The sequence below is a fragment of the Streptomyces sp. NPDC005004 genome (genome assembly GCF_053600675.1).
The window spans coordinates 1-57,671 of record NZ_JBSGAH010000027.1; the positions used below are offsets into that span (position 1 = coordinate 1).

At 73.3% G+C, this 57,671-nt stretch carries 44 protein-coding genes and 1 pseudogene (1 of these 45 running past the window's edge); 24 read left to right on the forward strand and 21 right to left on the reverse strand.

The annotated features are described in order from the left end of the window. A pseudogene (locus ACWEEU_RS27885) lies at nt 1-264 on the forward strand (hypothetical protein); the annotation flags it as partial. 131 nt (nt 265-395) lie between these two features. On the opposite strand, the gene ACWEEU_RS27890 reads toward ACWEEU_RS27885, so the two are convergent. From ACWEEU_RS27890 to ACWEEU_RS27915, 6 genes are all read right to left on the reverse strand, one after another. After that, a complete protein-coding gene (locus tag ACWEEU_RS27890; RefSeq protein WP_385750355.1) occupies nt 396-848 on the reverse strand; it encodes an SRPBCC family protein in 453 nt (150 codons plus the stop codon). A 93-nt stretch (nt 849-941) separates the two neighbouring features. After that, on the reverse strand, nt 942-1,247 hold the full coding sequence (locus tag ACWEEU_RS27895) for an ATP-binding protein (protein ID WP_451736004.1): 306 nt from the start codon (nt 1,245-1,247) through the stop codon (nt 942-944). A 325-nt stretch (nt 1,248-1,572) separates the two neighbouring features. Continuing rightward, nucleotides 1,573-2,061: a GNAT family N-acetyltransferase gene (locus tag ACWEEU_RS27900; RefSeq protein ID WP_385750357.1), complete on the reverse strand. Its 489-nt coding sequence runs from the start codon at nt 2,059-2,061 to the stop codon at nt 1,573-1,575. A gap of 69 nt (nt 2,062-2,130) precedes the next feature. After that, on the reverse strand, nt 2,131-3,630 hold the full coding sequence (locus tag ACWEEU_RS27905; protein WP_385750360.1) for an FAD-binding oxidoreductase: 1,500 nt from the start codon (nt 3,628-3,630) through the stop codon (nt 2,131-2,133). A gap of 309 nt (nt 3,631-3,939) precedes the next feature. Beyond that, complete coding sequence (locus tag ACWEEU_RS27910) at nt 3,940-4,683, reverse strand: SDR family NAD(P)-dependent oxidoreductase (protein ID WP_385750362.1); 744 nt, start codon at nt 4,681-4,683, stop codon at nt 3,940-3,942. 468 nt (nt 4,684-5,151) lie between these two features. Next, nucleotides 5,152-6,351, reverse strand: coding sequence for an alcohol dehydrogenase catalytic domain-containing protein (locus tag ACWEEU_RS27915; RefSeq protein WP_385750364.1), 1,200 nt, complete (start codon nt 6,349-6,351; stop codon nt 5,152-5,154). A 619-nt stretch (nt 6,352-6,970) separates the two neighbouring features. On the opposite strand from ACWEEU_RS27915, the gene ACWEEU_RS27920 reads away from it, so the two are divergent. Both ACWEEU_RS27920 and ACWEEU_RS27925 read left to right on the forward strand, forming a co-directional pair. Next, complete coding sequence (locus tag ACWEEU_RS27920) at nt 6,971-7,642, forward strand: TetR/AcrR family transcriptional regulator (RefSeq protein WP_385750365.1); 672 nt, start codon at nt 6,971-6,973, stop codon at nt 7,640-7,642. A 269-nt stretch (nt 7,643-7,911) separates the two neighbouring features. After that, on the forward strand, nt 7,912-9,084 hold the full coding sequence (locus ACWEEU_RS27925) for an acyl-CoA dehydrogenase (RefSeq protein ID WP_385750367.1): 1,173 nt from the start codon (nt 7,912-7,914) through the stop codon (nt 9,082-9,084). 436 nt (nt 9,085-9,520) lie between these two features. On the opposite strand, the gene ACWEEU_RS27930 is transcribed toward ACWEEU_RS27925, so the two are convergent. Then, nucleotides 9,521-9,970 (reverse strand): hypothetical protein, encoded by a 450-nt coding sequence (locus ACWEEU_RS27930; RefSeq protein ID WP_385750369.1) that lies wholly within the window; start codon nt 9,968-9,970, stop codon nt 9,521-9,523. Nucleotides 9,971-10,178: 208 nt separating this feature from the next. Here ACWEEU_RS27930 and ACWEEU_RS27935 point away from each other — a divergent pair, with 208 nt between their 5' ends. The 4 genes from ACWEEU_RS27935 (at nt 10,179) to fxsA (ending at nt 14,383) form a co-directional block, all read left to right on the forward strand. Further along, on the forward strand, nt 10,179-10,619 hold the full coding sequence (locus tag ACWEEU_RS27935) for an Lrp/AsnC family transcriptional regulator (protein ID WP_199587946.1): 441 nt from the start codon (nt 10,179-10,181) through the stop codon (nt 10,617-10,619). 63 nt (nt 10,620-10,682) lie between these two features. After that, complete coding sequence (locus ACWEEU_RS27940; RefSeq protein WP_451735924.1) at nt 10,683-12,302, forward strand: amidohydrolase; 1,620 nt, start codon at nt 10,683-10,685, stop codon at nt 12,300-12,302. 586 nt (nt 12,303-12,888) lie between these two features. Continuing rightward, a complete protein-coding gene (locus ACWEEU_RS27945; protein WP_451735927.1) occupies nt 12,889-13,734 on the forward strand; it encodes a polyprenol monophosphomannose synthase in 846 nt (281 codons plus the stop codon). A gap of 76 nt (nt 13,735-13,810) precedes the next feature. After that, nucleotides 13,811-14,383: an FxsA family membrane protein gene (gene fxsA, locus ACWEEU_RS27950; RefSeq protein ID WP_451735930.1), complete on the forward strand. Its 573-nt coding sequence runs from the start codon at nt 13,811-13,813 to the stop codon at nt 14,381-14,383. A 125-nt stretch (nt 14,384-14,508) separates the two neighbouring features. Here the strand turns inward: fxsA and ACWEEU_RS27955 are convergent, their stop codons facing one another. The 4 genes from ACWEEU_RS27955 to yczE all read right to left on the reverse strand — a co-directional run bounded on the left by ACWEEU_RS27955 (nt 14,509) and on the right by yczE (nt 17,966). Then, a complete protein-coding gene (locus tag ACWEEU_RS27955; protein WP_003977404.1) occupies nt 14,509-14,883 on the reverse strand; it encodes an RNA polymerase-binding protein RbpA in 375 nt (124 codons plus the stop codon). Between the two features lie 255 nt (nt 14,884-15,138). Next, on the reverse strand, nt 15,139-16,485 hold the full coding sequence (locus tag ACWEEU_RS27960) for an MFS transporter (RefSeq protein ID WP_451735932.1): 1,347 nt from the start codon (nt 16,483-16,485) through the stop codon (nt 15,139-15,141). 66 nt (nt 16,486-16,551) lie between these two features. After that, complete coding sequence (locus ACWEEU_RS27965) at nt 16,552-17,319, reverse strand: glycerophosphodiester phosphodiesterase (protein ID WP_451735935.1); 768 nt, start codon at nt 17,317-17,319, stop codon at nt 16,552-16,554. Next, the gene (gene yczE / locus ACWEEU_RS27970) at nt 17,316-17,966 is read right to left on the reverse strand and encodes a membrane protein YczE (protein ID WP_385751305.1); all 651 of its coding nucleotides are present in this window, start codon (nt 17,964-17,966) and stop codon (nt 17,316-17,318) included. Before yczE ends, ACWEEU_RS27965 begins: the two co-directional genes overlap by 4 nt. Nucleotides 17,967-18,070: 104 nt before the next feature. On the opposite strand from yczE, the gene ACWEEU_RS27975 reads away from it, so the two are divergent. Next, the gene (locus tag ACWEEU_RS27975) at nt 18,071-19,576 is read left to right on the forward strand and encodes an SCO1417 family MocR-like transcription factor (protein ID WP_451735938.1); all 1,506 of its coding nucleotides are present in this window, start codon (nt 18,071-18,073) and stop codon (nt 19,574-19,576) included. Between the two features lie 67 nt (nt 19,577-19,643). Here ACWEEU_RS27975 and ACWEEU_RS27980 read toward each other — a convergent pair whose 3' ends face one another. Continuing rightward, entirely contained in the window at nt 19,644-21,269 is a 1,626-nt protein-coding gene (locus ACWEEU_RS27980; protein ID WP_451735940.1) for an ATP-binding protein, read from the reverse strand. Nucleotides 21,270-21,381: 112 nt separating this feature from the next. Next, nucleotides 21,382-21,576 (reverse strand): hypothetical protein, encoded by a 195-nt coding sequence (locus ACWEEU_RS27985; RefSeq protein ID WP_361116755.1) that lies wholly within the window; start codon nt 21,574-21,576, stop codon nt 21,382-21,384. Between the two features lie 265 nt (nt 21,577-21,841). On the opposite strand from ACWEEU_RS27985, the gene ACWEEU_RS27990 reads away from it, so the two are divergent. The 8 genes from ACWEEU_RS27990 to ACWEEU_RS28025 all read left to right on the forward strand — a co-directional run bounded on the left by ACWEEU_RS27990 (nt 21,842) and on the right by ACWEEU_RS28025 (nt 34,741). Continuing rightward, entirely contained in the window at nt 21,842-22,234 is a 393-nt protein-coding gene (locus tag ACWEEU_RS27990; RefSeq protein ID WP_385745500.1) for an ankyrin repeat domain-containing protein, read from the forward strand. Nucleotides 22,235-22,555: 321 nt separating this feature from the next. Further along, complete coding sequence (locus ACWEEU_RS27995; RefSeq protein WP_451735944.1) at nt 22,556-23,974, forward strand: HEAT repeat domain-containing protein; 1,419 nt, start codon at nt 22,556-22,558, stop codon at nt 23,972-23,974. 173 nt (nt 23,975-24,147) lie between these two features. Next, entirely contained in the window at nt 24,148-25,272 is a 1,125-nt protein-coding gene (locus ACWEEU_RS28000) for a glycosyltransferase family 4 protein (protein WP_451735947.1), read from the forward strand. Then, the gene (locus ACWEEU_RS28005) at nt 25,269-26,498 is read left to right on the forward strand and encodes a glycosyltransferase (RefSeq protein ID WP_451735950.1); all 1,230 of its coding nucleotides are present in this window, start codon (nt 25,269-25,271) and stop codon (nt 26,496-26,498) included. The genes ACWEEU_RS28000 and ACWEEU_RS28005 overlap by 4 nt, the downstream gene beginning before the upstream one ends. Continuing rightward, nucleotides 26,495-27,415 (forward strand): SGNH/GDSL hydrolase family protein, encoded by a 921-nt coding sequence (locus ACWEEU_RS28010; protein WP_451735953.1) that lies wholly within the window; start codon nt 26,495-26,497, stop codon nt 27,413-27,415. The genes ACWEEU_RS28005 and ACWEEU_RS28010 overlap by 4 nt, the downstream gene beginning before the upstream one ends. A 115-nt stretch (nt 27,416-27,530) precedes the next feature. Next, entirely contained in the window at nt 27,531-29,057 is a 1,527-nt protein-coding gene (locus ACWEEU_RS28015; RefSeq protein ID WP_385745508.1) for a hypothetical protein, read from the forward strand. Nucleotides 29,058-29,172: 115 nt separating this feature from the next. Then, nucleotides 29,173-30,048: a hypothetical protein gene (locus ACWEEU_RS28020; protein WP_385745510.1), complete on the forward strand. Its 876-nt coding sequence runs from the start codon at nt 29,173-29,175 to the stop codon at nt 30,046-30,048. A gap of 70 nt (nt 30,049-30,118) precedes the next feature. Beyond that, nucleotides 30,119-34,741, forward strand: a complete 4,623-nt coding sequence (locus ACWEEU_RS28025; RefSeq protein WP_451735957.1) for a hypothetical protein — start codon at nt 30,119-30,121, stop codon at nt 34,739-34,741. Between the two features lie 64 nt (nt 34,742-34,805). Here ACWEEU_RS28025 and ACWEEU_RS28030 read toward each other — a convergent pair whose 3' ends face one another. From ACWEEU_RS28030 to ACWEEU_RS28055, 6 genes are all read right to left on the reverse strand, one after another. Further along, entirely contained in the window at nt 34,806-36,356 is a 1,551-nt protein-coding gene (locus ACWEEU_RS28030) for a GMC family oxidoreductase (RefSeq protein ID WP_451735960.1), read from the reverse strand. 27 nt (nt 36,357-36,383) lie between these two features. Next, nucleotides 36,384-37,949, reverse strand: coding sequence for an APC family permease (locus ACWEEU_RS28035; RefSeq protein ID WP_451735963.1), 1,566 nt, complete (start codon nt 37,947-37,949; stop codon nt 36,384-36,386). 65 nt (nt 37,950-38,014) lie between these two features. Then, a complete protein-coding gene (locus ACWEEU_RS28040; protein ID WP_451735966.1) occupies nt 38,015-39,166 on the reverse strand; it encodes an aromatic ring-hydroxylating oxygenase subunit alpha in 1,152 nt (383 codons plus the stop codon). Next, nucleotides 39,163-40,368, reverse strand: coding sequence for an N-methyl-L-tryptophan oxidase (gene solA / locus ACWEEU_RS28045; RefSeq protein WP_451735969.1), 1,206 nt, complete (start codon nt 40,366-40,368; stop codon nt 39,163-39,165). The genes ACWEEU_RS28040 and solA overlap by 4 nt, the downstream gene beginning before the upstream one ends. Nucleotides 40,369-40,457: 89 nt before the next feature. Then, nucleotides 40,458-42,974 carry a GcvT family protein gene (locus tag ACWEEU_RS28050; protein WP_451735972.1) on the reverse strand — a complete coding sequence of 839 codons (2,517 nt, stop codon included), beginning with the start codon at nt 42,972-42,974 and terminating at the stop codon, nt 40,458-40,460. 294 nt (nt 42,975-43,268) lie between these two features. Then, nucleotides 43,269-44,135: an IclR family transcriptional regulator gene (locus tag ACWEEU_RS28055; protein ID WP_451735975.1), complete on the reverse strand. Its 867-nt coding sequence runs from the start codon at nt 44,133-44,135 to the stop codon at nt 43,269-43,271. Nucleotides 44,136-44,459: 324 nt separating this feature from the next. Between ACWEEU_RS28055 and ACWEEU_RS28060 the strand changes: the two genes are divergently transcribed. Continuing rightward, nucleotides 44,460-44,783, forward strand: a complete 324-nt coding sequence (locus tag ACWEEU_RS28060; RefSeq protein ID WP_385745526.1) for a bifunctional 3-phenylpropionate/cinnamic acid dioxygenase ferredoxin subunit — start codon at nt 44,460-44,462, stop codon at nt 44,781-44,783. Continuing rightward, on the forward strand, nt 44,780-45,964 hold the full coding sequence (locus tag ACWEEU_RS28065; RefSeq protein ID WP_451735978.1) for an NAD(P)/FAD-dependent oxidoreductase: 1,185 nt from the start codon (nt 44,780-44,782) through the stop codon (nt 45,962-45,964). The genes ACWEEU_RS28060 and ACWEEU_RS28065 overlap by 4 nt, the downstream gene beginning before the upstream one ends. 61 nt (nt 45,965-46,025) lie before the next feature. Here ACWEEU_RS28065 and ACWEEU_RS28070 read toward each other — a convergent pair whose 3' ends face one another. After that, on the reverse strand, nt 46,026-46,592 hold the full coding sequence (locus tag ACWEEU_RS28070) for a hypothetical protein (protein WP_451736007.1): 567 nt from the start codon (nt 46,590-46,592) through the stop codon (nt 46,026-46,028). 445 nt (nt 46,593-47,037) lie between these two features. Between ACWEEU_RS28070 and ACWEEU_RS28075 the strand changes: the two genes are divergently transcribed. The 6 genes from ACWEEU_RS28075 (at nt 47,038) to ACWEEU_RS28100 (ending at nt 55,768) form a co-directional block, all read left to right on the forward strand. After that, nucleotides 47,038-50,037 carry a nitrate- and nitrite sensing domain-containing protein gene (locus tag ACWEEU_RS28075; RefSeq protein ID WP_451735981.1) on the forward strand — a complete coding sequence of 1,000 codons (3,000 nt, stop codon included), beginning with the start codon at nt 47,038-47,040 and terminating at the stop codon, nt 50,035-50,037. Then, nucleotides 50,034-50,456: a roadblock/LC7 domain-containing protein gene (locus ACWEEU_RS28080; RefSeq protein ID WP_385745531.1), complete on the forward strand. Its 423-nt coding sequence runs from the start codon at nt 50,034-50,036 to the stop codon at nt 50,454-50,456. The genes ACWEEU_RS28075 and ACWEEU_RS28080 overlap by 4 nt, the downstream gene beginning before the upstream one ends. A 9-nt stretch (nt 50,457-50,465) precedes the next feature. Then, nucleotides 50,466-50,861, forward strand: coding sequence for a DUF742 domain-containing protein (locus ACWEEU_RS28085; RefSeq protein ID WP_385745532.1), 396 nt, complete (start codon nt 50,466-50,468; stop codon nt 50,859-50,861). A 24-nt stretch (nt 50,862-50,885) separates the two neighbouring features. Continuing rightward, nucleotides 50,886-54,524 (forward strand): hydantoinase B/oxoprolinase family protein, encoded by a 3,639-nt coding sequence (locus ACWEEU_RS28090; protein WP_451735985.1) that lies wholly within the window; start codon nt 50,886-50,888, stop codon nt 54,522-54,524. Continuing rightward, nucleotides 54,505-55,110, forward strand: coding sequence for a GTP-binding protein (locus ACWEEU_RS28095; RefSeq protein ID WP_199587978.1), 606 nt, complete (start codon nt 54,505-54,507; stop codon nt 55,108-55,110). Before ACWEEU_RS28090 ends, ACWEEU_RS28095 begins: the two co-directional genes overlap by 20 nt. A 121-nt stretch (nt 55,111-55,231) precedes the next feature. Beyond that, complete coding sequence (locus ACWEEU_RS28100) at nt 55,232-55,768, forward strand: NUDIX domain-containing protein (protein ID WP_385745536.1); 537 nt, start codon at nt 55,232-55,234, stop codon at nt 55,766-55,768. Nucleotides 55,769-55,778: 10 nt separating this feature from the next. Here the strand turns inward: ACWEEU_RS28100 and ACWEEU_RS28105 are convergent, their stop codons facing one another. Then, nucleotides 55,779-57,671, reverse strand: partial view of a glycoside hydrolase family 31 protein gene (locus tag ACWEEU_RS28105; RefSeq protein ID WP_451735988.1) — the 3' portion only. 438 nt of this gene lie beyond the right edge of the window; 1,893 of the gene's 2,331 nt are visible here — the last part of the coding sequence; the start codon falls outside the window, past its right edge — the gene reads right to left on this strand; it ends in the stop codon at nt 55,779-55,781.

Genomic DNA, 57,671 nt, shown 5'->3' on the forward strand with positions numbered 1-57,671 from the left:
TACAGCCTCCCCGGCCTGCTGGCCACCATGGGCGCGCAGCTCTCAGGCCCCCTCCGGCCGCCCGCCGGGCCATGGCGGCAGACGTGGAACCTTCGTATCCCCGAAACCGTGCCCCTGGCACGACACCGCATCCACCTGCGCGCACGCACAGCGTACGGCGAAGACTTCATGGCCCTCGAAATCCCCGTCGATTTCACCCGCAGACGCCATTTCTCCGTCACCTACAACAACACCCACCACACCGCGCAGAACCCCACGCCCTGAAGATCGGGCCCGCCGGACATGTCCACTCGAGGGCTGTTTCTCGCGACGCACGGCGGCGCACCCCATGCGCCGGGGGAGGCGGGTCACCTGACGCGGTCCAAGGACCCGCCCCCGTACCTCCGGACAGGTCCTCAGACCTCACCGCGCCACTGCCCGGTCGCGGCCCCGCCGCGCCGCTCAATGAACTCCTTGAAGCGCTTCAGGTCGCCGGTGGCCTGGCGCTTGACGAAGCCGAGCTTGTCCCCGACCTTTTCGGTCAGGCTCTCGGGGGCGTAGTCGAGCTGGAGCATGACCTTGGTGGTGCCCTCGTCGAGTCGGTGGAAGGTGACGACTCCGGCCTGCCGGGCGTCTCCGCCGACGCTGGTCCAGGCCACCCGCTCGTCGGGAATCTGCTCAGTGATCTCCGCGTCGAACTCCCGCTCCACTCCGCCGATGTTCGTCTTCCAGTGGGTGAGTGTGTCGGTGCGCTGCTCGATGCGCTCGACACCGTCCATGAACTGCGGGAAGTCCTCGAACTGGGTCCACTGGTTGTAGGCGTCCGTGACCGGGACGTTGACGTCGATGGACTCTTCTATCTGCGACATGTACTCCTCCTTCGCGTAGCCCGGGCCGACCGACGCTGTGCGGGGTCGGCCGAGCGGAAACTGATCCACCCCGTCTTGCCCGTATCGCGGCGTCTAGCCCTGCCGACCCGCCGCGCCGGACTCTGAGGGGGCAGAGCCCAGGACGAGGCGGCCCGCCGACCTGATCGGTTCGGTGGTCGAGAGGGGTGGTGGAACGCCCCAGCGGCGAGGGGCACTTCGCCAAGGTGGTGCCCCACCGCACCGGTCGAAGGCGCGGGGGAGGAAGTCGGACGGGAAACCGGGCCCCTCGTCCATGACGGTCAGCCGCAGTCTGCCGTCGCTGACGGCCGCTCGTACGTGCACGCTGCCGCAGCCGTGGCGCAGGGCGTTGTCCGCCAGGTTGCGGAGGACTGTTCCCAGCCGGCGGGCATCGAGGAGGTCGGCGGTCTCGGCGGTGAGATGCCGCCGCGGCCGTCACCTGCCTCAGCGCTCTGAACCCCCACCGCGCCCAGGACTACGCGTGGACGCGAGCCGAAGTCCTCTACTCCCGCCTCTGCATGGCCGGCCACCTCCCCGGCGACCTCACCGCCGGCACGCTCCTCGGCGACCTCATCGGCGACTACGAACTCGCCCTCCACGGCCACTGACCCGAGAACCAGCAGAGCCCGCGCCGGTCACGCCCCCGGCCGGCGCGCGGGGGGAGGCATGGGTGCGATGCCCGCCGAAGGGGGAACCGGCACACCGCTCATTCAGAAGGAATGCGGAACTCGAATTCCGGACGGTCCCACAGCACGGCGGGCGGGTTCGCGAGCACGGTTCCGGTCCGGACCGCACCGACGCGGTGGTAGAAGTTCTCGGCGGGAGGATGCGACACGACCTTGACGCGGTCGAGCCCGGCGGCACGGGCCTCGGACTGCATGTGCGCGACGAGCAGTCGTCCTATACCTCGTCCTTGCGCGTCGTCGGCGACGAACAGCAGGTCGAGCTCCGGCGGAGCGAGGACGAGCGAGTAGAACCCGAGGACCCGGCCCCCCTGCTCGTCGGCACCGACGGCTACGAAGACCCGGTGGGCCTCGATGTAGTCAGGACCGACCCGATAGCCCGCGACCGCAGCCGCGTACTCACCCTCGTAGGCGCCCGAGCCGCGCACGAGCCGCGTGAGCCGTTTGGCGTCCCGCGCGACGGCCCTCCGAATCGTGATCAGCCCGCTGATCGGGGAGGTGCGTGAACTCATCCGGAGAGTATTGCGCACCGGACGGCCCTACCCCCTCACCGGCCAGGAGGGGGCTCGGACCGGGCGGGGTCAAACGGAGGCGGGCGGGATGCTCTGGTCGTACTGGAAGACGTTGCGCGGGTCGTACTTCGCCTTGATCTTGCGCAGTCGGTCGAAGTTGGATCGCCAGTAGGCGGTCTCCCAGTCCTGCATCGCGATGTTCGGCACGTTGACGTAGGCGCCGTCCACGTAGGGGCGCAGTTCCTGGCTGAATTCGGCGATCCATGCCTGCGCCTGCGGGGTGAGCGGGTCGCAGATGCCCGGCTGGTCACTGCGCCTGCCCCAGCCGACGCCGGGCTCGGAGTAGAAGAGCGCGTCGCGGTGCGGGAACGCCGTACCGCCGCGGGGACTCCTCTTGACCGCCCCTCCGAACGCCTGGACGAAGAAGTTGCTGTCGTCCGTGGGGGCGTCCCTGATGAAAGAGGAGATCACGTCGATGGCCTTGGCCGGGAACGGCTTCCTGGTGAACTGTGAGTAGAACTTCCAGTTCGCGGGCTCGTCCTCGGTCGGGATCTGGAATCCCGCGTACACGTCGCCCCAGTTCCCCACCTGCGTCGAGACCTGAGGGCTGTCGATCGACAGGATCGGGGCGAGCAGCCGTTTCGCCTCGGCGGGAGTTCCTTCGGCAAGGACCGCGAACAGCAGGATCTGGTTCCGGTGGATTTCGAGCTGCGTACCGAGGCGGTCGTCGGTGAACGGCGCGGTGCGCTGGTACGCCTTGAAGATCCTGCCCAGGTGGCCGGTTCCGTCCCAGGTGGCCTGCAGATACGTGACGCTCTTCAACGGAGCCAGTTTGTAGGTGAGGGAGGTGACGATGCCGAAGTTGCCGTTGCCCGCTCCGCGCAGCGCCCAGAGCAGATCCGCGTTGTGGTTCAGATCGGTCTTGATCACCTTGGCGCACTCGTCGCCTTCCGCGACGACGATCTCGGCGCCGATCAGGCTGTCGCAGGCCATGCCGAGCCAGCGTGTGAGGAAGCCGAGCCCGCCGCCGAGCGTGGCTCCGGACAGGCCCACGCTGCCCTCGGTCCCTGTCGTCACCGCGAAGTTCTGCTTCGCGAGTGTGGTCACCGCTTCCAGCTGATTGAGTCCGGAGCCGACCGTCGCGACGCGAGCGGCCCTGTCGATGTGGACCGACTTCAGCTCGCTGATGTCGATCACGAGGCCGCTGTCGACGTTCGACCAGCCCTCAAGGCTGTGGCGGCCACTGCGGATCCGCAGCGCGACGTCGTTCTGCCGGGCCCACGTCAGGGCGTTGACCACGTCCTGGGTGTTCTGAGCGAAGACGATCACCAGCGGATAGTGGGAGAAGAGCTGGTCCCAGCCGAGGCGCGCGTTCGTGTACCCGGGGTCCTCGGGCCGGACGATACGGCCGGTCAGCTTTGCCCGCGGGCACTTCGCCCCGTGTGCCCCGCCCATGGTTTCCTCGGTCGCCGCGCTCGCGTCGAGGGCCGCCGCGCCGGGCACGACCACCGCCCCGGCACTGGCGACCGCCGTCGCCTTGAGCAGTCCGCGACGAGAAAAATCGTTCATGGTCCGTGTCCTCCCGACCACCCAGGCGCGAATCTGCGCTTTATGGACTTATTTGAGCAAAGCGCACGGTAACAACGGCAAAGACGGTGGACCATCTCGACACGCTCGCAACCGCAGCCGATTCGGCGCCGTCGGGGCGAGGGGGCGGCCGTGCGCGTTACGTACGCTCATCCCGACGCACGAGGACACACGAGGGGCGACGACCAGTGGCTCCGGGGACACGCCGAGGTCGCCGCCCACCTGCGCGTCAGCGTCGGCGCCGCCCCCAGCCGCAGGAGCCGGGCCACGCCCACGCGGACGCTCACGCCCTCACTGTCGGCTCTCCCGGTCCCGCAGCCATGATTCGAACTCGGCGGCGACGATGCGTTCGTCGTGCACGCCGGCCGCGTCGTCGGAGGCCAGCCAGACGATGGGCGGGCCCATCACCTCCGGGCTCAGGAACCCGTGCCCCTCGGCGGCGACGTCCTGGGGCAGCATCCCGGTGACCGTCGCGCCTCCGGGCAGCAGCAGGTTGACGGTGATGCCCGTGTGCCGCAGGTCGGCCGCCATGATCCGGGAGAGCGCCTCACTCCCGGCTCGCGACGGCCCGTAGGGAACGAAGCCGGCGCGTCGCATGGTCGAGTGATTCATCGAGATGTTGACGATCCGGCCACCGCCCGAGGCCAGCATCCGTGGCGTGATCTCGCGGGCGACCAGGAAGTAGCCGGTCAGGTTGGTGTCGATCACCGCGCGGAAGGCGTCGGGCGACACCTCCCAGAAGCCCTGCGGCTGCGTCATGAAGCGCGGGTTGACCGTACGCATGCCGATGCCGGCGTTGTTCACCAGCATGTCGATGCCGCCGAGCCGCGACCACGCGCGGTCGACGGCCCGGGCCACCGACGACTCGTCCCGCACGTCCATCTCAAGGCCGGTCGCGCCCGGCAGATCCGCGGCGACGGACTCCGCCCGCTCGCCGGACCGCCCGGTCAGCGCGACGGTGGCGCCCGTCGCGGCGAGAGCGGAGGCCATGGCGAGTCCGAGCCCGCTCGTCCCGCCGGTCACCAGCACCTTCATCGGATCACCTCTGTCCTGAGAACCGGCCTCGCCGGGACGACGCTCGCGCTGACCGCCGCGTTCTCGGTCACCGTTCGCGACCGTGACCGTCGGTGCCAGGGTGTGTCCGTGAGCGGAAGTCCGTGTCCGGAACTCTAGGCACTGGAGCGCGCTCGAAGTCGGGCCCCGGCGGCTGCCCTGGCCCCTTGGGGTGAGATGCCCGAGTGCGTCCGGGCGGCGTCGGACGAGGCCCAGAGGTGCTCGGTGATGGCGGGACCGGTGTCGCCGTTGTCGCACAGGGAGAAGAGACCCTCCCCGCGGTGCCGACGACCTCGCCGATCAATTCATGGCCGAGGAGGTCGCCGACCCTCATGCACGGACGGTGCCCGCCGACGAGCTCGAGACTGGCCGCGAACACCGATCTTCGGAAGAAGGAGGGCGTCCGCCGCGGAGTGCCTCCTCGACCCTGGGTCGAGGTCCGGCTGGGACTCAGGCGGGAATGAGGCCGTGGGGGTTGATGATGAACTTCTCGGCCACTCCGCTGTCGAAGGTCGCGTAGGCCTCGGGGGCTTCGTCGAGGCTGATCACCTTCGTGTTGAGCATGTCGCTCAGGTAGGGCATACGATCCCACAGGATCGCCATCATCAGCTCGCGGTTGTAGTGCATGATCGGTGCCTGCCCGGCGGCGATCCGCGGCGACTTGATCCACGCCTTGCCGAAGTCGATCGGGTACGTTCCCTCTTGCTCGGCCTTCGACTTCGCGAGCGGGTCGGGGCCGTAGACGCCGATGACTCCGGTCGCTCCGCCCGCGCGGGTGGCGTCGATCACCTGGTTGATGGCGTAGGCCGGGTCCATGTCCTCGACCTCGCGGCCGATGCCGTGTGCCTCGGTGCCGACATAGTCGACCGCGCAGTCGACCATGGGCTCGCCCAGGATGGCCTCGATCTGGTCGGTGAGCGCCGCGCCCTGGCTCAGGTCGATCGTCTCGCAGCCGTTCCTCTTCACCAGCTCCAGGCGGTCCTTGTTGTGGTCGCCGACGATGATGCAGGACGCCCCCAGGAGGCGCGCCGCCGCCGCGCCGCAGCGGCCGACCGGGCCGGCGCCGGCGATGTACACGGTCGAGCCCGGCTTGGCGCCGGCCTCCATGAGTCCGTGGAACGCGGTGGGCAGGATGTCCGAGAGCAGCGCCAGGTCACGGATCTTCTCCATGGCCTGGTCCTTGTCCGGGAAGCGCAGGAGCTGGAAGTCGGCGTACGGGACGAACAGGTACTCGGCCTGGCCGCCGGCCCAGTCGCCCAGGTTGAAGCCGTACGCTCCGCAGGACACCTTGGGGTTCGTGGTCTCGCAGACGTCGGTCCGGCGCGCCCTGCAGTTGCGACATCGGCCGCAGGCGACGTTGAACGGGACGGAGACGAGGTCGCCCTCGTTGAGGAACTCGACGTCGGGTCCGACCTCGATGACCTCCCCGGTCATCTCGTGCCCCATCACCATGCCCTGGGGCACCGGGAAGGAACCGCGGTAGATGTGCAGGTCGCTCCCGCAGATGTTGGTGGCGACGAGCCTGAGGATGACCCCGTGCGGGGCCTTCTTCCCGTTCGGCATCTCGAGCTTCGGGAAGTCCAGAGACTCGACGCGCATGTCCTTCGGGGCGTGGAAGGTGACGGCGCGGTTGCCGTTGCTGCTTGCCATGACGATCTCCTCTGCTGATCCGGGGGACTCGCCCGCCGGAGCGCCGAGGTCATTTGGGTGGGTTTGTGACCTCGGTCACTTTCAACCTAGGGCGATAACCGACGCAGGTGCCAGCGCCCCATCGTCACGGTCCGCGCCCCGACGCGCCGATGCTGCGCGCCACGGCTCCCGTCCAAGCGTGCCGTCTCCTGTTCGCGCAGGTCCGCGCGTCGCGGGCTTCGCGGCATGACGGACGCGGCAGCGGCCGATCCCCGGGAGCCCTCGCCCGTCCAGTACGGCGTTCGGGTGAGGGGAGCCCTCTGCGCGCAGTCGCGGCGGCGCCGCTTGGAGTCGGTCGCCCCGCGTCCGGACGGCTGATCGACCGGGCCGGCGTCCCCGGCGTGGACCCGATCACCGGGCTGCCTCCGGCCGCCGCCCTCCAGCGGCAGCGCGGAGGGCGGCGGCGTCGGCTCGGTCCGCCGCCGAGCGGAGGGCCCGACCTCACGCCGAACCGCGCGGCCGGTGCCGTACCCACCCCCCCGTCCGCCCCGCCCGCTTCGTCACGCCCCCTCACCCGAACGGCCGCCTCTGCCATACTGCGGAGGTCCGCCGACCGCAGAGACCAGGGCCGGAATTGAATATGCGTCAACAGCCCGCCGCCCTCACCCAGGCCGTCGGCCCGGGCCGACCGACGCGCGGTACGGAGCGCTCCGCGGCGCGCCGGGCCGAACTCATCGCCATCGGGCGCAAGCTGTTCGCCGACCGGCCCTACGACGCGCTGTCCATGGACGACATCGCCCGCCAGGCGCATGTCGCGAAGGGGCTCATCTACTACTACTTCCGGTCCAAGCGCGGCTACTACCTCGCGATCATCCAGGACTCGGTCGCGGACCTGGTGACCTTCGCCGCGAGCGGTCTCGAACTGCCCGCCGTGGACCGGCTGCACCGCACCCTGGACAGCTATCTGCGGTTCGCGGAGCACCACCAGGCGGCCTACCGCACCATCGTCAGCGGCGGCGTCGGCTTCGACGCCGAGGTCCATGCGATCCGGGACGGCGTACGCGAGGCGATCGTCGACACCGTCGCCGAGGGCGCGTACGGCAGGACCGCCGTCGGACCGCTCGCCCGCAGCGGCCTGCTCTCCTGGGTGTGCAGCGTCGAGGGCGCCACCCTCGACTGGATCGACCGCCCCGCGCTGCCCCGCGACACCCTGTGCGAGCTGCTGGTGAAGACACTCGGCGGCACCCTGCGCGCCATCGAGGAGCTGGACCCCTCGTGCCCGGCCCCGCCGCCGGCCCGCCGGGACGCCTGACCCCTCCCCGGGTCACTCCCTTCCCTTCACTCCGACAGCCCCGCACGGCCAAGATCGACAAGGCGGCGCGGGGCCTTTTCGGGTTTCCTGAAGTAAGCGCTCGTTAACTGGTGACGGGAGGTCCCCGATCGGGCATACTCACGGCACAGCCGCTGGTCAGCCGCCTCCGAGACCCGGAGCGGGCCGTCGGCGGACGGAACGATCAGGCGGAGCCGCCCGACCCGGGGCGCACCTCCGCCGGTGTGCCCGACAGGGAGGAGACCGACGCCATGTCCGACCGCGACCCGCAGCCGGTGGAGCGTCAACTGCCCACGGAAGAGGCCCGCGATCTGCTCGCGCTCGTCCGTGAGATCGCCCAGCGCGAGATCGCGCCGAAGGCGGCCGAGGAGGAGGACGCCGCCCGCTTCCCGCGCGAGGTCTTCACCCTGCTCTCGGAGGCGGGTCTGCTCGGCCTGCCCTACGACTCCGAGTACGGCGGAGGGGACCAGCCCTACGAGGTCTACCTCCAGGTCCTGGAGGAACTGGCCGCCGCCCGCCTCACCGTCGGCCTCGGTGTCAGCGTGCACACGCTCGCCTCGTACGCGCTCGCCGCGCACGGCACCAAGCAGCAGCAGGTCGAGCACCTGCCCGCGATGCTCGGCGGCGGTCTGCTCGGCGCCTACTGCCTCTCCGAGCCCGCCTCCGGCTCCGACGCCGCCTCGCTGCGCACCCGGGCCGTCCGGGACGGCGACTCCTGGGTGCTCACCGGTACGAAGGCGTGGATCACCCACGGCGGCATCGCGGACTTCTACACGGTCATGGCCCGCACCGGCGAGGACGGCCCGCGCGGCATCACCGCCTTCCTCGTCCCCGGCGACGCCGAGGGTCTCGGTGCGGCCGCGCCCGAGAAGAAGATGGGCCTCAAGGGCAGCCCCACCGCCCAGGTCCACCTGGACGGCGTAAGAGTCTTTGACGACCGCCGCCTCGGCGAGGAGGGTCAGGGCTTCTCCATCGCCCTGTCGGCCCTGGACTCCGGCCGTCTCGGTATCGCCGCGTGCGCCATCGGCGTGGCCCAGGCCGCGCTGGACGCTGCGGTCGGATACGCCACGGAGCGCAGACAGTTCGGCCACCCCATCGCCGACTTCCAGGGGCTGCGCTTCATGATCGCCGACATGGCCACCCAGATCGAGGCCGGCCGCGCGCTCTACCTGTCCGCCGCGCGGCTGCGCGACGCGGGACTGCCCTTCGCCAAGCAGGCCGCGATGGCCAAGCTGCACTGCACCGACACCGCCATGCGGGTCACCACGGACGCCGTGCAGATCCTCGGCGGCTACGGCTACACCGCCGACTTCCCGGCCGAGCGCTACATGCGCGAGGCCAAGGTGCTCCAGATCGTCGAGGGCACCAACCAGATCCAGCGCATGGTCATCGCCCGTCATGTGGCGGGCCCTGAGGCTCGCTGAACTGTCCCCTGACCACCTGCGGGGCCGCCAGCTCGACCCACTCCGGGTCGTGGCGGCCCGGCAGCGTGCGGCCCCGGTCGGCCCAGGTGCGCATCATCTCCCGGTAGATGGGCGGGTCCTGCGGCGGCTGGGGCGCGGCCGGTTCCGCGGGCCGTGGGACGAAGGGCCGGCGCTGACGCCCGGTGGCCGTGTGCATGGGGGTCATGCCTGGCCAACGCGGGCGCGCCCGCCGGGGTCACCCCCGCGCCAAATCGAGCGTCAGTCCACCCGCGTCGGCCGCCGCTCCCGGTCCCGGTTCACCCGTATGGCACGCCACTTCACCCGCACGGCGTCACGCCTCACTCGTACGGCACAACGCCGAGCTCGAACGGCACAACGACCCGCCCCCCGGCGCGGCTCACAGCGGGAGGCGGGCGTTCGTCCGAAGGAGGGGGCCTCAGGCGGCCCGGTCGCGCATCGTCGGTACGCGCATCGGGCGCGAGCCCGGGCCGCCGACGTGCGAGAAGGGCTGGGTGCGCCAGTCCAGACCCTGGGGGAGCGTCAGCAGCAGGGCGGTGTCCTGTTCCTGCGGCGCGCCGGACGCGTCGGCCGGGCGGGCGTCCGCCGCCGCGCGGCCGGTGCCCGAACAGGCCGTGAGGCCGAACGGGTTCCACGGCGAGGCGCACCGCGCGTGCTCCGGCAGGACCTCCTCGTCGGCGAGGAGCGCGATCGGCTGCGCGCAGTCCGGGCAGATCACCCGGTACATCTCGAACGTGTCGTAGGTGTCCTCGGCGTCCAGGCTCTCGGCGTCGTCGTCGAAGTCGGGTTCGACGTACTCCGGCACGGGCTCGACGACGCGCGGCTGCCGCCGGGCGGCGGGACGGACGGGGCGCTTGACACTCTGCATGGGAATCTCCCCCTAAGGCTGGGCCGTGAAGGCACTGCGGCCTCGACCACAGCAAGCACTTCCCGTCCACTCTCGGCGGTAATCGTGAGAACATCACGCAGCGCGCACAAGTCCTGTGGTGTTCGTCACATGGCGGGGTGAGCGTACCCCGCATGACCTGCGCAGCTCGGGTACCGGAAAGGATCGCGCGGCCTGTAGGTTCAGCGGCATGGAGGAGCTGGACCGTCAGATCGTGGAGCTGCTCGTCAAGGACGGGCGCATGAGCTACACCGACCTGGGCAAGGCCACGGGCCTGTCCACGTCGGCCGTGCACCAGCGCGTGCGCCGGCTCGAACAGCGGGGCGTCATCCGCGGCTACGCGGCCGTCGTCGACCCCGAGGCCGTCGGGCTGCCGCTGACCGCCTTCATCTCGGTCAAACCCTTCGACCCCAGCGCCCCGGACGACATCGCGGAACGGCTCGCGGGCGTCCCCGAGATCGAGGCATGTCACAGCGTCGCCGGGGACGAGAACTACATCCTCAAGGTCCGCGTGGCCACCCCGCACGAGCTGGAGGAACTGCTCGCCCGGCTCCGCTCCCTGGCCGGGGTCTCCACCCGCACCACGGTCGTGCTCTCCACACCGTACGAGTCGCGCCCGCCGAGGATCTGACCCCCGCCGGTCCCGTCCGCCCCGGTTCCCGCCCTCCCGCGCGCACGCGAGAGACTGTGGGGCATGAGTGACCAGTGCGCCGACCCCACGAGCGACCCCCGGACCGTCCTGCTGCGCCGGGGAGAGGTCCACAGCCCCGCCGACCCCTTCGCCACCGCGATGGTCGTGGAGCGCGGCCAGGTCGCCTGGGTCGGCTCCGAGGGGGCCGCCGACGCCTTCGCCGACGGCGTGGACCAGGTGATCGACCTCGACGGCGCCCTCGTCACCCCGGCCTTCACCGACGCCCACGTCCACACCACGGCGACCGGTCTCGCCCTGACCGGGCTCGACCTCTCCGACGCGCCGTCCCTGGAGGCGGCCCTCGACCGGGTCCGCGCCTTCGCCGCCGAGCGCCCCGCCGACCGGGTGCTCCTCGGCCACGGCTGGGACGCCGCCCGCTGGCCCGGCGGCCGCCCGCCGACCCGCGCCGAACTGGACGCCGCGACCGGCGGCCGTCCCCTCTACCTCTCCCGCGCCGACGTCCACTCGGCCGTCGTCAGCACCGCCCTGCTGGACCTCGTACCCACCGTCGTGACCCGCGCCGACGCGCCGCTCACCGCCGACGACCACCACGCCGTCCGCGAGGCCGCCTTCGCCGCGCTCACCCCCGTCCAGCGCGCCGAGGCCCAGCGCGCGGCGCTCGACCGCGCCGCCTCCCTCGGCATCGGCACCGTCCACGAGTGCGGCGGCCCCACGATCTCCTCCGAGGACGACTTCACCGGCCTGCTGAAGCTCGCCGCCGAACGCCCCGGACCCCGCGTCGTCGGCTACTGGGCCGAACAGGACGTGGACAAGGCCCGCGCACTCGGCGCCCTCGGCGCGGCGGGCGACCTCTTCGTGGACGGCGCCCTCGGCTCCCACACCGCCTGCCTGCACCAGCCGTACGCCGACGACACCGGCCGCACCGGCACCGCCTACCTGGACGCCGACGCGGTCGCCGCGCATGTCGTCGCCTGCACCGAGGCGGGGCTCCAGGCGGGCTTCCACGCCATCGGGGACGCGGCCGTCGGCGCCGTCGTGGAGGGGATGCGCGCCGCCGCCGAGAAGGTCGGCCTCGCGCGGGTCCGCGCCGCCCGGCACCGCGTCGAGCACGCCGAGATGCTCACGCCCGAGACCGTCGCCGCCTTCGCGGAGCTGGGCCTGATCGCCTCCGTACAGCCCGCCTTCGACGCGATCTGGGGCGGCGAGGACGGCATGTACGCCGCTCGGCTCGGTGCGGAGCGGGCCCGCACCCTCAACCCCTTCGCCGCCCTGCTGCGCGCCGGGGTGCCGCTCGCCTTCGGTTCCGACAGCCCGGTCACCCCGCTCGACCCCTGGGGCACCGTCCGCGCCGCCGCCTTCCACCGGACCCCGGAACACCGGATCTCGGTGCGCGCCGCGTTCACCGCGCACACGCGCGGCGGCTGGCGGGCCGTCGGCCGCGACGACGCGGGCGTCCTGGTGCCCGGCGCCCCGGCCGACTACGCCGTCTGGCACACCGGCGAACTGGTCGTCCAGGCCCCCGACGACCGGGTCGCCCGCTGGTCCACCGACCCGCGCTCGGGCACCCCTGGCCTGCCTGACCTGGGCCCCGAGCGCGAACTGCCCGTCTGCCTGCGCACGGTGGTGGGCGGCCGGACGGTGTACGTACGGCCGGGCGAGTGATCTACGACGGCGGCGCCGGCCGGAGTCCGTGCCGCCACACCGCCGCCCGACCTGCGCATCCTTGCGACAAGCATGAGACGTACCCGGTGTTTGCGCAGGCCACAGGGCTGTTGACAGTCGACGGCGGGCGCCCGGTAGGTTCGGCCGCGTCCACCACCGGACGCCCGGCCGCCGAGTGTTCGCGTACTCGTCGCAGCGCCGCTGGGTCAGGGACGGTGTGCCGCCGCACCGGGGCACCGTCGCTGGGAGCCAGGCTCAGCGCCCGCGCCGACGGGGGAACGCTCCGCCGGCCGGCCAGGTGTGACCCGGGTGGGGCCCGGTCGCTCAGTAGACAACGGCTCTCGGTCGACCCGCAGCCAGCGGGTCCCAGGTCGGCCCGAAGGGCGCCGGGCCCCCATCCGCAGCGGATCACCTGCGGTGAACCCCGGCGGCGGACACTGATGACACCGGCGACTGACACCGGCGACGAAAAACCCGTTCCTACCCAACTCTTGCGCTATCGACACCACCGTAGGAATGTGCTGTCACGTCATCGCAGGCGGTGACCACTATGGTGGATGCCTGCGTACGACATGAAGGGGCAGCAGTGAACGACGGCGAGACCCTCGAGGCCACGGCCCGGGGGAGGCAGTTCGGCCCGCTCGGCACGGTCCTGGTGATCATTCCGACCTACAACGAGGCGGAGAACATCAAGGCGATCGTGGGCCGGGTACGCAAGGCCGTCCCCGCGGCACACGTCCTCGTGGCGGACGACAACAGCCCCGACGGCACCGGCAAGCTCGCCGACGAACTGGCGGCGGCGGACGACCACGTCAAGGTGCTGCACCGCAAGGGCAAGGAGGGCCTCGGCGCCGCCTACCTCGCGGGATTCCGCTGGGGTCTGGAGCACGACTACGGCGTCCTGGTCGAGATGGACGCAGACGGCTCCCACCAGCCCGAGGAACTGCCCCGTCTGCTCACCGCGCTCAAGGGCGCCGACCTGGTGCTCGGCTCCCGCTGGGTGCCCGGCGGCCGGGTGGTCAACTGGCCCAAGTCCCGCGAGGCCATCTCGCGCGGCGGCAGCCTCTACTCCCGTCTCGCCCTGGACCTGCCGCTGCGCGACATCACCGGCGGCTACCGCGCCTTCCGCCGCGAGACCCTGGAGGGGCTCGGCCTGGCGGAGGTCGCCTCGCAGGGCTACTGCTTCCAGGTCGACCTGGCCCGGCGCTCGGTCAAGGCCGGCTACCACGTGGTCGAGGTGCCCATCACCTTCGTGGAGCGCGAGTTCGGCGACTCCAAGATGAGCAAGGACATCCTGGTCGAGGCGCTGTGGCGGGTCACCGCGTGGGGCGTGGGGGACCGGGTGCACAAGCTCAAGGCCAAGGGTGCCGACAAGGGCGGGACCCGGGCCGACGCCCATGCCGGGACCGACGGCGCGGTGAAGAGCGAATAGCCCCGCGGGGGCCCGGCCTCTCGGGGACGATCACCCCCTTATCCCGCGCTGAGCCGGGCCCAGGCACACTGGAAGCATGACGACTGGCGACCCCACCCCTCCGCAGACCGGCCGTTCCCGGCGCTCGGCCCTGCGCCGCTGTCTGCCGCTGGGCATCGCCGCCTGGATCGTGCTGGAGATCTGGCTGCTGGTCCTGGTCGCGAACGCGGCCGGGGGCCTGGCCGTGTTCCTGCTGCTGGTCGCGGGCTTCGTCGCGGGCGCCGTCGTCGTCAAGCGCGCGGGGCGCCGCGCCTTCCGCAACCTGGACGAGGCCCTGCGCCGCGGCACCGCCCCCTCGGACGGCACCGCTCCCGCCTCCGGCGGCGGCAACGGCCTGCTGATGCTCGCCGGTCTGCTCCTGATGATCCCCGGTCTGCTCTCCGACATCGCCGGACTGCTTCTGCTGCTGCCCCCGGTCCAGACCCTCGTACGCCGCCGCACCGAGCACCTGGTCAACCGCAAGCTGCGCGTGGCCGCCCCCGGCTCCCTCGGCGACGCCTTCCAGCAGGCCCGCATCCACCGCCCGGACGGCAAGGTCGTCCAGGGCGAGGTCATCCGCGAGCGCCGCGACGACGCCACCGACGAGCCCCGCCCGCCCCTGAACCGCTGATCGCGGTCGTCCGCCCCGCCGCGTGCTTCGCACGGGTGGCCCGGACAGCACAGAACCGCGGGCGCCGTACATCGCGAAGATGTACGGCGCCCGCGGTTCTTCTTGCGTGCTTGCCCCCGCAGGGGTTACGCGGACTTGCGGCTGTCGCGCGGGTGTACGGCGATGTTCATCGCCCCCGAGCGCAGGACCGCCAGGCGCTCCTCGAGGACCTCTTCGAGCTCCTCACGGGTGCGCCGCTCCATCAGCATGTCCCAGTGGGTACGCGCGGGCTTGGCCTTCTTCTCCTCAGGGCCGTCGCCGTCGACCAGGAGTGCCTGGGCGCCGCAGACCTTGCACTCCCACTCCGGCGGAATCTCCGCCTCGACCGAGAAGGGCATCTCGAACCGGTGCCCCTTCTCACATGCGTACTCCACGGCCTGGCGCGGGGCCAGGTCGATGCCGCGGTCCGTCTCGTAGCTGGTCACCACGAGGCGCGTACCGCGAAGAGCTCGCTCACTCATGAATCGTGCCTCCCGGGCTTGTCGCCCACAGGACAGGTGTCGCTGTCGTCGTCATCCGGTCAACGTCCGGTCGGCGGTAAAGATTCCCGTTCAGGGTCATGCGTCGCCGTCGTAGCCGCCCCTTGTTCTACCCACAGGCGCCCGGTTTGTCACATCTGACAGCAGATGTCACCCAGCGTCTCGCTGACTTTGACGCGCAGTAACGGTACGCCTGGCAGGCCAAACGCGTACACTACCGCCCTTTCGTGTGGAACGCTAAATCCTGTCCGGAACCGGATTCCCCGCCTCGCCGATCGCACGCCGCACCGGTACCCGGGCCAGCAGAACGAAGCCGATGACGAAGAAGGCCACCAGCGACACGATCGCCGAGCGGTAGCTTCCGGTGAGCTGGTAGGTCAGCCCGAACAGCAGGGGGCCGAGCCAGCTCATACCCCGGTCGCTCAGTTCGTAGGCGGAGAAGTACTCGGCCTCCTTGCCCGGCGGGACCAGGTGCGAGAACAGCGAGCGGGACAGGGCCTGGCTGCCGCCGAGGACCAGCCCGATGGCGCCCGCCAGGACGAAGAACCACACCGGCACCCGGGCGGGCAGGAAGTACCCCGCGCCCAGCGTCAGCGTCCACGCCACCAGCGAGCCCAGCACCGTGCGCTGCGCGCCGTGGACCCGCGCGAGGCGTCCCATGGCCAGCGCGCCCGCCACCGCCAGCACCTGGACCAGGAGGACCGCGCCGATCAGCGTGGACTGGCCGAGGCGCAGTTCCTCCGAGCCGTAGACCGACGCCTGGGTGATCACCGTCTGGATGCCGTCGTTGTAGACGAGGTAGGCCAGCAGGAAGGCCAGGGTGCGCGGGTGGCGGCGCATGTCCCGTATGGTCGCCGCGAGCTGGCGCAGGCCGGTCGGGGCGGCGGCCGACGCGCGCGCGTGCCGGTCGCGCAGGGCGCGCAGTGGCACCAGCGTGAAGGCGCCCCACCACAGCCCGGCCGAGGCCAGACAGATCCGCACGGCCTCCGTCTGCGACAGGCCGAAGGAGTCGTGCGCGGAGAAGAGCACCAGGTCGGCGACGAGGACCAGGGACCCGGACGCGTAGCCGAAGGCCCAGCCGCGCGAGGAGACCGCGTCGCGTTCGGCGGGCGCGGAGATCTGGGGCAGATAGGCGTTGTAGAGCATCATCCCGACCGACTGCGCCGCGTTGGCGACGATCAGGAGGAGCCCGCCGAGCAGGTAGCGGTTCCCGTCCAGGAAGAACATGCCGGTCGTCGCGGCCGCCCCGGTGTACGCGGCGGCGGCCAGCAGCGGCTTCTTGCGGCCGGTGCGGTCGGCGGCGCTGCCCACCAGCGGCATGATCAGCACGGCCACGATCACCGACAGGGAGACCGAGTACGCGAAGAAGGAGCCCGCGCGCACGGGAATGCCCAGCGGGTGTACGTACCCTTCCGCGTCGGCCGCGTCACGGGCGACCGCCGTGAGGTACGGGCCGAGGAACACGGTCAGGACGCTCGTCGAATAGACCGAGCACGCCCAGTCGTAGAAATACCAGCCGCGCTGTTCGCGCCGCAGTCCGGCGGCCTCGTCGGCCACCTCCGCCCGCACGGTGTCGGTGCCCACCCCGCGCCCTCGCTTCCCCGCCGCAGTGCCGTGCGCGCGGCGGGCGGCGAGGGCAGCCCGGGCGGTTCAGACCCAGACGCCCCGGTCCTCCATGACCGCACGCAACGTGTCGATGTGATCGGTCATGATGCCATCGACCCCCAGATCCAGGAGCCGGTGCATCCGCTCGGATTCGTTGATCGTCCACACGTGCACCTGAACCCCGCGCGCATGGGCCGCGCGTACGAAGGCCGCGTCGACCACCGGGACCCCGGACTGGGCCTCGGGCACCTGCGCCGCCACCGCCGAGCGGCGTACGGCGGCCGGCAGCCCCCAGGAGCGCAGCCGCAGGCCGAGCACCCCGCGGGTGCCGAACGAGGTCGCCAGGCGCGGCCCGGCCAGCCGCTGCGCCCGCACCACGCGTGCCTCGGAGAAGGAGCCCGCGCACACCCGGTCCCAGGCGTTCGTCCGCTCGACCAGCTCCAGGAACGGCAGCAGGGCGGACTCGGCCTTGAGGTCCACGTTCCAGCGGACGTCGGGAAACGTCTCCAGCAGTTCCTCGAAGAGCGGAACCGGTTCCCTGCCCGCCACCCGCGCCTGGTTCACCTCCCGCCAGGGCAGGTCCGCGATGCGGCCCCCGCCGTCCGTCGTCCGGTCCAGGGTCGCGTCGTGGAAGGCGACGAGCCGGCCGTCCGCCGTGGTGTGCACGTCGGTCTCCATGTAGCGGTAGCCCAGCTCGGCCGCGCGCCGGAACTGCGCGACGGTGTTCTCCAGGCCCTCGGCCGCGCCGCCGCGGTGGGCGAAGGCGAGCGGGGTGGGGTGGTCCAGGTAGGGGTGGCGTATCCGCGAGGTCACGGGCGCAGTATCGCGCGGGCGGGTGACCCGGCGGCAACCACGGTGGCCGGGCCGCTCGGCGGGACGGCGAACACGCGCAGGAAGAGCTGGGCGAGCGGGCCGATCGACAGCGCGTACAGGACCGTGCCGACGCCCACCGTGCCGCCCAGCGCGAAGCCCGTCGCGACCACGGCGACCTCCACGAGGGTGCGCAGCAGCCGGATCGAGCGGCCCGTGCGCTGGTGCAGCCCGGTCATCAGTCCGTCGCGCGGGCCGGGACCGAAGGCCGCCGCGATGTACAGGCCGGTCGCCGCGCCGTTGAGCACGATCCCCGCCACCAGCAGCAGCGCCCGCGCCACGATGCCGTGCACGGCGGGCAGCACGGACAGGGTGGCGTCCAGGGCGAAGCCGATCACCAGGACGTTGGAGACCGTGCCGAGACCCGGGCGCTGGCGCAGGGGGATCCAGAGCAGCAGCACGAGCGCGCCGACGATCGTCAGGACGACGCCCATGCTGAGCCCCGTGAGTCGGGCCAGGCCCTGGTGCAGCACGTTCCACGGCTCCATGCCGAGGTCCGCGCGGACGAGGAGCGCGGAACTGGCGCCGTAGAGCGCGAGCCCGCCGTACAACTGGACCAGGCGTCGGCCGAGTTGGCCCCGAGTGGACATCGGATACCCCCCTGGGGGTGGAAGCAGTGGACTGACCCGTGTCACTCTGTGGCTCGGTAAGCTCGGTCATCCATGGCCAATCCGGGGAAGGTGGACTGATCTTCATGGCGCAGTGGACCTCGGCGGTGGGTGCCGCGCAGTTGGCCCGGCTCCTCAACTCCCAGCAGAAGCGCCCCGCGGGCCCCGGCACGCGCCGTCCGCCCGCCTATCGCGCCCTCGCCGACGGCGTACGGCTGCTCGTCCTGGAGGGCCGGGTGCCGGTCGCCGCCCGGCTGCCCGCCGAGCGCGAACTCGCCCTCGCCCTGTCCGTCAGCCGCACCACCGTCGCCGCCGCCTACGAGGAACTGCGCACCGAGGGCTTCCTGGAGTCCCGGCGCGGCGCGGGAAGCTGGACCGCCGTCCCCGCGGGCAACCCCCTGCCCGCGCGCGGCCTCGAACCCCTGCCGCCCGAGACGCTCGGCTCGATGATCGACCTCGGCTGCGCGGCCCTGCCCGCCCCCGAGCCGTGGCTCACCCGCGCCGTCCAGGGGGCCCTGGAGGAGCTGCCGCCGTACGCGCACACCCACGGCGACTACCCGGCCGGACTCCCCGCGCTGCGCGCCATGATCGCCGAGCGCTACACCGCGCGCGGCATCCCCACGATGCCCGAGCAGATCATGGTGACCACCGGCGCGATGGGCGCCATGGACGCGATCTGCCATCTGTTCGCGGGACGGGGCGAGCGCATCGCCGTCGAGTCGCCGTCCTACGCCAACATCCTCCAGCTGATGCGCGAGGCAGGCGCACGGCTCGTCCCCGTCGCCATGGCCGAGGGGCTCACCGGCTGGGACCTCGACCGCTGGCGCCAGGTGCTGCGCGAGGCCGCGCCCCGGCTCGCCTACGTGGTCGCCGACTTCCACAACCCGACGGGCGCGCTCGCCGACGAGGACCAGCGGCGCCGGCTGGTCGACGCCGCGCGCTCGGCGGGGACGGTCCTCGTCACGGACGAGACCATGAGCGAGCTGTGGTTCGACGAGGAGCTGGGCCGTCACATGCCCCGCCCCGTCTGCGCGTTCGACCCGGCGGGCTCCACCGTCATCACCGTCGGCTCGGCCAGCAAGGCGTTCTGGGCCGGGATGCGCATCGGCTGGGTGCGCGCCGCCCCCGACGTCATCCGCAGCCTGGTCGCCGCCCGCGCCTACGCCGACCTCGGCACCCCGGTGCTCGAACAGCTCGCGGTGAACTGGCTGTTCAGCACCGGCGGCTGGGAGGAGGCGGTGGAGTTGCGCCGGGCGCAGGCGAGGGAGAACCGTGACTGTCTGGTGGCCGCCGTCCGACGCGAGCTGCCGGACTGGGAGTTCGAGGTGCCCGAGGGCGGACTGACCCTGTGGGTCCGAGCGGGCGGTCTGTCGGGCTCGCGGCTGGCCGAGGCGGGCGAGCGGGTCGGCGTCCGGGTGCCCTCCGGACCGCGCTTCGGCGTGGACGGCGCCTTCGAGGGTTATGTGCGGCTGCCGTTCACCGTCGGGGGAGCGGTGGCGGACGAGGCGGCGGTACGGCTCGCCGCGGCGGCGCGGCTGGTGGAGACCGGCGCGGGTGGCGGGGCGGAGGCTCCGCGCACGTTCGTGGCGTAGGAGCGGGGTGGGAACGCGCCGGCCGGGCGGGGAGTCGCCCCGCCCGGCCCGGCGCCTTCGGCGTCCGTCAGGACTCGGCGCCCACCGCCTCCGCCACCACGGGGGCGGCGACGGTGTCGTCGGACTTGGTGAGGTGGGCCGGCGGCACCGGTTCCGCCGCCACCGCCGGTGCCGTGCGCGGCGGCAGCAGCGCCAGCACCGCCTGCCGGTCGGTCTCGCCCGTGGCGTCGTCGTAGGGGTCGGGGGTGGCCGGGACCTGGAGGCGCAGGACCGGGCCCGAGCCGAGGCGGGCGTAGCCGCGGCCCGCCGGGATGCGCTCGGGCGGGGTCGTGTGCGGGGGCTCGCCCAGGACGGCGGCCACCTGCTGGGCGCTCGCCGGGCCGAGCACGACCCGCGCGCGGGTGTGGCGGCCGACGGCCTCGCTCAGGCTGTCCGCGCTGTCGAACTGCTCGGCCAGGACCACCGTGACGTTGGCCGCGCGGCCGTGCCGCAGCGGGACCTGGAGCAGTGCCTGCGGGTCGGTGCGGTGCTCGGCCTCCGCGAGGTGCGTGAACACGGTCGGCCGGTCGAGGAGCAGCCACAGCGGGCGCCGGGTGTCCTCGGGCATCGGCTCGCCCGCCTGCCGGGCCCGGTTGACCGCGAGGAGCCGCCGCTCGGTCTCCTGCGCCGCCCACTCCAGGCTGGCGACCGCGCCCGCCGGGGCGCAGTCCACGGCCAGGACGCCGTCCCGGCCGGTCAGGCAGGCGTACTCGCCGGTGCCGCCGCCGTCCACGATCAGTACGTCGCCGTGCTGGAGCGCCTGGAGCGCGATGGAGCGCAGCAGCGTCGAGGTGCCGCTGCCGGGGTGGCCCATGGCCAGCAGGTGCGGCTCGGTGGAGCGCACACCGGTGCGCCAGACGACCGGGGGCACGTCGCGCTCCTCCTCCTCGAAGGAGAGCGGGAGGGTGCGCTGGACCTCGCTCGGGTCGGTGAACCCGAGCACGGTCTCACCGGGCGCGGTGACGAACCGCTGCGCGGCGATCCCGGTGGGCAGCGGCGGGAGGACGGACAGCGTGAGCCGGTTGCCCTCCTCGTCCCAGTCGAAGCGGTACTCGCGGCCGCGGCCGGCCTTCGCGCCGAGCAGCCGCTCGACCCGCGCGCGGGCCTCGGGGTCGCCGTCGGGGAAGTAGGCGGGGTAGCGGATCACCAGATGGCCGAGGCGGCCGCCGTCGTCGAACTCGTGGTCCGCGAGGGCCTTCTCCCAGGCGCCGCCGTGGGCGTACAGCGGCGCCGGGTCGTCGGCCGTCGCGAAGACGGGCACCAGGGCCTCGTACAGCGAGCGCAGCCGCTCGGCCTGGGCCGGGACGGGACCGTCGGGCTTGGCGGGGGTGCGGTCGCGGCCGTACCAGGCGGCCGCCGCCATCAGGGCGATGGCGGCCAGCAGCGGGCCGTACGGCGTGAGCGCGACGACCAGGACCACGGCTGCCGTCAGGAACAGCAGCGGGCCGCGCTTGTCCTTCGGTGTCGCGGCCCACTTCGTCCGCGCGGCCGCGGCGAGGCGGCCGAGCCCGCGCGAGAGGGTGATCAGCGGGTGGAGGACGTCGGTCGCGCTGTCGGCCGCCGTCCGGGCCATGTCCCGGCTCCGGGCGAGCTGCGTGCGGGCGAGCTGCGCGCTGTCCTTGCTCAGAATGCGGGGAAGAGGGCGCCGGGCCACTGCTGTCTCCTGTGCGTGGTGCGGAGTGGGGCGTGCGGGCGGGGTGGTCGGTCGCGCGACGTGGCGGTCCCCCTCGGACGGTGCGGTGCCCGCCCTCGGGGGAGGCCGGGCGTCAGAACTTGATGCCGCCGAGGAGGCTCGCCAGGCTCTCGCCGCCGGCCTTGATGCTCGGGGCGATGGCCGTGCTCGCGAGGTAGAAGCCGAACAGGGCCGAGATGCACGCGTGCGTGCCCTTGAGGCCGTCCTTGCGGAAGAAGAGGAAGACGATGATGCCGAGCAGGACCACGCCGGACATGGAGAAAATCATGGGGGACCTCCTGAAGTCGAAGGGGGGACAGTCACCATGAGTACTTCCAGGATCACAGGATGTATCCATACGATAAAAGGTGCAACTGGGTGAAAAGTGCTGCTTTTCCTCCAGGTGGCGGAGCTCGTGCTGCGCCGGGGGGCCGCATCCGTGCGTCCGACCGGGTCTGTCCTGTCCCCCGCCTCGGTCGCGCCAGGTCGGGGCCGGTGCGACGAAGTACCCTGACGATTCACCTGAACGGTTGCAACGAGAGGCGGTCCGGCCGATGAGCGAAGGCCCCGACCCCGAGGTCGTGGAGCTGGCGACCAAGATCTTCGATCTGGCCCGGCGGGGACGGACCGGGGAACTGGTCGCGTACGTCGACGCGGGCGTGCCGGCGAACCTCACCAACGACCGCGGCGACTGTCTGGTGATGCTCGCCGCCTACCACGGACACGCCGACACCGTCCGGGCGCTGCTGACCCGCGGTGCCGACGCCGACCGGATCAACGACCGGGGGCAGACCCCGCTCGCCGGGGCCGTCTTCAAGGGCGAGGCCGAGGTGATCGACGTCCTCCTCCAGGCCGGTGCCGACCCGGCCGCGGGCACGCCGTCGGCGGTCGACACCGCGCGGATGTTCGAGCGGACCGAACTCCTGGAGCGCTTCGGCGCGCGGTGAGCGGCACGTCCGGGCCGGAGACGGCGCGGAACGACGGGGGAGCGGTACCAGCAGCGGGGGGAGGCGGTACAAGCCGCCGGAAATACGGTCGCGGCAGCACAGACCGCGGGTCATCATGACGACGTGATTCACGGACGCGGGGGCTGGGCAGGAGTTGCCGCACCACGCGGGCCGTGACGCGGTCCGCATGGGCCACCTACGAGAGGCAGAGAGAAATGGTCTTCGGCAAGCAAGAGACGGCGGGCGCTCCGACGTTGTGTCACGCGGCCAGGTAATGCGTGTTCCCCGGTTGCGTCGACGCTTGATGTGAGGCTGTTTCCCATGTTCGATCCGGTCATAGCGCCCAGCGGCACCCTGCTGGGCCTGTTGCAGAGGGGCCGCGGCGACGGCACCCTGCACGCGCTCACCGCCCCCCGCGCGGAAGCGCTCGAAGCCCTCGACCACTGCGTCCTCCACGACCCCCGCCACGACTGGCAGGTGGAGAACCGCTCCCTGTACTACGCCCGGCTCTACCTCGACCTGAACGGCGAGCTGGACGCCGTCGAGGCCCACCTCTTCGGCGCCGAGGACATCCTCGACCGCGACGAGTCCCGCACCGGACTCGCCCTCGCCGTCCTCGGCCACCTCGCCTCCTACGGCCGCCTGGACGCACTCGCGCTGCTGCGCCGGTACGCCGCCCACGGCACCAACTGGGCCTGGGCCCTGGACGAGCTGGCGCTGCGCGACGACGACGCGGGCCTGCGCGCCCTCGCCGCCCCCGTGCTCGCCCGCTTCCCCGCCGACCCGGCGGGCGACGCCGAGCTGGCCGCCACCGTGCGCGACGCCTTCGAACCCCGGCCCTGGCGGCTGTGGGCCGAGGACCCGCGCACGTCCATCGCCACCCGGGTGCGCGCCGCGCAGGAGGCGGGCAGTTTCGACCGCTGGCAGCGGCAGATGCGGCCCGCGGGACCGCGCCCCGGCTGGAGCGTGGCCGCCGTCCTGGACTGGGCCCAGCAGGGCCTGGAGCGCGGCGCCGCCCTCCACGTCCCCGCCGCCCGCTGTCTGGCCGCCGTGGCCGGACCCGAGGACCGCGCGGAGATCCTGGAGGCCGCCCGCACGGGCACCGAGGGCGCCCGCTGCACGGCCCTGCGCCATCTCGCCGACAGCGCGGACCCCGACGCCCTCCCGCTGATCGAGGCCGCCGTCGCCGACGGCAGCGCCGGGGTCGTCGAGGCCGCCGTCGACGCCTTCGAGCGGATGCGGACCGTGGCGGCCGTGGAACACGCGCGCCGCTGGGCCGAGCGGCCCGACGCGCTCGGCGCCGCCGCCGGACGCGTCCTCGCCTGCCGGGGCACCGCCCAGGACGGCGACCTCGTCCTCGGCGCCCTGCGCGAGGCCGTACGGGGCGAGGGACCCGACGCGCCCACCCTGTGGACCCTGGTCGACGGCGCCGGACGCCTGGGCATCGCCTGCGCGGCCCCCGTCCTGCGCCACGTCTACCGCGAGACGGCCTCCTCCCATCTGCGCGGCCGCGCCGCCGGCGCCCTCGCCGCCACCGACCCCTCCTTCGCCACCGGCTTCGCCGTCGAATGCCTGTGGGACTGCGAGGAGACCACCCGTGAACTGGCCGCCCGGCACGCCGAGACCGGCGACGCCCGCGTGGTCGAGCGCCTGCGCCGCCTCGCCGCCGACCCGGCCGAGGAGGCCGAGGTCCAGACGGCGGTCCGCAGCCGCATCGGACCGGACGCGCAGACCATGTGATCCCCTCGGGGCCGGCCGCACGCGACGGCCGGCCCCGCGCGCGGAGCGACGCCCTCCGGCTCTCCGCGCGGGCCACGCCTTCCGCCCCTTGCGGGGTCAACGCTCATGGGACGTTCCCCGCCCGGACAGATCGACGTCGACGCGGACACGTCTGGCATGGCGAGAACAGCCGTATGCGTGTCGTCATCGTGACCGAATCCTTTCCGCCCGATGTGAACGGCGTCGCCCACTGCGCCCACCAGACCGCCCGGCACCTGGCCGAGCGCGGTCACGCCCCCCTTGTCCTCGCCCCCGCACCCGCGCCCGGCACCCCGTACGGCCCGGAGCCGTACCCCGTCGTCCGCGTCCCCTCCCTGCCCCTGCCCGGCTACCCCCAGGTCCGTGTCGCGCTGCCCAGCAGACGCCTGGCCGCCGCGCTCACCGCGCACGGCGCCGACCTGGTCCATCTGGCCGGCCCCTTCGTCCTCGGCGTGCGTGGCATGGCCGCTGCCGCCCGCCTCGGCATCCCCGCCGTCGCCGTCTACCAGACCGACCTCGCCGGATACGCGCGCACCTACCTCGGCGCGGGTGAGGCGCCCGCCTGGCGACGCATCCGCGCCGTCCACTCCGCCGCCGATCTCACCCTCGCCCCCTCCACCGCCGCGCTATCCGACCTCGCCGCGCACGGCGTGCCCCGGCTGCGGCTGTGGCCCCGGGGCGTGGACACCGTCCGCTTCCGGCCCGACCGGCGCGACGAGACGCTGCGCCGCGAACTCGCCCCGAACGGCGAGCTGATCGTCGGCTACGTCGGCCGGCTCGCCCCCGAGAAGCGCGTCGACCTCCTCGCCGGGATCTGCGGTCTGGACGGGGTACGGGTCGTCGTCGTGGGTGACGGACCCAGCCGGGCGCACCTCACCGGGGCGCTGCCCGGCGCGGTGTTCCTCGGGCGCCGCGAGGGCGATGAACTCGCCCGGATCTTCGCCTCGTTGGACGTGTTCGCGCACACCGGCCCCTTCGAGACGTTCTGCCAGACCGTCCAGGAGGCAATGGCCAGCGGGGTGCCCGTGATCGCCCCCGCCGTCGGCGGCCCGCTCGACCTCGTCGACCACGGCCGCACCGGACTCCTGGTCCCGCCGGACGACGCGCCCACCCTGCGCGACGCCGTACGCGCCCTCGCCGCCGACCCGGCACTGCGCACGGCCTACGGCGCCGCCGGGCGCGCGGCCGTCGAACAGCGCACCTGGACGGCCGTGGGCGACCGCCTTCTCGCCCACTACGCCGACGTGCTCGCGGCCCGCCGTGCGGCGGTGGCGGCATGAGCGGCGGTGCGAACGCCCGGCCGCTGCGCATCGTGCGGCTCGCCAACTTCGTCGCCCCGGCCTCCGGCGGTCTGCGCACGGCCCTGCGCGAACTGGGCCGGGGCTATCGCCTCGCGGGCCACGAGCCCGTGCTCGTCGTCCCCGGCGCCCGGCACACCGACCGTGAGACCGAGCAGGGCCGCGTCATCACCCTCCCCGGACCTCTGCTGCCCGGCACCGGCGGCTACCGCGTCCTGACCGGACGGACCCGCGTCGCCGCCCTCCTGGAGGAGCTGGCCCCCGACCGGCTGGAGGTCTCCGACCGTACGACCCTGCGCTGGACCGGACGGTGGGCGCGGCGCGCCCGGGTACCGGCCGTCATGGTCTCGCACGAGACCGCCGACGGCGTGCTGCGCACCTGGGGCGTGCCCGAACACCTCTCCCGGCGGGGCGCCGACGCCCTCAACACCCGCACCGCGCACGCCTACACGCGCGTGGTGTGCACGACGGAGTTCGCCGCGCGCGAGTTCCTGCGCGTCGGCGCGCGCAACGTCGTCCGCGCCCCGCTGGGCGTCGACCTGACGGAACGGCACCCGGCGCTCCGGCAAGGGGGTCCGCGTGCGGCGTACGCGCGCGGGGACGAGACGCTGCTCCTGCTGTGCTCGCGGCTGTCCGTGGAGAAGCGGCCGGGTACGGCTCTCGACGCCCTGGAGGTGCTGCTGCGGCGTGGGCGGCGGGCGGTACTGGTGGTGGCCGGCGACGGCCCGCTGCGCGCCCGCCTGGAGACACGCGCGCGCCAAGGCGGGCTGCCCGTCCTCTTCGCCGGTCACATCGGCGACCGTGCCGCCCTCGGCGCGCTCCAGGCGGCCGCCGACGTGTGCCTGGCACCGGGTCCCGCCGAGACCTTCGGGCTGTCCGCGCTGGAGGCCATGGCGTGCGGGACGCCCGTCGCGGTGAGCGCGTCCTCCGCGCTGCCCGAGGTCGTCGGGTCGGCGGGCGCCGTCGCGACCGACCACGGCGCGGGGTTCGCGGACGCGGTGGAGACGCTGCTCGACCGGCCGGAGCGGGTACGGCGCGCGGCGGCACGCGCGCGTGCCGAGCGCTTCGGGTGGGGAGCGGCGGTGGAGTCGTTCCTGGCGGCTCACGACGCGCCGGTGCTCGGGGGCGGCACGCGTCGGCCCGGCAGGGGAGAGGACGCCGTACGGGAGCACGGCGTGGCGCGCGAGCGCGAGGAGGGCGCCGTATGAGAACCCTGCGCTTCGTGGCCCTCGGCGACTCGCTCACCGAGGGCGTGGGCGACCCCGCTCCCGGCGGGGCGCGCGGCTGGGCGGCCCTGCTGGCGGGCGGGCTGAGGGCGGCCCCCGGGCGGGTGGAGTTCGCCAACCTCGCCGTCAGCGGGGCCCGCGTCCGCGACGTGCTGCACCGGCAGACCCCGGCGGGGCTCGGGCTCCGTCCCGACCTGGTGTCCGTGGCTGTCGGCGTCAACGACACCTTGCGCGGCTCCTTCGACATCCACGAGGTGGCCGACGGACTCGACCGGATCTACGCCGCCTTCACCGATCAGGGCGCCACCCTGCTCACCCTCTGCCTGCCCGACCCCGGCACCCTCCTCGGCCTGCCCGCCGCGCTCGCCCGCCCGCTGGCCCGGCGGCAACGCGCCGTCAACGCCGTGACCCACGCACTGTCCGACCGGTACGGCGCGGTCCATCTGCACGCCCACGAGGGCGCCTGGCTCACCGACCCCGCCCTGCGGAGCGCCGACCGGCTGCACCCCGGCGAACGCGGCCACCGGCACCTCGCCGCCCGCTGCCACGCCGTACTCGCCCGCGCGGGCCTGGCCACCGGCGCCCCGCCGTCCCCCGACCCCGAACACCCCGCTCCGACCCGGGCCGCGCGGTTGTGGTGGCTGGCCACCGCGGGCACCGGCTGGGTGGCCCGGCGCTGCACCGACCTGCTGCCCGGACTGTTGCGCCTGGCCGCCGAGGAGACACGTCACGGGACGGGAGCCGAACTGGACGCCCGCGCGTCGGCGGAGACGGCGGGGGCGCTGGCCGCGCTGTCGTCCGTGCGGCCGTGGCCCGCACCCCGCACCGCCGTCCGGCGGGTGCCGGTGCGGCGGACCGGCTCCGATCCGGTTCACCCGATCCGGTCCCCGGCGCCATGACCCCTCGTACGAACGGCTCTTGACCGCCCCGCGCGGGCGGTCTCGCGCCGCTGTGACGCCCGTCGCTTCTGCGCCGTTTGGGTTGTTGTCAGATCGAGGACCTAATCTGTGCACCGTGACTTCGCCTGCAACGACGGACAGCGTTCCGCCCCAGCTCAGCGCGGCGCCGCGCCCGGCGCCGGGCCCCGCCGCCGACGAGGGCCTGGCGCGGCGGCTGCGCGCGCTCGCCTGCACCGCGCCGCTGCACGACCTGGACGCGCGCAAGGCCAACCTGGCCGGCGAGTACTCGGTGTACGGCATGGCCGAGGTGGCCCTGGCCGCCATCGACCTGGTCACGCTCAACATGGACTTCGACACGGGCGCCGACCACGACCAGATAGTGGCCCGGCTCGTCCCGCGCATCGCCGCCCAGGCCCCGCACCGCCCCGCCCCCGAGCACGAGCGCGTGGCCCGCTGGGTCCTGGAGAACCTGATCAACGTCGGCAGCGCCGACCGGGGCTTCCGCGCGGTCTACGGCACCTTCGCGGCGGACGGCAGCTACGTGCGCCGCGACTACGACTTCAAGCTGATCGAAGAGGTCCCCGGGCCCGGTGGCACCGTCTACCTGCGCACCACCGACGAGGCGGTCAACGTCCTCGTCGGCGCCCTGGACACCGACGTCACCAGCGCCCAGATCGCCGCCGAGGTCAAGCTGGAGGTGCTGATCAGCCGGGGGCGCCTCGCCGACGCCCAGCTCGCCGCCGAGCAGGCCCGCTACCGCACCGTGCAGTACTCCGAGACGCTGCGCCGCGCCCTGGAGGCCACCCGGCGCAACGTCCGCGCGGTCGACTGGCTCAACGCCGTGCCCGACATGATCGCCGAGGCGCTGGACCACGTGGCCGACCGCTACCGCCACGAGAACGCGATCCTCACCAACATCCGCAAGGCCCGCGACGAGACGGAGGAGCCCGAGCACAAGCGGCGCGCCGCCGAGCTGGTCGACATCGTCAAGGACTGCATCCGGCGGCACACCCAGCTCCAGTCGCGGTTGCTGGAGGCGGGGCCGCTGTTCCGCGCCGAGCAGGACCGTCAGGCCTTCGCCACGCCCACGGGGGCCGCCGGCATCGACCTGTACGGGCATCTCGTCGCGCCCGTGCTGCCGTTGCCGGTGGAGCAGGCGATCCGGGTCACCGACGCGTTCTTCGCGCGCGGGACGGGGTTGCGTACGCCGGTGTCCGTGCGGGTGGCCGACCTTGTGGACATTTTGCTTACGCCGCCTGTGGAGCGGGAGCATCTCGGGGCGGAGATGCCGGAGCCGGATCTCATTGCCACGCCGGACGACAGTCGGTTCAGTGAGGAGCAGTTGGGGGCGGCGATGGAGTTGCTTTCCTTGCCGCCGGACGCTCCGCGGCGGTTGTCCGGACTGCTCGCTGACGCGCGTCGGCAGGATCCCGAACTTCCTTATCTGGTCGCGCTGCTGGCTGTTCATGCGGCGAGTCCTCCGGTGGGTACGGCCTATCGGCAGGGTGAGGAGAAGCTGCTGTTCGCCGTGGACGACGGGACCGAGTTGGAGGACCCGGAGTTCGGTGGGGCGGATCTCATCGTGGGGACGGCTCTGTTGGATGCGGCGGGTATGGCTGCGGATCGGACGGAGGGGGCGTGATGGGTCTGCCGCCTGTGCGCGCGTGCGGGTTCGTTGCGGCGTGTCGCGCAGTTCCCCGCGCCCTTCATGGAGTTGTCCTGCCCCTCGTTTTCCAGATCACCAAGGAGCCTCAACCGTGACCGAGCCCGTCGAGTGGAGCGACGTCGAAGCCCCGGCGCCGTCGGCCGCCGCCGTTACCCCCGCCGACGCCGCCGACGCCGCTCGGCTCGTCGCCTTCGGGCTGCAGCCCAAGCTGCAGCCCGCGCGGGATCAGGAGTACACGGATCTGCTGCGCCGGTACCGGGAGGATCCGCCGTTCGCGCGGCTCGCTGATGCCGTGGCCAGTGGTCTCGGGCTCGTGGTGCTGGAAGTGTCGGCGCGGGCGGGGATGGCGGTGACGGCGGCGGAGGACTCGGTGTTCGCGGTGCGGATGGGCGACTACGCGCGCCGGACCACCGCCGACTCCGGGGACCGGTTCCTGCACGGGCTGGCACATCTGTCCGTCGCCGCACTGGCGTTCCCGCGTCCGGAGGACCTGGCCGACGACTCCTACATCGGGCGGGTGACCGTCAACGGCGTGGACGCCTTCGTACGGCAGGCGTGCCGGCGGCTCGAGGAGCGGGCGCAGGAGGAGGGGGAGAACACCGACCCGGCGACCGACGCGCCCGGGCTGGAGGCCGCGTGGCGGATCTGGGCGCGGCGCAGTGCCACCGGTGCCACCAAGGACGCCCGGCGTCCGGCCGCCTCCACCACCGGTATCGTCGCCAAGGCGCTCGGGTTCCTCACCGACTCCGGGTTCCTCCAGCGCACCGGGGACGAGGGCGGCGGCACCTACCGCACCACGCCCCGCTATCAGCTCCAGGTGCGCGACATGGCGGGCGGCGCGGCCCTCGCCGAGCTGCTTGAGCTGGGCATAGTCCCGGACACCGGCGCCGTTGCGAGCCTGCTGCCCGCCGAGGAGAGCGACGACCTCGACCTGGTCGCCGACGCCGGGCTGCCGTTCCACTCCTGACGGCACCCGGGCCCCGCCGCCCCCGACGCACCACCGCACCCTGTTCGAAGCCTTACGACGAGAGTCCGCCATGTACGAGCTGTCCCGCGTCCGCCTCTACTCCATCGGGCCCGCCGGCGCGCGTTACGCCGACACCGTGCTCGACATGCGCGGCGTGGGCGCCCCCGTGCCCGAGCCGGCGCCCGCCCAGGCGGAGTTCTTCGAGGAGGAGCCGTCGGGACCGCCGCGCCGCCCCGCGCCCGCGGGCGTGCTCTTCCTGGAGAACGGCGGCGGCAAGTCCGTCCTGCTGAAGCTGATCTTCTCGGTGATGCTCCCGGGCCACCGCAACACCCTCGGCGGCGCCAGCTCCGGCGTGCTGCGCAAGTTCCTGCTCGCCGACGACTGCGGCCATGTCGCCCTGGAGTGGCAGCACGTGCTGACCGGTGAGTGCGTGGTCGTCGGCAAGGCCAGCGAGTGGCGCGGCCGCCAGGTGTCCAACGACCCGCGCAAGTTCGCGGAAGCCTGGTACTCCTTCCGGCCCGGCCCCGGGCTCAGCCTCGACAACCTGCCGGTCGCGGAGGCCACCGCCGTACGACCGCCCGTCGAGGGCACCTCCGGCGCGCGGGGCCGCCGCCGCACCATGAAGGGCTTCCGCGACGCCCTCACCGAGTTCGGCAAGAACTACCCCCACCTGGAAGTGCACTGGGAGGAGATCCACGAGCGCTGGACCGAGCACCTCGGCGAGCTCGGCCTCGACCCCGAACTCTTCCGCTACCAGCGGGAGATGAACGCCGACGAGGGCGAGGCCGCCGGTCTTTTCGCGGTCAAGAAGGACTCCGACTTCACCGACCTGCTGCTGCGCGCCGTCACCGACACCCGCGACACCGACGGCCTCGCGGACCTGGTCAGCGGCTTCGGCAACAAGCTGGGGCGGCGCGCCGAACTCATCGCGGAACGCGACTTCACGGCGGGCTCCGTCGACCTGCTCGGCCGCATCGTGGAGTCCGCCGACGCCCGCGCCCGCGCCCGCGAGATCCACACGGGCGCCGAGCGCCGCACCCGCACCCTGGCCCGCAGGCTCTCCGCGCGCGCCGTGCGCGAGCGGGTCCGCGCCGCCGACCTCGCCCAGCGGGTCACGGCCGCCGCCTACACCGTCACCCACTCCGAGGGCGCCCGCGAGCGCAGCTCCCTCGTCACCGCCGAACTCGCCTACCGGCACGCCTCGCTGGCGCTCGCCGCCGCCGAGAAGGCCGCCGCCGCGCAGAAGCGCGAACTGGCCGACGCCCGGACCCTGTACTCCGCCTGGCAGGCCGCCGAGGCCGTGCTGCGCCACCGCGCCGCCGCCGACCGCGTCGCGCGCGTGTCCGCCGCGATCCAGGAGGCCGAACGCGACGCGGCCCCCGCGCTCGCCGCCCGCGCCAAGGCCGCTGTCGACCTCGTACGCGCCCTGCACGCCGCCGCCGAGCGCGCCGAGAGCCTCGCCAACGAGGAGGAGGAGCGCTCCGCCGCCCTCCAGGAGGCCGGTGACGGCGCCTACCGCGACTCCACCACCGCCGCCACCGAGGCCCAGCGCGCCCGCAGCGAGGCCGGACACCTGCGCCAGCGCCTCGAAGAGGTCGAGCAGGAGACGGCCGAGGCGGTCCGCGCGGGCTGGCTGGACGACAGCGCCCCGGACGCCGACCCGGCCCGCGCCGCGCTCGCCGCGAGCGACGCCGAGAAGACCACCGTCGCCGCCTGGGACGAGGCCCGCGAGGCGGCCCGCAGCGCCGTCGAACGCGCCCGCGAGGCCGCCGCCGCCGAGTCCCGCGCCGAACTCACCGCCGCCCGCGCCGCCGACGCCGCCACCGCCGCCGACCGCGCCCACCAGGCCGAACGCCGCCTGGCCGAGGCCCTGGCCGCCGAGGAACGCCTCGCGGAACTGCTCGGCCTGCCCACCACCCGCGCCGCCGTCCCCGCACAGCGCGACGGCGCCGAGGACGCCCACGACGACAGCGAGAGCCCGCTCGCCGTCGAGGAACTCGACCGGTACGCCGACGAGTTGAAGTCCCTCCTCGACGACGCCGTCTCCGCCGCCGAGCGCAGCCTGTTCGAGCTGCGCACCGCCGCCGCCGACGACACCCGCATCCTCGCCGCCCTCGGCGACGGCGGCCTGCTGCCGCCCGGACCCGACGTGCTGGCCACCGTCGAGTTCCTCGGCGAACACGGCATCCCGGCGCTGCCCGGCTGGCGCTACCTCGCCCAGTCCGTCGACCCCGCCGACCACGCGCGCGTGCTCGCCACCCGGCCCGAACTGGTCGACGGCGTCATCATCACCGACCCCGACACCCACGCCCGCGCCCGCGAGGCACTCGGCGACGCCGCGCTGCTCCCGCGCTCCGCCGTCGCCGTCGGCACCGCCGCCGCCCTGCTCGCGCCCGCCCCGGCCGCCGACACGACACCGGGCGACGTGTTCCTCGTCCCGCCGAACCCGGCCATGCACGACGAGTTCGCCGCCGACGAGGAGCGCCAAGCGCTGCGCGCCCGCGCCGCCGCCCGCGACGAGGAGATCCGTGCCCTCGCCGCCCGCCTCGGCAAGGACCGCGAACTCGCCGCCCGCCTCTCCTCCTGGCGCACCGGCTGCCCCGCCGGACGCCTCACCGAACTCGCCGAGACCGCCGCCGAGGCCCGCGCCTTCGCCGAGGAGACCGAGGCCGAACTCGCCGAGGCCCGCACCCTGCGCGCGGAGGCCGACGAGACCGCCGCCGAGGCCGTACAGCTCCGCGACGAACGGCAGGAGGCGGCACAGCGCGCCCGCCGCGCCGCCGACGCCCTCGCCGGACTCGCCCACCGGCTGCGCGAGCGCGCCGGATGGCAGCTCAAGCTGCGCGAACTGGCCGACGAGGCAGCCGAGTCCGAGGCCCGCACCCAGTCCTGCCTGGAACGCGCCCGCGCCGCCGACGAGGACCGCCGCGCCGCCCAGCGCGCCGCCGACGACGCGCGCCGCACCGCCCGCGCGCTGCGCGCCGAGCGCGCCGAGATCGCCGGCGCCCCCGACGACGTGCCCGAGGACACCGAAGGCGCCCCCGAGGCGTCGCTGCCCGCGCTGCGCGAGGCGTACCGTGCCGCCTCCCAGGTGTACGAGAAGGTAGGCGTCGGCGCCGACCTGCGCGCCGAACAGGCCCGCGCCGAGAGCGACGAGAGCGCCGCCCGCACCGAGCTCGACCGGCTCAGCAACAAGGTCCGCACCCGCGCCGAACAGCTCCTGACCTCCCCGGACGGCTCCGACGGCCCCTCCCGGCAGGCCGCCGCCGCACGCGCCGAGGAACTGGTCCAGCTCCTGGAGACCCGCATGTCGACCGCGAGCGAACAGCTCGGCCGGCTGCGCGGCGAGGCCGAACGGCACGCCCCCGAGGAGGGCGACGCCCACACCGAGCTGCCCGAGGAGCTGCTCCCGCGCGACGCCGAGCACGCCCAGGCCCTGCTGCGCACCGCCACCGCCGAACTCGCCTCCCGCGTCGAGGCGTTGACCGAGGCGCGCGACGCCCACGCCGAACTCCTCCAGGCTCACCGCGCCGCCGAGGACGGCGCCGCCGGGTTCGACGAGATCGCGGCCATGCTCCGCGACCTCCTGCGCGAGCAGACCACCCCCGAGGACGAGCCGGAGAACCCCGAGCCCTACCCGGGCACCCTGGACGACGCCCGCCAGGCCGCCGCCGACACCCGCCGCTCCCTGCGCGGCTGCGCCGCCGACCTCTCCGCCGCCGACGCCGCCGTCCGCGAGGCAAGCGACATCCTGGTCCGGCACGCCAACTCCACCCGCTACGAGCAGGTCCGCACCCCCGCCCGGCAGCAGATCCGCGAACTGCCCGCCTCCGCCCTGCCCGAGCACGCCCAGAAGTGGGCCGACGCCTTCGCCCCCCGGCTGCGCGTCCTCACCGACGAACTCGCCCAGCTGGAGCGCAACCGCGACTCCATCGTGGACCGCCTGCGCGGCCTCGTGGAGACCTCGCTGGCCACCCTCCGCTCCGCCCAGCGGCTCTCCCGGCTGCCCGAGGGGCTGGGGGAGTGGTCGGGCCAGGAGTTCCTGCGCATCCGTTTCGAGGAGCCCGACCAGGCGACCCTCACCGAACGCCTCGGCGAGGTCATCGACGAGGCCACCCGCGCCGCCGTCAAGAAGAACTCCGACCTGCGCCGCGACGGCATGTCCCTCCTCCTGCGCGGCGTCGCCGCCGCCCTCGAGCCGAAGGGCATCGCCGTCGAGATCCTCAAGCCCGACGCCGTGCTGCGCGCCGAGCGGGTGCCCGTCGGGCAGATGGGCGACGTCTTCTCCGGCGGCCAGCTCCTCACCGCCGCCATCGCCCTCTACTGCACGATGGCCGCCCTCCGCTCCAACGACCGCGGCCGCGACAAGCACCGGCACGCGGGGACGCTGTTCCTGGACAACCCGATCGGTCGCGCCAACGCCACTTATCTGCTGGAGCTTCAGCGGGCCGTGTCGGATGCGCTGGGCGTGCAGCTGCTGTACACCACGGGGCTCTTCGACACCACGGCGCTGGCCGAGTTCCCCTTGGTCATCCGGCTGCGGAACGATGCCGACCTCCGGGCCGGGTTGAAGTACATCAGTGTGGAGGAGCACCTCCGGCCGGGCCTGCCGCAGCCGCCGCAGGCGGGGGAGGCGCACAGTGAGATCACGGCGACGCGGATGTTCAAGCGGCCGGCCAGTGTGAATTCCTAGGGTGTGTGGGGAGCTGCGGGCCGTCCCCGGCTGGTCGCGCAGTTCCCCGCTCCCTTGAGGGAGTTCAGGCGTCCTCTCTCAGAAGGTCCGCGCATTTCTCGCCTATCACCATCGTCGTGATGCACGGGTTCACCGAGATCAGGTCCGGCATCACCGAACCGTCGGCCACCCGCAGACCCGCGATCCCCTTGACCCGCAGCCGTGGGTCGAGGGGGGCCACAGGGTCGTCCGCCCCGCCCATCCGGACCGTGCACGAGGGGTGGTACACGGTGTTGTGCGTCCGCCGGATGTACTCCAGCAACTCGTCATCCGTCCGCACCTCCGGACCGGGAGCCAGTTCCGCCCCCGCCCACCCCGCCAGCGCGGGCTGCTCCGCGATCCGCCGGGCCAGCCGCAGCCCGTACGTCATCACCCGCACGTCGTGCTCGTCGGTGAAGTAGCGCGGGTCCACCACCGGCTTGTCGCGGAAGTCTGGCGTGCGCAGCCGTACCGTCCCGCGCGACCTCGCCCGGGTCACGTTGGGGGTCAGACAGAACGCGTTCTCCGAGGTCGGATAGCCCCAGCGGACCGTGTTCATGTCGAACGGCACCGAGCCGTAGTGGAACATCAGGTCCGGGCGGTCAAGGCCCGGTTCCGTGTCGTAGAAGATGCCCGCCTCCCACCACTGGGTGGAGGTGGTGGGCATGGGCTGCCGGGCCTCCCACATGATGACGCCCTCCGGGTGGTCCTGGAGGTTCGCGCCGACGCCGGGGGAGTCCACGACCGGTTCGATGCCGGTCTCGCGGAGATGGGCGGCGGGGCCGATGCCGGAGAGCATGAGCAGCTTGGGGGAGTCGATCGAGCCGCAGGAGACGATCACCTCGCGGCGGGCGCGCACCGTGCGGGTGTGGACGAGGTCGGGGTCCAGATATTCCGCGCCCACGCACCGCCGCCCCTCCAGGAGCAGCCGTTTCGCCCGTACCCCCGTGCGCACCTCCAGGTTGGGCCGCTTGCCGAGCACCGGGTGGAGGTAGGCCACGGAGGAGGACTGGCGGACGTTGTTCTCGTCGGCGTTGATCTGGAACCAGTTGGCCCCGCGCACCACCGTCCGGCCCGAGTTGAACGGCACCGTCGGTATCCCCGCCTGCGCGCACGCCTTCAGCACGGCCGCGCCGCACGGGTCGGCGCCCTTGACCGTGCGCAGTCGCACCGGGCCGCCGCGGCCGTGGTGCTCGCCGGGCGCGTCGTTGTCCTCCACGCGCCGGTACAGCGGGAACAGGTCGGCCGCGCCCCAGCCCGTGCAGCCCCGGGCCGCCCAGCCGTCCAGGTCCTCGGCCGGGGCCCAGAAGGCGATGCAGGAGTTGTGCGAGGAGCAGCCGCCGAGGACCCTCGCCCGGGCATGGCGCAGGAAGCTGTTGCCGTTCTCCTGCGGCGCGACCGGATAGTCCCAGTCGTACCCGGACTCCAGCAGGCCCATCCAGCGCTCCAGGCGGAGCACGTCGTCCACGCCCACGTCGCTCGGTCCCGCCTCCAGCACGCACACCGTGACGGACGGGTCCTCCGACAGCCGGGCGGCGACGACATTGCCCGCCGTGCCGCCGCCGACCACCACGTAGTCGAACGTGTCGCCGCTCATCGCAACAGCCCTCCCCTGAGACGGAATTCAGTCGGCAGCCGGCGTGCTCCGCGTCGTGTCCGGCGCGGGCTCCTCCAGCCGGTGCCCGGCGAGCACCCCGGTGCGGTGGCGCTGCACGAACCAGTAGTAGGCGAACCCGCCCCCGGCGATCACGGCCACGAACAGCACCGCGCCCCAGCGCAGATACCAGTGGTAGGGCGCGGTCGCGTTGTAGACGGCGGCGCGAGGCCAGAGCAGGTTCAGCGTCATGCCCGCGCCCCACACCACCGCGACCACGTTGACGAACAGCCCCCAGCGGCCGAGCGAGAACTTGCCCTCGCCCGCCGGACGCCACTTGCCGCGCAGCCGGGCGACCAGCATCGGCGCGGTGACGCCCAGATAGGCGAGGTAGATCATCACGATGCCGATGCTGGTGACCACGGTGAAGATCTGCGGCTGGCGGATGTTGACCACCAGGATCGCCAGCGCCAGCACCCCGATGATCACCGCGGGCAGCACCGGGGTCCTGAAGCGCGGGCTCACCCGGGCCAGCAGCGCGGAGCCGGGCAGGTTGTTGTCGCGGGCCATCGCGAAGGCCAGCCGGATCGCCGCCGTGTGCACCGCGAGCGCGCACACCGTCACCGCGATCAGCACGCACCACAGCATCGCCTTGCCCGCCGTCGGACCGAGCACGTCGAGCACCACGTACTGGAGGCCGTCCGTGGACAGCTTGTCGCCCTTCAGGCTCGACACGCTCATCAGCGCGAGCAGCAGCACCAGACCGCCGAGCACGAAGGAGGCGACCACCGCGCGCACGATGGCGCGCGGGGCGTTGCGCGAGGGGTCGAGCGACTCCTCGCCCAGCGAGGCCGCCGTGTCGAAGCCGTACATGACGTACGCCGACGCCAGCGAGGCCACCAGGAAGGCGCCGAGATATCCGGCGCTGTGGCCGGAGCCGGTGCCGTTCGTGTGCAGCACGACGCCGGGGCCGCGCGTGATGTGCACGGCGAACGCGACGATTAGCACCACGCTCGCGATCAGCTCGATGAACACGCCCGCCGCGTTGATCGTGGCCATCAGCCGCACCCCGAAGGCGTTGACCAGCGTGGTGAACAGGATCAACACAGCGGCGAGCACGACCGCGTTGGTCGCCACGTCGTAGGTGCCCGTGCCGTCACCCACGAACTGGAAGACGGACGAGATCTGGGGCAGCGTCAGTTGATAGGCGAGGGCGACCGCCGCGATGGACACGATGGAGGCGATGAGCATCATCCACCCGGCGAGCCAGCCCAGATGCCGATTGCCCGTCTTCTTCGACCAGTTGTAGACGGAGCCCGCGACCGGATGCCGGGCGGCCAGCTCCGCGAAGCAGAGGGCCACCGCGAACTGGCCCAGGAACACCATCGGCCACGACCACCAGTAGGCCGGACCGCCGCTGCCGTAGCCGAAGTAGAAGAGCTGGAAGGTGCCGGTCAGGATGGAGATGTAGCTGATCCCGGCTGCGAAGGTGTGGAAGTTGCCCAGCGTGCGCTTGAGTTCGGGCCGGTAGCCGAACTCGGCCAGCTCGGCGTCGTCTTGGTGGTGTGAACCGGACGACGGCTCGGTGGTGGTCATCGGTCGTGCTCCTGGTGGGCCTGGAGAGGAGGAAGAGGCTGGGTGGATACCCGCTGATTCGCTTTTCAGTCACGGGAGTTGGCATCGAGCGCGGCCAGCACCCACGCGTGGAAGCCGCCGATGTGGTGCTCGCTCGGCACCAGCACCCCGCCCGCCCGGTAGGCGCGGGAGGACATCGCCGGCTGGGTGCGCTCGCACGCCGCGAAGTCCTGCTCGTTGACCCGGTGGAACAGCTCCACCGACTTCGACACGTCCGCCCCCGACGCCACCACCTCCGGCGCGTACAGCCAGTCGCACTCCACCACCGTGCGGTCCTCGGCCAGCGGGAACATCCGGTGCAGGATGACGTGGTCGGGCACGAGGTTCACGAACACCGTCGGCTTGACCGTGATCGCGTAGTAGCGGCGGTCCTGCTCCGCGCTCACCTCGGGGAGCTTGTCGAAGCCCGCGCTGCCGTCCACCGTGAAGCCCTCGACCCCGGTGCCGAACTCCGCGCCGTGGCCCACGTAGTACTGGGCCGCGTACCCCTGCGCGAACTCCGGGAGCACCTCGGTGAGTTCGGGGTGGATCGTGGCGCAGTGGTAGCACTCCATGAAGTTCTCGACGATGAGCTTCCAGTTGGCCTTCACGTCGTAGGTGACGCGCTTGCCGAGAGCGAGCCGCTGGGTGCCGTAGTGCTCGATGGCGGCCGGGTCGCCGAGCCGTTCGACGGCCGCGTGGACCACGGTGTCCTCGAAGGAGGGCGGCTCGTCGGCCAGGCAGACCCACGCGTAGCCGAGCCATTCGCGCAGGGCCACCTTGACCAGGCCGTACCGGTCCCGGTCGACGTCCGGCATCCGCACCAGGTTGGGCGCGGCGATCAGGCGCCCTTCGAGGTCGTACGTCCAGGCGTGGTACGGGCATTGGAGATTCCGGCGCACCTGCCCGGACTCCTCGGCGCACAGCCGGGCGCCCCGGTGACGGCACACGTTGAGGAAGGCCCGCAGCTCGCCGGTGCGGGTCCGGGTGACGACGACGCTCTCGCGGCCCACCTGGACCGTGCGGTAGGCGCCGGGGCGGTCCAGGTCGGCGGCGCGCACCACGCACATCCACATCGACTCGAACAGAGCCGCCTGTTCGCGCCGGAAGATCTCCGGGTCCGTGTAGTGGCCGCCGGGGAGGGTGGCGGCCAGGCTCGGGGGGAGGGGGTCTGCCGGGGAGATCGGGGTCGTCGTCACGGGCGGTCTCCCGGGTCGGGGGCGGCGGCCTGCTCGGGGGTGGCGGTCCTGCCGGGCGAGGTGCTGAAGCGGGTGGGGTCGAACAGGCCGACCGGGTGCGCGGTCCCGCCGGTCAGCGCGAGGTCGGCCAGGATCTCGCCGACCACCGGTACGAACTTGAAGCCGTGCCCGGAGAACCCGCAGGCCACGGACACCGACTCGGGGTGCGCGGGGTGGCGGGCGATCACGAAGTGCTCGTCGGGCGTGTTGGAGTACATGCACGTCGCGGCCTTGAGGAAGGTGCCCGGCAGGTCCGGGACACAGCGGGACATGTGGTCCGCCATGGCCCGCACCTCGTGCTCGTGCACCGTCCGGTCGATGGTCTCCGGCGTGGTGACCTGGCCCTTCCTGAAGAAGGCGACCTTGGCGCCGAGTCGGGGCCCGTCGATGGCCGGGAAGCCGTAGACCTGGACGCCTCGCACGTCCTCCCAGATGTAGACGGGGTGCCGCTCGGGCACGAACGGCTCCGTGCCGCCCCTCGGCTGGAACCAGTACATGACCTGCCGCTCCACGGTGACCGGCACCCCGAGATCGGCAAGGAGCTGCGGCGCCCACGCCCCGGGGCAGATCACCAGCTGTCCGGCCGTGTACGACGCACGCGCGGTGTGGACGCGTACGCCGTCCCCGTACGGCTCCCAGCGCAGCACCGGCTCCTCGAAGCGCAGGTCGGCGCCCTGAGCGGCGGCCAGCTCCAGATGAGCGGAGACCATGGCCTCGGGGCGGACCAGGCCGGCCTTCGCCTCGTACAGCGCCACCTCGTCGTCGTACGGGTTCAGGGTCGGAAAGCGGCGGCGGATCTCCTTGGCGTCCAGCAGCTCGTGCGGCAGGTCCCACTCGGTGGCCGAGCGCAGCGAACCGGCGACCGTGCGCGAGTCGGACGGGCCGACCATCACACCGCCGCACAGGGTCGCGATCTCCCGGCCGGTGGCCCGCTCCACGTCCTCGTACAGCTCGTAGGCGCGCAGCAGCAGTGGCACGTACGCCGGGTCCTCGAAGTACGACTGCCGGGTGATCCGCGAACCGCCGTGGCTGGAGCCCCGGTTGTGCGCCGGGCCGAACTTCTCCAGGCCCAGTACCCGGGCGCCGCGCGCGGCCAGATGACGGGCGGCGGCGCTGCCCATGCCGCCAAGACCGATGACGATCACGTCGTGAGCGGGGGACACGGTGCGGACCTCCTGAGGGGGGACGGTTCTGCGGCGGGCCGGTCGTGGGTGCGGACGGCGGCGGACGGGTCTGCCGGAAGCGGGTCCGGTCAGCGGCGGATGCGGCTCATCCCCGGGTCGAACAGCGGCTCCTCGGCCACCGTCGCCGGAAGCTTCTCGCCGAAGTACTCGATGTGCACGCCGGTGCCCGGGGCGAGCCCGGCCGGCAGCCACGCGTAGGCGATGCACCGGCCGAGCGTGTAGCCGTAGGCGGCGCTGGTCACGTACCCCGCCGGGACCCCGTCGAGGTGCACGGGCTCCTTGCCGAGGACCACGGCGGCGGGGTCGTCGAGGAGAAGCGGGGTCAGCGCGCGGGTGGGTCCGGGCCGGGCGCGCAGGGCCTCCTGCCCGGTGAAGTGCTCCTTGTCCATGCGGACCGCGAAGCCGAGTCCCGCCTCGTAGGGGGTGTCTTCGGTGGTCATGTCGGTGCCCCAGGCACGGTAGCCCTTCTCCAGCCGCAGTGAGTTGAAGGCGGAGCGGCCCGCGGCGATCACCCCGAGGTCGCGGCCCGCCTCCCACAGGGTGTCCCAGAGCCGGAGCCCCAGGTCGGCGGTCGTGTACAGCTCCCAGCCGAGTTCCCCCACATAGCTCAGCCGCAGCGCCGTGACCGGCACGTGTCCGAGGTACGTCCGCTTGGCGCGGAAGTAGCCGAAGCCCTCGTGGGAGAAGTCGTCGCCGGTCAGCGGCTGCACGAGGTCGCGGGCGAGCGGGCCCCAGACACCGACGCAGCAGGTGCCGGACGTGATGTCCCGGATGTGGACTCCCGCACTCCCGGCTTCGCTCGAGCGGGAGGGACCTCCGGTGGGGGCCTGTCGGAGGAGGTGGTCGAGGTCGGCGGGGGAGTTGGCGCCCACCTGGAAGTGCTCGGGACCCAGGCGGGCGACGGTGAGGTCGGAGCGGACGCCGCCGGACTCGTCCAGGAGCAGGGTGTAGGTGACCGCGCCGGGCTTCTTGCGGAGGTTGTTGCTGGTCAGGCGGTCGAGGAAGGCGAGCGCGCCGGGGCCGGTGACCTCCAGGCGGCGCAGCGGGGTCATGTCGTAGAGGGCGACGCGCTCACGGGTGGCGCGGGCCTCGGCGACGGCGACGGGGGACCAGTGGCGGGCGGCCCAGGGGTCGCGCGCCGGGAGGTCCGCGAGGGCGCCGAGGACCCCGGGGGCGCCGGGTGTCTCTCCGCCCCCGAGCTCCGCCACCAGTGGCGCGTTCGCCTCGTACCAGTGCGGGCGCTCCCAGCCGCCGCCCTCCAGGAAGTACGCGCCCAGCTCCTGCTGGCGTGTGTAGAAGGGGCTCACGCGCAGGGGCCGTGGCCGCTCCATCGGCTGGAGGGGGTGGATGACGTCGTACACCTCGACGAACTGCTGTGAACCGCGTTCACGGACATACCCCTGTGAACGCTGTGCCTCCTCGAACCGCGTGACATCGCAGTCGTGCACATCGATCGACGGCCGCCCGTCAACCATCCACTCGGCCACCGCCCGCGCCACACCGGCCGAGTGCGTCACCCACACCGCTTCGGCCAGCCAGAACCCGCGCAACTCCCGGGACTCCCCGAGCACCGGCATCCCGTCCGGGGTGAAGGAGAACACCCCGTTGAACCCGCTCTCGATCTCCGTCTCCCGCAGCGCGGGCAGCAGCCGTCGGCACTCCGCCCAGCTCGGCTCCCAGTCCTCGTCGGTGAACGGGTACGAGGACGGCATGTCACGCCCCGCCGCCCGCGCCGCGTCGTACGCGGGCACCGCGAACGGGTCCACGGGCAGCGGCCGGTGCGCGTACGAGCCGATGCCGATCCGGTCGCCGTGCTCGCGGACGTACAGGTCGGCGTCCTGGAAGCGCAGGATCGGCCGCGTCGCCTCGGCCGTCGCCCCGCTCAGCTCGGGCAGCGGACGGGTCCGGGCGTACTGGTGCGCCAGGGGCTGCAACGGCACCTCGACCCCGGCCATCCGTCCCACGACCGGACCCCAGAACCCGGCCGCCGACACCACATGGTCGGCCGCGAAGAAGCCCCGGTCGGTGTGCACTCCGGTGACCCGGCCGTCCTCCCGCTCGACACCCGTCACCGTGTGCCGGTCCAGGAAGCGGGCACCCCGCGCGACCGCCCGGTCCATCTGGGCGCGGGAGGCGAGCACCGCGCGGGCCAGCCCGTCGCCGGGGGTGTGGAAGCCGCCGAGCACCACCGACTCGTCGAGCAGCGGCCAGAGTTCCTTGCAGCGGGCCGCACCGACCACCTCGCCGGGGACGCCCCAGGAGGCGGCGAACCCGGCCCGGCGATGCAGGTCGGCCAGGCGTTCCGGGGTGGTGGCCAGCTCCAGACCGCCGACCGGCTCGAAGCACGGCACACCGCCCACGTCGAGCGAGGAGAACTTCTCGACGGTGTACGCGGCGAACCGCGTCAGCGTCCGCGACGGACCGGTACGGAAGACGAGCCCCGGTGCGTGCGAGGTGGAACCGCCCGGCGCGGGCAACGGCCCCTGCTCCAGCACGGTGACGTCCGTCCAACCGCGCGCGGTCAGCTCGTCCGCCAGGGAACAGCCGACGATCCCGGCTCCGACGACGACCACCCGGGGTGTCACGGAACCACCGTCGGACACGGCACCACGCCCCGCTCCGGGCGGCCGGGGACAGCGGTGAAGACACAGACGGAGACACAGACCTCGTGTGGCACGACAGGCTCCTCTCCTGTTGCGCGGTGCACGATGGGTTGCGCGATGAGGAACATAGTGAGAACGCCCTCACCGGACCGTCAAGGGGCGCGCGTTAACCCTTGGCAAAAGGAATCCGACGGCCGAAACCTGCCGGACACACCACCGCGCGGGGCCGGAAAACCGTGCCCCGCGCGGGTGTTGACCTTGTGAATCGACGCTGCGTCAGAAGCCGTACCCCATCCGCCGGGACAGCTCGGCGCCCGCCGCCACGGCCCGCTTCGCCACCTCCGGCAGCCGGTCCGCGGTCAACCGGTACACCGGCCCCGACACCGTGATCGCCGCGATCACCTTGCCGTCGTGGGAACGGACCGGCGCTGCCACGGCGGCAAGGCCCAGCTCCAGCTCCTCGACCGTCATGGCGTAGCCCTGCTCCACGACCGCCTCCAGTTCCGCCCGCAGCATCGCCGCGCCGGTGACCGTCCGCTCGGTGAAGCGGTGCAGCGGGCGGGCGAGCAGGCCCTCGCGCAGGGTCGGGGGCAGATGCGCGAGCAGCACCTTGCCGCTGGAGGTCGCATGCAGGGGGCTGCGTCTGCCGAGCCAGTTCTGCGCGGTCACCGAGGCGGTGCCCCGGGCCTGCATGATGTTGACGGCCGCGTCGTCGTCCAGGACCGCGATGTTCACCGTCTCGCCCAGCTCGTCCGCCACCTCGCGGCAGACCGGCACGCCCTCCTGCGAGATGTCGAGGCGTACGGCCGCCGCCCCGGCCAGGCGCAGCACCCCGGCGCCGAGGTAGTACTTGCCCCGGTCCTTGGCCTGGGCCACCAGGCCCCGGTTCTCCAGGACGCCGAGCAGCCGGAACGCCGTGGACTTGTGCACGTCCAGCTCGTCGGCGATCTCGGTGACCCCTGCCTCGCCGTGCCGGGCCAGGATCTCCAGCACGCTGACCGCGCGGTCCACCGACTGCACCGCGCCGGCGCCGCCCCGTCCACCGCCGCGTTCCTGGGCGGCATCACCCCCGCCCCGCTCCTGAGCGCTGCCCTCCGCCGTGGTCGCCCCGTCGCGGCCGGAGCGCTTCTGCGTGCGGCTCATGGCTCAACTCTCCCCATCGCCGGCCCGGTTCGGGCCGCATCTGCGGGAAGCCCTTGACGCGACGGTCCTCCCGCGCGGATTCTGTTGCGCACAGCGCAGGAACGTGCGCCATACGGAACATCATGTTACCGAAGCGTCGGTATCCCGGAAGGGCTCCGGCCGCCCGGTGTCGACGGCACGTCATGTCTTCACATCCGCGCCTTCACATCCCCGTCTACGCAGCGCCGTCCCCGCTCCACCGCCTCCACGGCCCGGTCCTCGCGGCCCGGCCTCGGCGGTTCCGCTTCCGTCTCTCCGCTTCCGCGTTCCCATTCAGGGGGGTCCGTGATTCCCGTCTGCCGCCTCGATGACCTTCCCGAGGGCGAGTCCGTCCGCGTCGCGACCACACCGCCGGTCGCCGTGTTCCGCACCGACGACGGCGCGTTGTACGCCATCGACGACACCTGCACCCACCAGGACGCCTCCCTCTCCGAGGGCTGGCTGGAGGGCTGCCTGGTCGAATGCCCGCTGCACGCCGCCTCCTTCGATCTGCGCACGGGCGAGCCGACATGCCTCCCCGCACGGCGGCCCGTGCGCACCCACCGCGTCACCGTGGAGGACGGCGTCGTCCACATCCACCTCACCGCGCGGGAGGGCACCGCGGCATGAGGACCGTGACCGTCGTCGGCGCCTCCCTCGCCGGGCTGTACGCCGCCCGGGAACTGCGCGCCCAGGGCTTCGACGGCCGACTGGTGATCGTCGGCGACGAACCCCACCGCCCCTACGACCGCCCGCCCTTGTCCAAGGACTTCCTCACCGGACGCGCCGACGAATCGGTCCTCGCCCTCACCGACGCCGAGGACCGGGCCGCGCTCGGCGCCGAATGGCTCCTCGGCGTCCGCGCGACCGGGCTCGACCCCCGCACCCGCAGGGTCCGGCTCCACACCGGCCGCACGGTCACCACCGACGGCGTCGTCATCGCCACCGGAGCCCGCGCCCGCCGTCTGCCCGGCCCCGTGCCCACCGGCGTCCACACCCTGCGCACCCTGGACGACGCCCGGGCCCTGCGCACCGCGCTCACCGAGGGCCCGCGCCGGGTCGTCGTCATCGGCGGAGGCTTCATCGGCGCCGAGACCGCCTCCTCCTGTGCCGTACTCGGCCACGAGGTCACGGTCGTGGAGGCCGCCCCGCTCCCGTTGCTGCCCCAGCTCGGACCCGAGATGGCCGCCGTCTGCGCCGCACTGCACCGCCGCGCCGGGGTCCGCCTGATCACCGGCACGGGCGTCGCCGCCCTGCGGGGCACCCGCACCGTCACCGCCGTGGACCTCGCCGACGGCCGCACGCTTCCCGCCGACCTCGTCGTCACGGGCATCGGCGCGACCCCGAACACCGACTGGCTCGCGGGCTCCGGACTGCCGCTGCGCGACGGCGTGCTCTGCGACGCGGGATGCGCGACCCCGCTGCCCCAGGTGGTCGCGGCCGGTGACGTGGCCCGCGTCGACGGGATCCGCTCCGAGCACTGGACCGCCGCGACCCTCCAGCCCCGCACGGCCGTCGCCGGCCTGCTCGCCGGGCACACCCGCGAGACCGGCCGCCCGGTGCCGTACTTCTGGTCCGAACAGTACGGATCCCGGCTCCAGTTCGCGGGCAGCCGCCGCGAGGGCGACACCGTCCGCGTCACGGAGGGCACCCTCGCCGACGGCGCGCCCGGCCCGGAGGGCTTCCTCGCCCGCTACGAACGCGACGGCCGCACCGTCGCCGTCCTCGCGGTGGACCGGCCCAAGCCCTTCACCCGCATCCGGCGGGAACTCGGCCGGGAGGAGAAGGAGGCCCAGCCGGCCGCGTTCTGAGGACTCCCGGCCGACGTGGCCGCGTGCGACGAACCTCCGCGGACGACGAGTCCGCACGCTCCTACGAGTGGGACAGCCGCCCGGCGCCCCGCCCGGTTATCCGTTCCTGGTCCCGCCGCCCGGCCCGCTCGCGCCGCCGCGCCGCCCGCCGCTCCCGGCGCAGCGACCGCGCCGTGCTGCTGGGCTCGGAGACCACGCCGTTCCGCTGGTTCCACACCTGGCGCGTCACCCAGACGTCCACCACCGACCAGGTCGCCACCACCGTACTCACCACGCTGCTGATCACCATGGGGAAGGCCGGCCAGGATCCCGCCATCGCGCACAGGAACGCCACCATCGCCTGGATCAGCGTCACCGAGATGAGCAGCACGGCCCGCACCGCCGACGTCCGCACCGGATCGGGCAGCCGACGCCGCCGCGCGGGCTCCTCCACCCACAGCGGCCGGTACGCGGCCCGCGCGCTCTCGTCGTACTCCCCGGGGCGCTCCCGCGCCGCGTGCTCCCGGGACCGTTCGTACGCGTACTCGTGCGTGCCGCCCACCTGACCGGGCACCTTTCGGTCCCGACCGGGCGCCGAGCGCACCGCCACGCTCTTCTCGGGCGCCTCGCGCCGCTCCGCCGTGCCCATCACCGTGTCACTCCCCACCGCCGGCACACCGCTCGCCCCGGAACCGAAAGCTCCGACTCCCCAGTGGCTGCCCGGCTTGCGCTGATTTACGCCGCCGGGACGCGGGACGCGGCTCCTGTGGCCGATTCCGTCCCCGTGTCCCCGCCGACTCCCCGTGCGTTCCCCATGGACAAGGACGCACGGGACGGCCCGAAGATTCCCGGTCCGGGAAAAATTTCGGCCAACCGCCGTCCGTGCGATTTCGGCCCCCGGCGCCCATGACCGTGTCCGGTGCGGCGGCAATCTCACCCAATGCCCTGACAACTCGCCATCTTCCTTTGTCCACAAGGGAGTTCACGCGTCAGACGTGTCTTCGAGTTACGCGTGGGGCGGTAGTAGGCTCGCGCCGTTCCGAGTCGGGACATCCACACTCCCGCGCCCGGCGCGGGCCGAGTTGGGGGAGGCCATGCGCTTTCGCGGGAAGTCGATCCGCCGGAAGATCGTGGCGCTCCTGCTCGTGCCCCTGGTGTCCCTGACCGCCGTCTGGGGCTTCGCCACGGTGCTGACGGGGCGCGAGGTCACGCGGATGCTGCGCGTCTCCCGCACCGTCGAGGACATCGGCCACCCCACCGAGGACACCGTCCGCCTCCTTCAGGGCGAACGCCGCCAGAGCCTCGTTTACCTCGCCGACCCGCGCGCCGCCGACGCCCTCGCCTCCCTGCACCGCGCCCGCACCGACACCGACAGGGCCGTCGCCCGGCTGCATGCGAACGCACGCGACCGCGACACCCGTGCGGCCGTACGCGGAGAGGACGGCGAACGCCTCACCGCCGTCCTGGACGCCCTCGGCGGCCTGGAGTCCCTGCGCCGCGGTGTCGAGGAGCGCACCGTCACCCGCGCCGAGGCCCTCGACCTCTACAACCGGCTCGTCGACCCCTGCTACGCCCTGATCGTCGCCGTCGACGGCATCGACGACGTGGAGATGGACAAGCAGGCGGCCGCCCTGGTCAACACCACCCGCGCCCGCGAACTCCTCTCCCGCGAGGACGCCCTGCTCGCCTCCTCGCTCGTCGTCGGCCGCCTCACCCGCGCCGAGACCCGGCAGATCTCCGACCTCGTCGCCCAGCGCGACCTGCTCTACGACATCAGCCTGCCGCTGCTGCCCGCCGCGGAGCGCGAGCGCTACGAGCACTTCTGGCGCAACGCCGCCACCGCCCCGCTGCGCGTGGCCGAACGCAACGTCGTGGCCACCGACTCCGGCCCCCCGCGCGGCGTCACCGCCACCGGCTGGAAGGCCGCCGCGAGCGGAGTCCTCTACGAACTCGCCAAGCTCGACCAGCAGGCGGGCGACCGCTTCCGCGACCGCGTCCAGCCCGTCGCCATCGGCGTCATCGCCCAGGCCGCCGTGGTCGGCGTCCTCGGCCTCGTCGCCGTCCTCGTCTCCCTCGTCCTCTCCGTACGCGTCGGCCGCCGCCTCATCCGCGACCTGCGGCAGCTCAGCCGCGAGGCGCACGAGGCGTCCGGCACCCGGCTGCCCAACCTGATGCGCCGTCTCACCACCGGCGAACAGGTCGACGTGGAGAGCGAGGTGCCCCGGCGCGAGTACGACAAGAACGAGATCGGCGAGGTCGGCCAGGCGCTCAACACCCTCCAGCGCGCCGCCGTCGAGGCCGCCGTCAAACAGGCCGAGCTGCGCGCCGGTGTCTCCGAGGTCTTCGTCAACCTCGCCCGCCGCAGCCAGGTGCTGCTGCACAAGCAGCTCACCCTGCTCGACACCATGGAGCGCCGCACCGAGGACACCGCCGAACTCGCGGACCTCTTCCGCCTGGACCACCTCACCACCCGTATGCGCCGGCACGCCGAGGGCCTGGTGATCCTCTCCGGCGCCGTGCCCTCGCGGCAGTGGCGCCGCCCCATCCGCCTGATGGACGTCGTACGCGCCGCCATCGCGGAGGTCGAGGACTACGAGCGCATCGAGGTACGGCGGCTGCCCAGCATCGCCGTCACCGGACCCGCCGTCTCCGACCTCACCCATCTCGTGGCCGAACTCCTCGAGAACGCCACCGTGTTCTCCCCGCCGCACACCGCCGTCCAGGTCGTCGGAGAACGGGTCGGCAACGGCTTCACGCTGGAGATCCACGACCGGGGACTCGGCATGACCGCCGACACGCTCCTCGACGCCAACCTCCGGCTCGCGGAGACCCCCGAGTTCGAACTCTCCGACACCGACCGGCTCGGCCTCTTCGTGGTCAGCCGCCTCGCCCGCCGCCAGAAGGTCCGCGTCTCTCTCCAGCCGTCCCCCTACGGCGGCACCACGGCCGTCGTCTTCATCCCCGACGCCCTCCTCAGCGACGACGACCCCGGCACCAACGGCCTCGGCATCCGCCTGGACCCGGCGCGCCTGACGAAGAGCCCCGCGGCCCCCCTCCCCGCACTCCCCGCCGCGCCGTCCGACCCCGACGACTTCCCCGGCGCCATCGGAGACACCGAGACCGAACGCGGCGCCATCTTCCGCCCCCGCGGCTACGTCCCCGCCGCGGACCCGGAAGCGGAAACGGCCCTGCCCCCACGCACCCCGCCCCCGCTCCCGACCCGGCACCGCAGACCCCGGGACGAGGACGAGGTGCTCACGGATGCGACGGACACCGCCGATCCGTCCGGTACCGCGAGCCCGACCGGCCCCGTGCGCCGCGGGGACCTGGCCGACCCGGCCGGTCGCTCGGGTCTGAACGGCCACGACGGACCCTCCGGCGACACCGAGTCCCACGGCTCCGGCGGCTTCCGCGGCCTCGCGGGCCTGTCCGGCCCCGTCGCCCCCACCGGCTTCCCCGACCCGATGGGCGTGCTCGGCCCCGACGTCTCGGCGTACGCCGACGACGCCACCCCCTTCACGGGCTTCACCGATCGCAGGGACGTGGCGGCCCCCGGCGACGACCCGGTCCACCCCACCGGCCCGACGGGCTTCCCGGACCCCACCGGCGTCCTCGGCCCCGCACCCGCGACCGGCTCCGCCTGGTCCCGCGACACCGCCGCGCCCGGCGACCCCACCGGTATGGACGCCCCCACTCCGCCGGGCCGGCCCGACACCCCGGAGTCGCCCCGGCCCGTGACCCCGTGGACCTCCCCGTCCCAGGAGCTTCCCCGGCGCCGCCCCACGGCGGCCGCCCACGAGGGCACCCCGAGTCCCCGTGGCAGGCCGGCCGAAGTCCCGCCCGCCGACGAGGGAACGACCGCCCCCCTCCCCAGGCGGGTCCGCCAGGCCAGCCTGGCACCGCAGTTGAAGCAGGATTCCCGTCGGCGGACCACGGCACAGCCGGCGGAGCCGCCCCCGCGGGACGCCGACGAGGTCCGCACCCGCATGGCCGCGCTGCAACGCGGCTGGCAACGCGGCCGCGACGAGAACGCGGCGGGCGACGAGGCCCGCCACGGCACAGCACCAGGAACGACCAAGGGAGACGGTCGATGACCGCACCGAAGACGATCGGCCACTCGGAGACCGTGAAGAAGGAGCTGAACTGGCTCCTGGACGAACTCGTCGACCGCGTCGCCAGCATCCGCAAGGCCGTCGTGCTCTCCGGCGACGGCCTCGCCACCGGCGTGTCCAAGGACCTCACCCGGGAGGACAGCGAACACCTGGCCGCCGTGGCCTCCGGCTTCCACAGCCTCGCCAAGGGGGTCGGCCGCCACTTCGACGCGGGCAGCGTCCGCCAGACCGTGGTCGAACTGGACGACGCCTTCCTGTTCGTCACCGCCGCGGGCGACGGAAGCTGCCTCGCCGTCCTCGCGGACGCCGACTCCGACGTGGGCCAGGTCGCCTACGAGATGACGCTCCTGGTCAAGCGGGTCGGCGTCCACCTGAGCAGCACCCCGCGCGCGGGCGGGTAGTCGTAGAGCATGAGCCGCAAGGGCCAGGGAGGCCGTCATTGGTTCGACGACGAGGCAGGTCCCGTCGTCCGTCCGTACGCCATGACACGCGGCCGCACCACGAGCGGTACCCAGGAGTTCCTCGACCTGATCGCGGTCGTCGTGACGGAACCCGACGCGGCCGACCCGGAGGCGGACCCGGAACTGGCCCCCGAGCACGTGGAGATCGTCGGACTCTGCCGCGACACCCCGCAGTCGGTCGCCGAACTCGCCGCCGGGCTCGACCTGCCCGTCGGCGTGGTGCGCGTGTTCATCGGGGACCTCGTGCACGCGCGATTCGTCCATGTGACGCGTCCGGTACCCCCGGCGGAACTGCCGGACGAAGGTATCCTGCGCGACGTGATCGACGGCCTCCGGGCACTGTGACCGGCGCGGAAGCAGGGTGGTGACATGGCAGGCTGGCAGTTCTGGATCGACCGGGGCGGCACCTTCACCGACATCGTGGCGCGCCGCCCCGACGGCACCCTGCTCACCCGCAAACTGCTCTCGGACAACCCGGCGCGGTACGCCGACGCGGCCGTCGCCGGGGTCCGCGAACTGCTCGGCGGCTCCCCGGAGGGCGTCGACTCCGTCCGTATGGGCACGACCGTGGCGACCAACGCCCTGCTGGAGCGCAAGGGCGAACGCACGCTCCTGGTGATCACGCGCGGTTTCCGCGACGCCCTGCGCATCGCCTATCAGGACCGCCCGCGCATCTTCGCCCGCCGCATCGAACTGCCCGAGCAGCTCCACGCGCGCGTCCTGGAGGTGGACGAGCGGATCGCCCCCGACGGCACCGTGCTGCGCGCGCCCGACCTCGGCGCGCTCGAACGGGAGCTGCGCAGCGCCCACGACGACGGCATCCGCGCGGTCGCCGTCGTCTGCCTCCACAGCCATCTGCACCCCGCCCACGAGCAGGCCGTCGGGGAACTCGCGGAGCGGATCGGCTTCCCGCAGATCTCGCTGTCCAGTGAGGTCAGCCCGCTCATGAAGCTCGTCCCGCGCGGCGACACCGCCGTGGTCGACGCCTACCTCTCGCCCGTGCTGCACCGCTACGTCCGTCGCGTCGCGGACGAACTGCGCGACGTACGGCTGATGTTCATGCAGTCCAACGGCGGCCTCACCGAGGCGCACCGGTTCCGCGGCAAGGACGCGATCCTGTCCGGCCCGGCAGGCGGCATCGTCGGCATGGCGCGGATGTCGCGCCTCGCCGGGTTCGACCGGGTCATCGGCTTCGACATGGGCGGCACCTCCACCGACGTCTCGCACTACGCGGGGGAGTACGAGCGGGTCCTCACCACCCGCATCGCGGGCGTGCGGCTGCGCGCGCCCATGCTCGACATCCACACCGTGGCGGCCGGCGGCGGCTCGGTGCTGCACTTCGACGGCTCCCGCTACCGCGTCGGCCCCGACTCGGCCGGCGCCGAACCCGGTCCCGCCTGCTACCGCGCGGGCGGCCCCCTCACGGTCACCGACGCGAACGTGATGCTCGGCCGCATCCAGCCCGCCCACTTCCCGGCCGTCTTCGGCCCGGACGGCGACCAGTCCCTGGACGCGGACCTCGTCCGTGACCGCTTCACCGAACTCGCGGCAGAGATCCGCGACCACACCGGCGACGACCGCACCCCGGAGGACGTGGCCGAGGGCTATCTGCGGATCGCCGTCGCGAACATCGCCAACGCCGTCAAGCGGATCTCCGTCCAGCAGGGCCACGACGTCACCCGTTACGCGCTGACCACCTTCGGCGGCGCGGGCGGCCAGCACGCCTGCCGGGTCGCGGACGCCCTCGGTATCCGCACCGTCCTCGTGCCGCCCATGGCGGGACTGCTCTCCGCGCTCGGCATCGGACTGGCCGACACCACCGCCATGCGCGAACAGTCCGTCGAGGCGGCCCTCTCCGACGACTCGATGCCCGAAGTCCTGCGAGTAGCAGCCGAGTTGGAGGAAGCGGCCCGTGCCGAACTGCGCGCCGAGCACGTCCCCGACGACCGCGTCGAGACCGTCCGCCGCGCCCAGTTGCGCTACGACGGCACCGACACCGCCCTGACCGTCGAACTGACCGACCCCGACACGATGCTGCACGCCTTCGAGGAACGTCATCGCGCCACGTACTCCTTCACGCTGGACCGCCCCGTCGTCGTGGAATCCCTCTCCGTCGAAGCCACCGGCCTCACCCCGCCCCCCGACCTCTCCGCCCTCGCCCCCTACGAGGGCCGGCCCGCCGAACCCGGCACCGCCCGCCTCCACACCGGCGGCACCTGGCGCGACGTACCCCTCCACCGCCGCGAGGCGCTTCCTCCCGGCGAGACCGTCGCCGGCCCCGCGGTCATCACCGAGGCCGGGTCCACCACCGTGGTCGACGACGGCTGGCGGGCCGCGGCGAACGACGACGGACATCTGGTCATGGAACGGACCTCCGTCACGCAGAGTTCCCGGCCGGACACGGAAGTCGATCCGGTGCTGCTGGAGGTCTTCAACAACCTCTTCATGTCGATCGCGGAACAGATGGGCGCCCGGCTCGAATCCACGGCCCAGTCCGTCAACATCAAGGAACGCCTGGACTTCTCCTGCGCCCTCTTCGACCCGGACGGAAACCTGGTCGCCAACGCCCCCCACATCCCCGTCCACCTGGGCTCCATGGGCACCGCCGTCAAGGAGGTCGTCCGCCGCCGGGGCCCCGCCATGCGCCCGGGCGACACCTATGCCGTCAACGACCCGTACCACGGCGGCACCCACCTCCCCGACGTCACCGTGATCACCCCGGTGTTCGGCGCCGACGACGCGACCGGCACGGACGGTGAGCCCCCCGTCCTCTTCCACGTCGCCTCACGCGGCCACCACGCCGAGATCGGCGGCATCGCGCCGGGCTCCATGCCCGCCCACAGCCGCACCATCGACGAGGAGGGCGTCCTCTTCGACAACTGGCCGCTGACCGAGGACGGCCGCCTCCGCGAGGAGGAGACCCGCCGCCTGCTCACCGAGGCGCCGTACCCCAGCCGCAACGTCCGCACCAACCTCGCCGACCTGCGCGCCCAGATCGCCGCCAACCAGAAGGGCGTCGACGAAGTGCGCCGGATGATCGAGGAGTTCGGCCTCGACGTCGTCCAGGCGTACATGCGGCACGTCCAGGACAACGCCGAGGAAGCGGTCCGCCGTGTCATCGACGCCCTGGACGATGGCGAGTACGCCTACGAGACCGACTCCGGCGCGGTCATCCGCGTGCGCGTGCGCGTGGACCGCGCCGCACGCCGCGCCACCATCGACTTCACCGGCACCTCACCCCAGCTCGGCACCAACTTCAACGCCCCCACCTCGGTCGTCCACGCCGCCGTCCTCTACGTCTTCCGCACCCTGGTCGCGGACGACATCCCGCTCAACGACGGCTGTCTGCGCCCACTGGACATCGTCGTGCCGTCCGGCTCGATGCTCGCGCCCGAGCCGCCCGCCGCCGTCGTCGCCGGGAACGTCGAGACCTCCCAGGCCCTCACCGGCGCCCTCTACGCCGCGCTCGGTGTCCAGGCCGAGGGCTCGGGCACCATGAACAACGTCACCTTCGGCAACGAACGCCACCAGTACTACGAGACGGTCGCCTCGGGCTCCGGCGCCGGACCCGGCTACCCGGGCGCCGACGCCGTACAGACCCACATGACCAACTCCCGCCTCACCGACCCCGAGATCCTCGAATGGCGGCTGCCCGTCCGCCTCGAGGAGTTCGCCGTACGGCGGGGGAGCGGCGGCGCGGGCCAAGAGCGCGGCGGCGACGGCGTGGTGCGCCGGATCCGCTTCCTGGAGCCCATGACCGTCTCCACGCTCTCCCAGCACCGCCGTGTCCCGCCCTACGGCATGGCGGGCGGCGCGCCCGGCGCGCTCGGCGCCAACCGGGTGGAGCACGCCGACGGCACCGTGACCGATCTGGGCGGCAGCGGCTCGGCCGAGGTCGGACCCGGCGACGTACTCGTCATCGAAACCCCCGGTGGCGGCGGCTACGGCCCGCCGTCCTCCGACCACCACCGAGCAGGAGAAGAGACCGATGGTCTTCCGACGACCTGAACGCGCCAAGCCCCCGGTCGAGCCCGTCACGCTCAAGATCCTGGTGGCGGGCGGCTTCGGCGTCGGCAAGACCACCCTGGTCGGCGCGGTCAGCGAGATACGCCCGCTGCGCACCGAGGAACTCCTCACCGAGGCCGGGCGCCCCGTGGACGACCTCAGCGGCATCGAGGGCAAGCACACCACCACGGTCGCCATGGACTTCGGCCGCATCACCCTGCGCGCGGACCTCGTGCTCTACCTGTTCGGCACGCCGGGGCAGGAGCGGTTCTGGTTCATGTGGGACGAACTGTCGGAGGGCGCGCTGGGCGCGGTCGTCCTCGCCGACACCCGCCGCCTGGAGGACTGCTTCGCCGCCGTCGACTACTTCGAGCGGCGCGCGATCCCCTTCGTCATCGCCGTCAACTGCTTCGAGGGCGCCGACCGTTACCCGGCGGAGACGGTCCGCCAGGCTCTCGACCTCGATCCCGGTGTGCCGTTGCTGCTGTGCGACGCCCGCGATCGCGAGTCGGTCAAGGAGGTCCTCATCGGGGTCGTACGGCACGCCATGGAGCAGGCCGCCGAACGCCGCCGCACCGTCACCGGCTGACCGCGCCTCCGGCGTCCACCATGAACCCCCGACGACAGAAGAGACGACAGAAGAGACGACAGAAGAGGCGACTGAAGAGGCGACAGGAGACGCCCCACCTCTGATCGGATACAGTCCGCGCGTGTCCGAATCTCAGCACTCACCTGTCAACTCCGCGCCCGGCTCGCACTGTTCGAGCTGCGGAGCCCCCTACGGGGAGAGCATCACCGGCTGGCCGCGCACCTGCCCGGCCTGCGGCACCGTCGCCTACCGCAACCCGCTGCCCGTGGCCGTCGCGCTCCAGCCCGTCTACGACACCCAGGGCACCGCGCTGGTCGTCATCACCCGCACCGTCGGTCCCGAGCGCGGCGGCATCGCCCTGCCCGGCGGCTACGTCGACGACCGCGAGGACTGGCGGCACGCCCTCGTCCGCGAGCTCAAGGAGGAGACCGGCATCGAGGCGGCGGCCCGGGACGTGCGGCTCATGGACGCCATGAGCGCCCCCGACGGCCACCTCCTCCTCTTCGGGCTCCTGCCGGAACGCCCCGCCGACACCCTCCCCGCCTCCGCCGCGACCGACGAGACCGAGGGCTGGCACCTGCTGCGCACCCCCGACGAACTCGCCTTCCCGCTGCACACCCTCGCCGCGCGGGCCTGGTTCGAGGGCCGCTACATCTGACCCGCCCCGCTCACCCCAGCCCCCGTATCCGCACCGGGCAGGACGGTTCCGCCGAGCCGTCCTCCCCCTCCAGGGTGACCACCACCTCCGCACCCCGCCGGCGCACCGCGTACCGCTCGGTGCCCGCCTTCTCCCAGCCGTCGCCCGCGTCCCGCACCACGAGTCCGCCGCCCGTGCGCCCCTCGGCGGGAGCCCATACCTCCAGCTCCGTCCCGCCGTCCGCCCCCCGCACCGGCAGCACCGCACCCGCGCGCGCGAGCACGGGTATCCGGGACATCGGCGCCTCCACCAGCACCTGCGCCGGACCCTCGTACACCCGCTCCGTCGCCGTGTCGTACCAGCGCCCGCGCGGCAGCCGCACCGCCCGCCGGTCCGCCCCCGGCGCCAGCACCGGCGCCACCAGCAGCGCGTCCCCGAGCAGGAACGCGTCCCCGCAGTCCCGCAGCGCCCGGTCCTCCGGCGCCCCCCACCACACCGGCCGTACGCACGGCGTCCCGGTCCGCCGCGCCAGGTGCGCCAGCGTCACGAAGTACGGCGAAAGCCGCCGCCGCTCCGCCAGCGCCCCGCGCACGTGCTCCAGTACCGCCGGACCGACCTCCCACGGTTCCCCGGCCCCGGCACGCCCCCGCGCGCGCGTACGGAACAGCGGCAGAAACGCGCCCAGTTGCAGCCACCGCAGATACAGCTCCGGCGCCACGCCCCCGTCGACGTCCACTCCCGCGTACGGCACCCCGCACAGTCCGAGACCCAGCACCTCCGCCAACGACGCCCGCAGCCCCGGCCAGTCCGTGACCGCGCCCCCGGCCGACACCCCGCCGTAGCGCTGCGCCCCCGCCCAGCCGGCCCCGGACACCACGAAGGGCCGCTCCCGGGGCGCCAGTTCGCGCAGCCCCTCGTACGCGGCACGCGCCATGGAGAGGCCGTACACGTTGTGCGCCTCCCGGTGATCACCACCGCGCCCCTCCAGCGCGTGCCGCGCCGAACGCGGCAACGTCGGCTCACCAAAGGCGCTCAGCACCGTCGGCGCGTCCATGGTGTGCCACACACCCGCGAACCCCTGCTCCCGCCGCTCCCGGTGCAGCCCGCCCCACCAGGCGCGGACGCGCGCGTGCGTGAAGTCGGGGAAGTACGACTCCCCGCACCACGCCTCGCCCCGCACCGTTCGCCCGGAGCCGTCCCGCACGAACGCGTCCGCCGCGGACCCCGACGCGAGCACCGCCCCGCCCGGCACCGCCCGCACGGCGGGAGCGGTCTCCGACACGAGCCGTATCCCGTCCCGCGCCAGTTCCTCGGCCACCACCGCGAGCTTCGGGAACCGCTCCTCGTCCAGGGTGAACGCCTCGCCGTGCCACCCGGCCCCCAGATGCACCGCGTCCAGCGCCAGTTCCCGCTCCCGGTACCCCGCGACGAGTCGCCGCAGCTCCTCCTCGCCGCTCAGCCGCCCCGGCACGTGATGGTGTCCCAGCGCCCACGCCGGCGGCAGCGCGGCCGCACCCGTCAGCGACGCCCACGTGCCCAGGACGCGCGCGGGAGTGCCCACCACCACCCAGCAGCGCAGCGGACCCCCGTCCATCCGCACCTCGCAGCGCCCCGCCCGGTCGTGCCCCGACCCGGCACCCTCCTCGCCCTCCCGCAGGATCACCGTGCCGTCCCACGTCGTGTCGTGGAACACCAGATGCGCCCCCGCGTCCGCCACCACCAACTGCACCGGCACGGCGGTGCGCGGCTCGCCCCCCTGCCCGGGGCCGGCGTTCCACAACCGGTACGCGCCGTCCCTCAGCCGAGGACCCGACGCCCGGCCTCCCAGGCCGAAGAACCGTGCGTCCGCCGCCACCTCCGAGCGCAGCGTCCACCGCGCCTCACCCCCGCCGACCGGCTCCCACCAGCGCGGCGGCAGATCCCG

Excerpts from the sequence above, each read along its gene's own strand:
- ACWEEU_RS28070 (WP_451736007.1), bottom strand. The coding sequence starts at position 46,592 with ATGGGCACGGCGGAGCGGCGCGAGGCGCCCGAGAAGAGCGTGGCGGTG.
- ACWEEU_RS27905 (WP_385750360.1), bottom strand. The coding sequence starts at position 3,630 with ATGAACGATTTTTCTCGTCGCGGACTGCTCAAGGCGACGGCGGTCGCC.
- ACWEEU_RS27955 (WP_003977404.1), bottom strand. The coding sequence starts at position 14,883 with ATGAGTGAGCGAGCTCTTCGCGGTACGCGCCTCGTGGTGACCAGCTAC.
- ACWEEU_RS28065 (WP_451735978.1), top strand. The coding sequence starts at position 44,780 with ATGAGGACCGTGACCGTCGTCGGCGCCTCCCTCGCCGGGCTGTACGCC.
- ACWEEU_RS27915 (WP_385750364.1), bottom strand. The coding sequence starts at position 6,351 with ATGGCAAGCAGCAACGGCAACCGCGCCGTCACCTTCCACGCCCCGAAG.
- yczE (WP_385751305.1), bottom strand. The coding sequence starts at position 17,966 with ATGTCCACTCGGGGCCAACTCGGCCGACGCCTGGTCCAGTTGTACGGC.
- ACWEEU_RS27940 (WP_451735924.1), top strand. The coding sequence starts at position 10,683 with ATGAGTGACCAGTGCGCCGACCCCACGAGCGACCCCCGGACCGTCCTG.
- ACWEEU_RS27900 (WP_385750357.1), bottom strand. The coding sequence starts at position 2,061 with ATGAGTTCACGCACCTCCCCGATCAGCGGGCTGATCACGATTCGGAGG.
- ACWEEU_RS27995 (WP_451735944.1), top strand. The coding sequence starts at position 22,556 with ATGTTCGATCCGGTCATAGCGCCCAGCGGCACCCTGCTGGGCCTGTTG.
- ACWEEU_RS28030 (WP_451735960.1), bottom strand. The coding sequence starts at position 36,356 with ATGAGCGGCGACACGTTCGACTACGTGGTGGTCGGCGGCGGCACGGCG.
- ACWEEU_RS28000 (WP_451735947.1), top strand. The coding sequence starts at position 24,148 with ATGCGTGTCGTCATCGTGACCGAATCCTTTCCGCCCGATGTGAACGGC.
- fxsA (WP_451735930.1), top strand. The coding sequence starts at position 13,811 with ATGACGACTGGCGACCCCACCCCTCCGCAGACCGGCCGTTCCCGGCGC.
- ACWEEU_RS28055 (WP_451735975.1), bottom strand. The coding sequence starts at position 44,135 with ATGAGCCGCACGCAGAAGCGCTCCGGCCGCGACGGGGCGACCACGGCG.
- ACWEEU_RS28025 (WP_451735957.1), top strand. The coding sequence starts at position 30,119 with ATGTACGAGCTGTCCCGCGTCCGCCTCTACTCCATCGGGCCCGCCGGC.
- ACWEEU_RS28035 (WP_451735963.1), bottom strand. The coding sequence starts at position 37,949 with ATGACCACCACCGAGCCGTCGTCCGGTTCACACCACCAAGACGACGCC.
- ACWEEU_RS28075 (WP_451735981.1), top strand. The coding sequence starts at position 47,038 with ATGCGCTTTCGCGGGAAGTCGATCCGCCGGAAGATCGTGGCGCTCCTG.
- ACWEEU_RS27910 (WP_385750362.1), bottom strand. The coding sequence starts at position 4,683 with ATGAAGGTGCTGGTGACCGGCGGGACGAGCGGGCTCGGACTCGCCATG.
- ACWEEU_RS28090 (WP_451735985.1), top strand. The coding sequence starts at position 50,886 with ATGGCAGGCTGGCAGTTCTGGATCGACCGGGGCGGCACCTTCACCGAC.
- ACWEEU_RS27930 (WP_385750369.1), bottom strand. The coding sequence starts at position 9,970 with ATGCAGAGTGTCAAGCGCCCCGTCCGTCCCGCCGCCCGGCGGCAGCCG.
- ACWEEU_RS28010 (WP_451735953.1), top strand. The coding sequence starts at position 26,495 with ATGAGAACCCTGCGCTTCGTGGCCCTCGGCGACTCGCTCACCGAGGGC.
- ACWEEU_RS27975 (WP_451735938.1), top strand. The coding sequence starts at position 18,071 with ATGGCGCAGTGGACCTCGGCGGTGGGTGCCGCGCAGTTGGCCCGGCTC.
- ACWEEU_RS27890 (WP_385750355.1), bottom strand. The coding sequence starts at position 848 with ATGTCGCAGATAGAAGAGTCCATCGACGTCAACGTCCCGGTCACGGAC.
- ACWEEU_RS28005 (WP_451735950.1), top strand. The coding sequence starts at position 25,269 with ATGAGCGGCGGTGCGAACGCCCGGCCGCTGCGCATCGTGCGGCTCGCC.
- ACWEEU_RS27985 (WP_361116755.1), bottom strand. The coding sequence starts at position 21,576 with ATGATTTTCTCCATGTCCGGCGTGGTCCTGCTCGGCATCATCGTCTTC.
- ACWEEU_RS28085 (WP_385745532.1), top strand. The coding sequence starts at position 50,466 with ATGAGCCGCAAGGGCCAGGGAGGCCGTCATTGGTTCGACGACGAGGCA.
- ACWEEU_RS27990 (WP_385745500.1), top strand. The coding sequence starts at position 21,842 with ATGAGCGAAGGCCCCGACCCCGAGGTCGTGGAGCTGGCGACCAAGATC.
- ACWEEU_RS27920 (WP_385750365.1), top strand. The coding sequence starts at position 6,971 with ATGCGTCAACAGCCCGCCGCCCTCACCCAGGCCGTCGGCCCGGGCCGA.
- ACWEEU_RS27935 (WP_199587946.1), top strand. The coding sequence starts at position 10,179 with ATGGAGGAGCTGGACCGTCAGATCGTGGAGCTGCTCGTCAAGGACGGG.
- ACWEEU_RS28080 (WP_385745531.1), top strand. The coding sequence starts at position 50,034 with ATGACCGCACCGAAGACGATCGGCCACTCGGAGACCGTGAAGAAGGAG.
- ACWEEU_RS27925 (WP_385750367.1), top strand. The coding sequence starts at position 7,912 with ATGTCCGACCGCGACCCGCAGCCGGTGGAGCGTCAACTGCCCACGGAA.
- ACWEEU_RS28095 (WP_199587978.1), top strand. The coding sequence starts at position 54,505 with ATGGTCTTCCGACGACCTGAACGCGCCAAGCCCCCGGTCGAGCCCGTC.